Consider the following 57,671-nt stretch of genomic DNA (forward strand, 5'->3'; position numbering starts at 1 on the left):
GGACACCGCCAAAAGCTAATATATCTGCAATTTTCAAGGTTCCGATGGAGCCATTTTTTCAGCTCCATTTTTTCATAGACTACTTTACACTACCAATCAAATAGGTTAAAATGCTTCCTGTTGCCGTTTTCCCCAAAAGCCGTTTTCCTGCCCCATTCCTGCGGTGTTTCCCTGCATTGGTGCGCCGGATGCGTCACTTCTCCTGCCGGTCATATCCCTTTTGGACGGTCATTCACTTGTCAAGGTACTGTGCGGTACGAAATTACCAACTGCAATCATCATAGCGTACTATCCTTGACAAAACAATGATTCTGCGATACCATGAGTGTAACGGATATAACTGAATTATATAATTACCATAAACAAAGGCAGGGGATAGGGATGGAGAATCAGTTTATACGACATGAGCCATGTTTTGAGAGGATTTTGTTTGTCCTGACGCTGGACAGGAAGAAAATGAAAGAGCGGATTTTGATTGGGGAAGAACAGCAGATCCGCTTCCGGCTGAACGGGAGCCAAAACACAGAGGTGCTTTGTGATATGACACGCCCGCTGGGAACTTTTTTGATAAACTTTGAGCGTGACACGGACAGAGATTGGAACTTATACGGGCTTTCTCCACTGCGGCAAGCCCTCCACTCCAACCGATGGAAACAGCCGGAGCTGGAGCAGGCGGCAAGCGAATTTCTCTGGGGAAAATATCTTAGCAATGACCCTCTGAAAATGTATGTGGCGTTCCGTATCTGGAACAGCTATCTGCTTTCCAGAGAACCCCGTGACCGTAACGCTGCCTGTGACCGCTTCATGGATAAAATGAGCAGCCTGACCGGGGTATTCCATAACGAAGCCATGAGCTTTGACAGGGAGACAGGAAAACCGAAACATTTTCAAGCTGGCAGCCTCTATTTCAAAGGCGCACCATCAGAAGATACCCGGCTTGACCTCTGGTTCCCGGACAACCGTCGCACAGAAGAATGTGTGTCTGCCTATGCGTCCCTCTACCCGTTGATTACCTATTATCTGAACAGGCTGAATGACTGGGGGCTTTGCTTCCGGCAGTGCAAGGTCTGCGGGAAATATTTTCTGGCAAAGAGCCAGCGGTATGAGCTGTGCAGCGACAAGTGCCGCAAAGCACAGGCGCTTCAAAACAAGCGGGAATTTGACGAGAGGGCAAGAGAAAATAACTATGACCTGCTTTATAAAAATGAATGCCAGAACTGGCGCAACAAAATAAACCGGGTAAAAAATACCGCAGGCTTTCCGGCTGACTGTCTGGAAAAAATACAGGCTGCCTTTTCCGACTTTAAGAAAGAAGCCTTACAGAGAAAAAAGGCTGTAAAAACAGGAACAGCCAGCCCGAAAGAATTTGCGGACTGGCTGTATCAGCAGAGTAATGTAATTGTTGAGCTGACCGAGATATGAAAAACTTTCTATCGTCAATTTCGCATTATTGCAATAACAGATTGCTTCTTCCATGAATGGTAATATTATCATCAAACTTTTGGAAGAACTATAAATGTCCGAGGTGCCTTTGATTTCGACAGAAAAACAGGCTGAATTGTTACAACGCTCGGACATTTCAAAAATCTTTTTGAGAAATGGCGGAAAAAGCGGGGCAGCATACGCCGCCCCGCCGATCTCAAAAGGTCATTCCATTGCCCGCATTTGTTCTGTTAATGAACGCTTTTTCAAATCCCGTATTTCCCATACAGAAAGAATCAACTGTAAAAGAATCAATATTAGTAGATATCCACCTATCTGCATTGTTGGAAATTGATATGAGAGATTTGGCATACCGAATAGAATACCAACAGCTTTGCTCACAGGAATAGCTATGGGAATACCAACCAAAAGAACGATTCCAAATGAAACAAGTACATATAGCAATCCCTCTGTTATGAGAGAACGATATAATTGTTTTAGGCTTAATCCAACAGAGCGTAATGTACTGATTTCCTGTTTACGCGCTTGATGGTTAGAGAGCGTCATATTGATTAGACTGATTATTCCAAACAGCAAAATTAGTAATGACAGCATTTGCAAACTTCCAAACAATAAGTTCATAGAAGATTCCATGTACTCTACAACATCATTATAGCTGCAAATAGAAAGCCCCTTTTCTTTAGAGGTAATTTTCTGCTGAATGGCTGATTCTATTTCATCATTATAAGTTTTATCAGTTATGATCTCCCATGAGTAAGCAAAATTTTCTGTGTTTGGGAATAGTTGTTGTGCAAGTTCTTGTGTAATTATAAGATTCGCTGGATCAATAGCATCTGTACCGTTTTCGGTTCCGACAAAGCTCTTATCAAAGAAACCGGAAACAATACATTCTATTTCCTCTCCACTATTTGTAATCTTTATAGGCGTCCCTTTTGTAACCCCCAGTTCCATATATCCATCTGTCAATAAAACTTCAAACTGATTTTTAGGCATTTGTCCATCTATCAAATGTTGTTCAACAAAGCTAAAATTACCTTCTGTACTTTGATCCGAAATTATATCACACATTCCCTCAGTAACATTTCCATTGATAGAATAATGACACATTCCTACTGAATCTCTAAGTGGTATAATCTTTTGGATTCCTTTAGTATTCAAAAGTTCTTCTCTCAAAGATTCGTTTAGCGAATTATTTGCTTCGTTTTTTCCAACTGATTCTTCAGAAAGATATATACGGAAGCTTCCGCCGTTTACAAAAAACTTTTCACGGACAAATTGCTCTGGCGTATTACTAACTGCTGCGGATGCAGATATAAATAAGAGTAATCCTCCAAATATCAATGAAAGCAATGTACTGGCTGTCTTTTTCTTATCGCGTCCAAGATTTAATAGAGCTAAAGAGTAAGGTGAAATTTTCTTATTATGTTTTCGAGATTGCATCGGAGCATTTCGATAAGCTATATATCGTACTGCCTCAATAGGGGAAGTAGTTGCTGCAATTTTAAGCGGCTTGCGAACAGATAATTTCACCATAAGAGTGCAAATGATGGAAACGCCTATCATTACAAAAGGAATATTGATAGGGGAAAATCCGCTGGAAAATTCATTACTTCCCAAAACAGTTCCGACAATCGCACCCAAAACAATACCCGGAGGGATTCCAAGCCATGATAAATATCTACTTTCATAGTTTATCATTTTCTTTATCTGTAATGCAGTTGTACCTAAAGTGCGTAACTGTCCGAAATTTCTTATTTTTTCATTGATAGAAATTCTGAAAATACTTTGGATTACCGTTATACCTGCAAATAATACCAACACGGACAAACTTACAAAAGTTAGTATATTTTCAAATGACAATCCCATATTCTCTCTAAAAAAGAGAAAACTTAAGCTATAATCAGCACCAATTTCTTTTCCAATAGAAGCAATTCTTTCTTTTAGAATTTCTTTTGATGTTGAATCTGCATCAGCAAAACAAACATAGCTTTGGTATTTTGCAGGATTATAATTAGAGCTATTTTCTACAAACGATTTTGATATATAGCACGAGTAATTGCCCTGTGATTCAGTCGAGCTTTCCGTAATCCCAGAAATCACAAAATCTTGTGATTTTCCGTTTATTTGAAAAGAAATTTCATCTCCGATTGCAGTATTAGAAAAATATTTGTTCACCATTTCACGGTCAACTGCAATTTCGTTTTCTTTAGATGGCATAGTCCCATCTTTTAGTGTAAATTGATTTCGGGCAATATAGCATGCCGCATCATCCATATATGCCAAATACAATGAATATCCCTCTGGCATTTTTATTTCTCCCAGATTGTAAAGCGACGCTACCATTTCGATTTCTGGTTGATGACGAAGTTTTTCAATTTTATCCTCTGTCAGATTATCATAGCTGGCTTGAAAAGTGGCCATATTATTTTGAGATTCCTGAAAAGCAAAAAATAATGTTCCACACATTGACATCAAAAACGCTGCCAGTGAAATAGCAATTATTATCATAAAATTCCGGCGCTTTTCGCTTTTCAAACTTTCCTTTGCCAGCTTCTTTGTAATGGCGCTGGTATCATTTTCAAAAGGCCATGTCATAGCTTTCCACCTCCTTATTCCACAATCTTTCCATCCTCAATGCGGACAATCCGATCTGCAAGACGGGCTATGTCGTTATTGTGGGTAATCATCACAACAGTTTGCCGGAACTCCGCGCTGGTACGCTTGATAAGCCCCAGCACCTCGGCGCTGGTCCTGCTGTCAAGGTTGCCAGTCGGCTCGTCGGCCAGCACAATAGCCGGTTTGGTAATCAAGGCGCGGGCGATAGCCACACGCTGCTGCTGGCCTCCGGAAAGATTGTTCGGCATATTTTTTAGTTTATCTTCCAGCCCCAGCAGGTGAACGATCTCGTCCAAAAACTTCTGATCCACCGTGTCCCCGTCCAGCTCCACCGGCAGGACAATGTTCTCATACACATTCAGGATGGGAACAAGGTTGTAGTTCTGGAAGATAAAACCGATGTTGCGGCGGCGGAAGATGGTGAGCTGTTCGTCGTTCATTTTCGACAGCTCTTTGTCCCGGACAATCACATTGCCGGAAGTAGGGGTGTCCAGCCCGCCCATCATGTGAAGCAGGGTAGACTTGCCGCTGCCGGAGGTTCCCACAACGGCCACAAACTCGCCGTCCTCCACAGAGAAGTTCACGCCGTCAAGGGCGCGGGTGATGTTCGGCTCTGTGCCGTAATACTTTTTCAGGTCGATAGTCTGTAAAATGCTCATACTAAAAACTCCTTTCAAGGCTTTCTGCCTGTTGATAAGGCTATTGTAAAACCCAAATGTCCGCGAAATGTTACAGCGACCAAAAAATTTCATTGAAAATCGGGGTGAAATGTTACAACGCTCGGACATTTCAAAAAAATTTACGGCGGGCAGCCGGAAATGGCCGTCCGCCGCGTTTTATTTTGTAGGCAGCATAATAGAAAATTCCGAACCCTTGCCCGGCTCCGAAACCACTTTGATATAGCCGCCCTGCCGCGTTACAATCTCGCGGGCCAGATACAGGCCAATGCCCACGCCCTGCTGTTCGTGTACTTCTTCCTCACGATAGAAGCGCCGGAAGATGGCGGCCTGATTGCTTTCGGAAATTCCCTTGCCGGTGTCGGCTACTTTGATCTCCACATACATTTCCCACAGCACCACCGACACAGCGATTTTCCCGCCTGCCGGGGTGTACTTCACCGCATTGTCCAGCAGGTTAAAGAGGGCTTCGGATGTCCACTTGCTGTCATGGGAAACGGCCAAATCCTCCGGGCAGTCCACGGACACGGCAATTTCCTTTTTCTCCGCTGCATACACGATCCCACTCATGGCCTGCGCCACGGTATCAAAGAGGCGGCCCGGCTTCTTGTCTAACTGGATCACGCCTGTTTCCAGCCGGGAGGTTTTTACAAGGGCCTGAAAGAGAAAGTCCAGCTTATCCGTCTGGCTGCGGATTCCCCGGATAAAGTCGGTGCGCTCCGCCTCGGTCATGGGCTTTTCCAGCAGGGTGTCCGTCGCCATTTTCAGATTGCTCACCGGCGTTTTCACCTGATGGGAAATATCTGATACAAGGGTCTGTAACTCCTGCCGTTCCTCGTCCACCCGGCGGCGGTTCTCCTGCATGATCTGGTAAAGCCTTGCCAGCCGGTGTCCGATTCTGGCAAGCTGGGTTTCGCTGTCCTCCGGGCGCTGGGGCGCTTCATTCCCGGCGATCATGTGGTCTAAAGTCTGGCACAGGTCAGCGGTAAACTGCGACAGCCGCGTTCCAAACGCCTGCGTCAGTACAAAAATCCCCACAAGGGCGCACAGCAGCAGCACCCCGCCCGTCAGCAGCACCGCCGTCTGTTTTGTCACAAAAAACAGGGCTATGGTGATCCCGGACATGGAGAGGGCAAGCCCTATTGCCACCCGGCCAAACAGCCGCTTTACCGAGAGGTTTTGAAACTTCATTTTGCCTCGCCTCCCGTCCATTGATAGCCCATGCCGTAAACGGTCTTGATGTAGGGTGCGCCGCCGTCGGCTTCAATCTTGCTGCGAATCCGGCTGATGGAGGTTGTCAGGGTGTGTTCGTCCACAAACCTTTCGTCTATATCCCACAGCTTTTCCAAAAGCTGCCCACGGGTCAGCACTTGCCGGGGATTTTTACGGAACAGGTTCAGCATTTTGTACTCCATCGGGGATAGGGTCAGGGGCTTGCCATTTAGGGAAGCCGTCTGCTCCGAGAAGTCCAGAAACAGCCGCCCGTCGTCGTAAATGTCCTTGGCCGGTTTGTGGTGTTCCAGCATGGCAAACATGGCTTTGATTTTCCGCTGCAAGGCCCCGATCACAAAGGGCTTTGTGATGTAGTCCACCGCGCCCACCTCATAGCCCCGTATCTGGTCGCTCTCCTGATCGTTGGCGGTTAGGAAAATCACGATGGTGTCCGGGTGTTGGGGCTTTATCAGCTTGCACAGCTCAAAACCATTTCCATCCGGCAGGTTGATGTCCAGCAGCACTAAATCAAATTCCCGCTGGCGGATGGCGGCGGCTGCGGTTCTGGCATTTAAGGCAGAAGTCACGCCGTAGCCGTCTGCGGTCATGTTATAGGCCAACATCTTATTCAAAAAACTGTCGTCCTCGACAATTAAAATCTGCTTCATATCCTCACTTCCTTTTCTTTTTGCCAATAGTATAACAGGCAAATGTCCGAGAATTGTTACAAGGACAAATATATTTATCATTTTACAGCTTTTTTCTGTGTACTGCAATTTTATAAAAGAAAGGACAGCAGTATCAAATTGCTGTCCTTGCGGTTTATTATAGCTGGTAGTGTATAAGCGTGGGTTCATCATATTTGGTGTGGTATCTTTAACTATGGGAAACTCCTCTCTCCCACCGGCTGATTGCCTTATCGGTAACTCCGATAAGCTCTCCCAGCTCTGCCTGTGTCATGCCCCTTTCTTTTCTGATCTTTGCAACGAACTGTCCAAATACCTTTGAATCCACGTTCCTTCCTCCTTCCTTTGATGCCACAAGTATAAAAGAGCAGAGCGTTTCCCGTCAATCGACGAATCATTTACTTTGCTTTTCTTTTGTCTTTTACCAGAATAATCCCTTCTTTGTATATGGTTCCACCCTGACAGACTTCACCTCATATCCGGTATCGCCAATCACCTTTCGCAGTTGTGTCTCATCAAGCGGAGCCTCCGCAATAATTTCTGTCTTTCCCTTTTTATGGGAGGACACTACCTTTTTCACCTCAAATTGTTTTCTTACCGTATCGTTAATGTGGCTTTCACACATTCCACAAGACATTCCTTCAACCTCAAGTATCATTTTAATCATAATTTTTCTCTCCTTCATTATACAAAAGAGCCTTCCAAGCCGATTCACAATTCAGCTTGAAAAGCTCCTTTAGGCATTCTATTTCGACTGCATAATTCTGATATTCTTTATTCCTTTTCCTTCGGAATACCCGCAGCCTGCCAGTCCTTTTCCAATGATTCTTTCCATAGCGGTATCATCTAACTCCACCGTGGTGTCATCTTCCATCTCTACAAGGCAATAGATGCGGGATTCTCTCTCTCGCCCGCATAATTGAAACGCTGTTTTACGCTCCAGCGCCCCAATCTGTTCCAGGGCAGTAACAGTACGATATACGGTTGCCGTCCCGATTCCCGGATCTTTTTTATGTGCAAGAACATAGATTTCTTTACAACAGGAATGATTTTCTTCCAGAATAATATCAATCAGCAATTCCCGCTGTTTTGTTATCCTGAAACCTTTTTCTCTTAACCGTGCTATAATCTCATCTTTCTGCATACTAACACCTCGGATCATCAATGACAATGTCCGCTGCAATTCTTACAATCCTGCCCGCACTGCAGGGACTTTCCGGATTTTTTATCTTTTACCATACTGCGGATTACAAGTCCCACGACTCCTGCAAGCACAACAAGTACAATCGCTGTTCCCATATATCCATACCTCCTACTACCTTATATTCGTTACATTTTACACTGCCAATTATGCTTTTACTTTAGCAGAAACACTCTTCGGCACCTTCAGGCTCTGGCTTTCCTTATAAGGACGGAATAACAGATACAAGAACCCAATCACGCAGAGAACTGCTACAACCGTTCCGATTCCAAATGTTCCTGCCGTAAATACGCTTCCAATCTGATATACGCAGAGAGCTACGACATAAGCCAGCAACGTCTGATATCCAATCGCAAACCAGAACCATTTTGCATTGTTCATCTCACGTTTAATTGCTCCCATCGCTGCAAAACACGGCGCGCAGAGAAGGTTAAATACAAGGAAGGAATATGCTGCAACCGGAGTCATTGCTCCTGCAAGCGTTCCCCAGATTTCAGCGCCGTCTTCTGCCACTTCGCTAAATCCATACAAAATACCAAAGGTTCCGACTACATTTTCTTTCGCTACCAGTCCGGTAATCGCTGCTACTGCCGCTTTCCAGTCTCCCCAGCCAAGCGGAGCAAAAATCCATGCTACGGCAGAACCGATTGCTGCCAGAATACTGTTGTTCATATCTTCCACCATACCGAAGCTTCCGCCTTCTACGCCAAAGCTCTGTGCAAACCATACGAAAATGGTGGAAAGAAGGATAATTGTTCCCGCTTTCTTAATGAAAGACCATCCACGTTCCCATGTACTTCTGAGAACATTTCCAACAGTTGGCAGATGGTATGCCGGAAGTTCCATAACGAACGGCGCCGGATCTCCCGCAAACATCTTCGTCTTTTTCAAAATAATACCGGAACAAATAATTGCTGCAATACCTACAAAGTACGCACTTGGCGCTACCCATGCCGCTCCGTCAAACAAAGCGCCTGCAATCAAAGCAATAATCGGAAGCTTTGCTCCACAGGGGATAAACGTCGTTGTCATAATCGTCATCTTGCGGTCTCTATCATTTTCAATAGTTCTGGAAGCCATAACTCCCGGAACGCCACATCCTGTACCAATCAGCATCGGGATGAAGGACTTGCCTGATAAACCAAATTTACGGAAAATACGGTCCATAATAAACGCGATACGTGCCATATATCCGCATCCTTCCAGGAATGCCAGGAAGAGGAACAGTACCAGCATCTGCGGCACAAACCCAAGAACAGCTCCTACACCGCCGATAACACCGTCAACAATAAGTCCTGTCAGCCAGTCTGCGCATCCTACAGATTCCAAAGCTCCCTGCGCCGCCGGAAGAATCCACTCGCCAAACAATGTATCATTGGTCCAGTCTGTCAGGATTGAGCCAACGGTCGTAACGGATACATAATAGACAAGAAACATTACAACTGCGAAAATCGGAAGCGCCAGAAAACGATTCGTTACAATGCTGTCAATCTTATCAGACAATGACATCTGCTTTTTCACACGCTTTTTATAACAATCTTCAATAATATTTCCTATGTAGTTATAACGCTCACCTGTGATAATACTTTCCGCATCATCATCCATTTCTTTTTCACAGCTCACGATATCTTCTTCGATATGAGCCAGCAGCTCTTTGTCAAGCCCAAGGCTTTCCTGTACTTTCTCGTCACGCTCAAAAAGCTTTACGGCATACCAGCGTTCCATACTGGACTCCACGCGTCCGTAAATCGCCTCTTCGATATGAGCAATCGCATGCTCCACGGATCCTTCAAAGCTGTGGGCCGGCTGATTTTTCTTTCCCGCTTTCGCAATAGACACCGCTCTCTGCGCCAGTTGGTTAATTCCCTCGCCCTTTAAAGCAGAAATTTCCACAACCTTGCATCCAATATCCTTGCCAAGACGCTCCACATCCAGCACTTCACCATTCTTCCTTACCAGGTCCATCATATTTACCGCAACGATAACCGGAATACCAAGTTCCGTAAGCTGCGTTGTCAGGTACAGATTCCTCTCCAGGTTCGTACCGTCAATAATATTAATGATAGCATCCGGTTTTTCACTAATCAAGAAGTTCCTGGATACAACTTCTTCCAGGGTATATGGAGACAGAGAATAAATTCCCGGAAGATCCACAAGCACTGCTTCTTCTCCCTTCGCTGTGTATCCTTTAATCTTTCCTTCCTTCTTCTCAACCGTTACTCCCGGCCAGTTACCCACAAACTGGTTCGAACCAGTCAGCGCATTGAACAATGTTGTCTTTCCACTATTCGGATTACCCGCAAGTGCAATTTTTACTTTCATAGTTCACCCTCTCTTCCTAAATAATATATGTATAACTGTTTTTAGTTTTGGCTAACCTTTTGTCAAAAAAATTATTGTACTTCTACCATTTCTGCATCTGCTTTTCTGAGAGACAATTCATAGCCTCTGACAGTTACTTCTACCGGATCGCCAAGCGGTGCTACTTTTCTTATGTATATCTCCACATTTTTTGTAATTCCCATATCCATAATCCTGCGCTTTACCGCTCCTTCTCCGTGAATTTTCACAACTTTTACGGTCTGCCCGCACTTCGCCTCTTTCAACGTAGCCATCTTATCTTCCTCCTCATATCATGATTTTACTCGCCATTTCCTTGCTGATTGCCACACGTGAATCCTTCACCTTTACAATCAGATTCCCATTAATCTCTGATACGATAGTGACAAATCCACCCATTACAAATCCCAGGCTTTCCAAAAAACGTCTGGTTTCTTCCTTCCCGCCGATTTTCCTGATCTGTATCTCACGACCGGTTTCAGCCATTGTTAAAGGCATCATAACCCACCTGCTTTCGTTTTTAATAAATATTATCATTTATTTTATTACAGTAGTTAGTATATGCTTACTTTCATTGCATGTCAATAACCTTTATTGATAATTTTTTTCAATTTCAAAGATGGATTTATGGGCTTGAGTTTCGCAAAAAGAACTGTTACAATATAAGAAATATCAGATTAACTCCACAAAGGAAGGAGATAACATGCGTCACAACAGATCTTCAGAAGATTATTTAGAAACGATACTTATATTAAGTAAAAAACTTCCGGTCGTCCGCTCTATTGACATTGCGACCGAATTAAACTTTTCAAAGCCAAGCGTCAGCGTTGCTATGAAACACTTACGTGAAAACGAATGCATCGAAGTAAACCCTTCTGGTTTTATCACATTAACGAAAAAGGGAAAAGAAATCGCAAACAGCGTTTATGAACGCCACCAGGTGCTTTCTGACTGGCTTATTTCTCTTGGCGTCGATCCCAAGATAGCCACCGAGGATGCCTGCGAGATGGAACATCAAATCAGTGATGAAAGTTTTCAGGCTATGAAAAGATTTATACATGAACATTCTTCATAAGAAATTATTGATTCTGAGCTATTTAAGGGGCTGCCTTGGCAGCCCCTTTGTTATCTTATCTCTTATTTAATTCCCGGCCGTTTCAAATTTCTCTTTGAATCTCATAATAATTGTCGCACACTCTGCACGACTCGCATTTCCCTGCGGATCGAGGCGATAGGTAACGCCGTCATCATTTACTTTTCCTTCAATGATTCCATTTCCTACTGCCCATTTCATAGCGTCTTCTGCAAATTCACTTACCTGAACCGCATCTTTATAGTTGCTAATGTCTGCAGGTGCATCCGACTTATAGCCCTTGTAATTCACATAGCGGTACATCATCACTGCCATCTGTTCGCGGTTGATATAGTCAGAAGGTCCGAACAGACCGGAATCTGTATAACCCGTAACTACACCTGTCTGAGCGGCCCAGAGAATTGCGTCCGTATACCATTCTCCTTTCTGTACATCCGGGAACCTGGTTGTATAATCCACCTTTGGCGTGCCATTCATTCTGTAAAGAATCATAGCAAACTGCGCACGCGCCAGCACATCATATGGCCCGAAATGCGTATTGTTAAGTCCAGTCATAATCTGATTTTCATACACATAGGTCACATAATCCACAAACCAATCCTGCTCATTTACATCAAGAAATGGAAGCTTTTTCGCAGCGTCTTTCAATTCCTGAAGTTTTGCTTCTGCATCTGCCAGAGTCTGATAATTCGTTACCTTCTCTTTCGCTTTCTCTGATAATGCATCGTACGCTTTCCGTGCATCCGTAATCGCTGCTTCACTTTCCAGTGTTACTTCGCCGATTGCCGCGATTTTTTTCACCACCGCTGCCGCTTCATCTCCGACCGTGTCTTTTACGGTAATTTTGCAGTGCGCTTTTCTTCCATTAGCGGTTTCTGCTGTAATTGTCGCTTCTCCCTTTTCTACTGCTGTTACCGTTCCCTGTGCATCGACTGTCGCTGCATTTTCATTATCACTTATCCAGGTTATTGACTTATCGGTTGCATTTTCCGGTAAGACCGTAACCTCCAACTTCTGCGTCGTTCCTTTTTCCATAGAAAGAGTCTCCGGTCTTACGGTAAGTCCCGTTACAGGAACCTCTTTCACAGGAGCTTCTTTTACAGTAACCCGGCAATACGCACTGCTTGCAGACAGCTTTCCTTCTGCCGTATAGTAACGGGCGGAAACTACATATGTACCAGCCTTATCAAATGTTACCGCAAATTTTCCTTCAGAATCAACGGTGATATCGTTTCTATAATCCTCTTCCGTAACTGTCTCTGCGCCGTCTTTCCCTACATAAACCTTAGCATATCCGCCATCCGCATCGTAGCATGGACCATTCTGCGGCGTATGCATAGAGCCTGTGTACAGATATGTAAATTCTACCGGCTCGCCTGTCTCTGCCGTTTTCTCCCAGGTTTCATCGGCTCCTTTTTCCGTATACCCGCTTCCTTCGGTAAATTCTCCGAAGAAACCGTACGCAGTGTATCCAAAACTGCCCCAGTCTCCATCTGCACCGTAGAAGGTATATACCTTTCCTTCCTCTGCCTGGCACTTAGCGCTTACATCCGGGAGATCAATTCCTCCTGAAACACATAAATTATCTGCTCCCCAGTCAAACAAACTGTTAATCCATCCGGCAGAAGCAATATCTACCTGCGCAAGCTCTTCTTCCATACCACGGTCTTTCATTGCCTGCAAAAGAAGATGTAGCGGTGTGATATAATCCACATCATCCGGTGCTCCCTTAAGCCCGTAAGAAGCAAAGGATGGAATCTCATGCTTGTTCAGCGTTACTTTCGTCAAGGGAACTTCTGTCTGTGTCTTTCCCTCCGCTCTGACATAGCAGGTAATATTATCATTTTTCTGAAGCTCTTTTAATGCAGCTTCCGCATCTGTCAGCACGGTATAGTTTGTAACCCTTGCCTGTCCGTTTTGTGACAATGCGTCATAAGCCGCCCGCGCTTCTTTAATCGCAGTTTCGCTGTCCAGCGTCACTTCCCCGATTGCTTCAATTTTCTCGATGACAGCCGCCGCTTCATCTCCTGCAGTATCTTTCACCGTAATTTTACAATATGCACTGCTTGCAGACAGCATTCCTTCTGCCGTATAGTAACGGGCAGAAACCACATACGTACCAGCCTTATCAAATGTTACCGCAAATTTTCCTTCAGAATCGACGGTGATATCGTTTCTATAATCCTCTTCCGTAACTGTCTCTGCGCCGTCTTTCCCTACATAAACCTTAGCATATCCGCCATCCGCATCGTAGCATGGACCATTCTGCGGCGTATGCATAGAGCTTGTGTACAGATACGTAAATTCTACCGGCTCGCCGGTTTCTGCTGTTTTCTCCCAGGTTTCATCAGCTCCCTTTTCCGTGTAGCCGCTGCCTTCGGTAAATTCTCCGAAGAAACCGTACGCAGTGTATCCAAAACTGCCCCAGTCTCCGTCTGCGCCGTAGAAGGTATATACCTTTCCTTCCTCTGCCTGGCACTTGGAACTTACATCCGGGAGATCAATTCCTCCTGAAACGCAGAGATTATCTGCTCCCCAGTCAAACAGACTGTTAATCCATCCGGCAGAAGCAATATCTACCTGCGCAAGCTCTTCTTCCATACCACGGTCTTTCATTGCCTGCAAAAGAAGATGCAGCGGCGTGATATAATCCATATCATCCGGTGCTCCCTTAAGCCCATAAGAAGCAAAGGATGGAATCTCATGCTTGTTCAGCGTTACTTTCGTCAGCGGAACTTCTGTCTGGGTCTTTCCCTCCGCTCTGACATAACAGGTAATATTATCATTTTTCTGAAGTTCTTTTAATGCAGCTTCCGCATCCGTCAGCACAGCAGCGTAATCCGCAATCTTCGCCTGACTGTCTTCTGGCAGTGCATCATAAGCCGCCCTTGCCTCTTTGATTGCCGCTTCGCTGTCCAGCGTTACTTCCCCGATTGCTTCAATCTTGTCAATAACGGCCGCTTCTTCCTCCGACACAATCTGTAACTGAATCGCTGTCATCGGCGCCGTATACTCGACTCCTGTCTCTCCGTCTTTATTCTGATACAGAACATGTTCATATGTAATCGGGAAGTCTGTATCTGTCTCCTGAAGCGCTTCCTCAGAATAAGAAACCGCTCTTGTAATATCCCTCGTTGTTCCATTCGTATAGGTCGCGGTTACCTGCATTCCTGTCGGATCAAAAGCATCTCCGATTTTATACGCTGTTTTATCCGGCAGCTTTGTCACTTCAATTTTCTGGATTGTTGCTCCCAGCGCCATCATGTGATTCGAGTCATTTCGGAAATACAGCGTTCCATACTCATCCGCAATCGGTGTACACAGCGCGTATTGCGCCTGCGCCCCGGAAGGGGTAAATAACACATAGGCTGTGTCATAGGTGATATCCTTGTTGGTTTCCTGCGTTACCTCTGCCGCCTCGGTCTGTCCCGGCTGATCGGAAATCACACGGAGCTTTCCAGGCGTATAATTGTCAAAGAAGTAAACATATACCTTTCCGGTTCCTTCCGTATCATATGCAGTGGTCAGCAGGCCGCTTGTCTGCGGATAGCCCTGTGTAGGAACCGAGTAAGCAGTCTCCATGGAAGCAAGATCGATAACTGCTATATTATGGCCGCTATATGCACCGAACTGGCTGCTTCCGGCAACGCCCACATAAGCTCTTCCATTGTATACCGTTGGAGTGGAGGTACTCATGGACGCAGTAGAAGTTCCATTCTCAAGCTTCACATACTTCAGAGAATCTTCTTTAAAAGTTCCGTCTTCATTTACAGAAATACGATAGAAATATCCGCCCTTTGTTGTGAAATAGTAATCGTAAGTCGGATTCTCTCCTTCGCAGTCATAAGTAATGTTGCTTCTTAAATCTCCCACATGAGGAAGCTGTATGTCATCCAGCACCTTTCCTGTCTTTGGGTGGATGGAAAGCACATGGGCATAACCGATGGTGTAACCACTCTCGCCATCGTCCGTTCCCACCAGCATAAATTCATCCGAATTATAGGAGCCTGCCCAATAATAGCCTCCGGCCTGTGTGTGCGTCCAGGAAGCTGTCTTTTCCTCAAATCCATCTTCCGGATCTTCGTCCGCCACAGAAAGACACACATAATTAGCATCCTTTGTTTCATTGTTCCAGAAACCAGTATAAACATATCCATCCTTATAAGTAATCGTACTATTCGGCTGTCCTCCCAAATCATCCGTATATACCCACAGAGATTCCAGCGTCTTTGCGTCAAATGCCTGCACTTTTCCGCCTGACAGACCTACGAATACCATGCCGCCGCCATAGGTTGGAGGCTGGATGGAAAAAGAAGATTTTGCCACCAGCTTATCCGGACTGGTAAGAACCACTTCTCCGGTAAGGGTATCCATCTTGTAAATGTGTTCATTATCATAAGTGTACAGATACCCGTCCACCAGAATCGGATTCCCGCAATATCCGGTAAATGCCGTTTTGTTTGCCCAATACAGTACGGTATCCTCTGCCTGGATCGGAGTATTGGCACTAATAATTCCATTATTATTCTCATCTCGCAGAGACGGCCATACCGCCTCCAACTCTTCCGGCTTTTGGGCTGCAGTCGCAGCCATCGTCACAGAAATCTGTACCGGACCGCTGCCCGCTTCTACCTTGTAATCCGTCACTTTCTGTGACACATAGCCATTTGCTGTCACCGTATAGGTATACGGCACTCCCGGCATCAGCCTGAATACCCCATTTTCCGCAAAAACCGGTTCATTATTTAACTGGCTGACAACAAAAAAAATCGGCTCCGGCTTCTCCGCCGTCTCATCCGCGGCATCATCAAAATCTACCCGGAATGTTACGTCCACAGGATTCTGTTTCTTTAAAACAAGACGGTATACCGAAGATTCTGTATCCTCATTCGTATGACAGATTCGGATTTCTTTCGTTTCTTCCTCTTTTGATGTATCCAGGCTGAATTCTAACTCTGAAAGATCTTCATATCTCACTCCGTCAGCCACAGCATAGTATCCGCCGTCATATTCTGTCGCAGACTGCTCATTTGTAAAATGTGCATTAACCGTAATTTTCTCAGCGGATGCCGGGAGCACTGCATAATAATCTGTAATATCCCGGTCAAATTCCAGAGCTTCACCGTCCTTATCACAAAAAGCTATGGATTCATTTTCTATAGATGCCTCCATAGACCTTAGATGAAGCGAACGTACCAGATCCAGGACATAATCCTGATAATATGTAACATCTCCACTGGTTTTAAATACATGAAGTGTTATCGTATTGCCATACCCGCCGGCTCTGATAACATTCAAAACGGATGTCGCGGAGCCGCTTTCATCTACGACATATCTAAGTCGTGTATTGGCAAGTACACCATTAGTAGAAGCTACCGTTGTCTGTTTTCTATATACCGCATCCACAGTATATCCGTCTGCGGGCGTCGCCTGCGCATAAAAAGCAGATAACGCATCGGATACGGTATAGCGGTACTGCCAGATATCCGCACTGAATTCCTTATCAGCACTGAACGGCTTACGGGTTGTTTTATTAGAATTATCGTATGCGGCAAAATCAGAAATTCCTTCAACTACTTCTGGCGCCGCCACTGAAATACTTGTTCCTGCTTCTGCGGTAAATTCTGCTCTTGTATGATAGTTTTCCTGTACCGTTCCTACATAATAGTAGTTTTCTCCCGGAATCAGTTCATAGGTACTTCCTTCCTTTGGAGATACCAGATTATCATTGGCATTGAAAATCTCTGCCGTTACTCCTTCTTCCATGGTAAGAGTAACCTCTGCCGCCGCAATCTTATTTACCGTAAATGTATAGGTGTTCTTTTGTCCGTCTTTATAAGAGACGCGGACGGAAAAAGTATTCTCGCCATCCTGCAATTTTACCCGGTTGCCGGATTCTTTCTGCACAGCATCTACAGAAATGGTATAACCCTCTTCCCCATAAGGAGAAGTCTCTACCTCAATGACGCTATCAATTGTATTCAGCGTATACTCTGTCTGTGTAGCAGAAAAATCCGTTAAAAGAGAAGTTCCGTTTCCATCTCTAAGTACAATGTCAGAACAGGTTGGAATACGTGTAATTTTAAGCCTATAAGACTGTATCATCGTATACCCGGCGTCACTTGTATACCTTGCATCTAACGGGATTTCTCTGCCTTCCATTCCTTCTGCAATGCAGAACGCCAACGCGTTGGTGCTGCTCTCCCAGCTTCTGTTAATGGACGCATAATTTGTGCCGCTGGTTCCGATATAATTTGCCCTCAGAACCGCTCCTTCCGGAAGCTCTCCGCCACGCTCTACATACAGATTCATGGAACCGTTGGCATTTACATCTTCTATAAAATATTCCGCCGTATGCGTTCCTAAATCACAAGTTCCCGCATATGCCGGGTAGTTCTCTGTTCTGTTATTTCTCAGAACCCTGACCTCGCCAAACCACTGGCCGGATGGAAGTTCTATGGGCAGTACGGTGCTGCCATTTACCGTAACGCTTCCCTCTGTCCGGTTATAACTTCCGTCAGATATGGAAAAAGTGTAATCTCCATCTCTTAATTCGATGGATGTTCCTTCTGCAGTAGTGACGTTTCCATAGGTGTCTGTAAATGCAAGTTCCAGGTCATCTACTTTATTTCCTCCCTGCATTGCCTCTACCGTCAACGTATGCTCCGGTTTGCTTAATTCCTGCTCATACGCAGCAATTGCCTGATTCAATGCCTCCAGCAGCTCGCCGGCTTTGCCGCTGTCTGCCGTGTAAAGCCCCTTTAATGCGTTCTGGTACGCAGTCTGTGCGGGCGCATAATTTTTCACGCCATTTGTCATGGCATTGTATTCACCCATACGTTGAATCATCGCCGCCATGTTCACAGAATACAATTCACTGTTTTCTGTAAAAGCAACTACCGTAACCTTGTTGTCTATCACGCCGGGTTTTCTGCCAAGTGTGTAATCTCCGTCGTTAAAGAAAATCACAAAGTTTCCTTCAACACCTTGAATCGAACTCACAAAACCTGTTTGGATTCCTCCGAATTCATATCCCGACGATGCAAGCGCTTCCTGCACCGACTGGTCTTTTGTGTAGTCTACCTTGACAGGTTCAATCAATACCTGTGATTCTGTTACTGCCGACAATATAAACGAGCCATCTTCCGTTACTTCCTGCGTATCCTCGCTATAAGGAGCCACATCTGTTACGGCTGCAGACTCTATATCATCTGCCTTTGTTTCGCTTGTCTGTGCATCTGCTGCCTGTGATACCATCGGAATATTTACCTGCAGCACCATGAGTGCACAGAGAATACCCGCCAGCAGACGTTTCCATCTTGTCATCTTCATTCTTCTCCTCCTTTTTCCTTTTTATATCATGTCCTTCAGTCATAAAGCCAAAGGATCCAATGATATCTGAATCCCTGAAACCAACGGTTTCTTTTTTTGCAGGAAGCAAGAACCTTTTTGGTAAATTCCCGCATGTTTTCTCTCTGTTTCTCTGTCATAACATGACTGCTGAACATCGCCTCCTGATGAATCTGCCGGATTTCATCTCCTGCATCTACATCTGCAAGCCGGAAACGCTGTATCAGCATCATACAATAGGCATATAACTCTACAATCGCTGTTCGGTTGTCGCTTTCAGCAATCTGCCGCCAAAACCGTTTCAATCGGTTTCTCCGACGGATAATCCAACAAATCAAAGCTATCATAAGAACCAGCAGAAGCAGAATTCCAACTGCCAGTATTTTCTTCGCCTCAAACCGGAATACATTTCTTGCGTCCGGCTCCTGCTGTTCTTCCTTCGGACTTTTCTGGGGGGCATATTTTAACGGATTTTGCCGGAACGTATTTCCCGTACCATCCCCCATACCGTCAGAGACGGCTGCTGCTGTTTCCAGAAGCTCATCCTCATCAATGTAGCCCGGCGTCACTTCAAAAGGTATCCAGCCGACTCCATCCATATAATATTCTGCCCATGCGTGGGCATGTGCTTCTCCAAGACCTATTTTCTCGCCTGCTTCATACTCGGAAGCCTCATAAGCAGAAAGATAATATCCCTCTGCATATCTTGCGGGTACGCCAAAATACCGCAGCATCAAAACCGCCGCTGTAGCATAGTGTACGCTGTATCCGCATTTGCTCTGTTCCAGTGTATACTGCAAAAAATCATTTTTTCCATTCAGCGTCTGTACGGACTCATCGTACGTAAGCCGTTCTTTCAATGTATCCTGAATCAGCTCCAGTACCTCCGACAACGACCTTTCCGTCTCCTCCTGTTCAAAAATCCTGCTCAGAACACCTACGGCGCTATTTGTAAGCTGCAAATCATTCTTATAGACAAATTCCCGGTAACTTTGCTCTTCTTTCAGGTACTCCTGCACTGCATTCTCCGACTGACGGCCCGCCAGGAGCGCCGCCGCTTCATACCATTCCGGCACACTTCCTGCCGTATAAGAAACCGTGTAGCTCTCTCCGGCAGAATCCGGAAGGTTCATTCCAATAGAAGAAGAAGGTGTTTCTCCAATTCCGTCAGAATCCAATATTCCGGCATCTTCCAGCGCGCAGGGAAGGTATAGATGCCCTTTACACGCCGTCTTTCTTTCAACACTTAATGTATACACATCAGCATTCCCCGTCAATTCCGAAACTTTTGCGATACTGTTTTGTTGATAGAAACCATTTTTATGCAGCCAATAAAACAGCGTTTCTCCTTCTATATTTGCCTCTTCACTCACGCCCTCCCAGGACGTTCCGGTATAAGTCTCTCCCACCATCCCCCGCAGATAAAGCTTCTGCGGTTTTTCCATCGTTAAAATAAGGGAATCATTTCCTGTTTTCACGAAGCGTCCCAAATTCGATAAATTTCCTTCCGGCATTGCATCGTTTCCCTCATCACAGACCTTCTTGTGAACAGCCCGTTTCCACTGACTCACCTGAAACTCTGTATCCACATCCACTGCATGTCCGATTGCTGCCCCCAGAAACAGGCAAAGAAGAATCCCTCCTGCGCACAAAAGCCAATTTCTGAGGCTGCTTCCCTTCCATAAGGGCTGCATTTTCTGCCAAAAACAAAAGCCCACCGCCCCGGCCGCAAGAAGCAGCCATCCATAATCCACTGCTGCAAAGCCGATGATACTTAAACCGGCGGCGGCAGCCATGAAAAGGGCGAGCATCCATTTCTTTCTTCCTGCCACAACCTGCCAGACCAGTAAAACAAGAAGCCCGGTAATGATAGCTGCCGTATAATAAATTCCCTGTTCATTGTCCACCGGGAAATCCAGATATATCTTTCCGGATTTTCCGGTAAAAAATGTTAAAATCTCATTACAGATTTCATAAAAGCCATCTCTCGCCATCCGATATCCTGCCAGAATCAAAAGCAGTAAACTTCCTCCTCCAAAAGGTATCCTATAATCCTGATATTTTTCCGGCAGCACACTGTAGAAAATACACACAATCCCTGCACCCAGACTATAGAGCCACCACCGGGGTTCCAGCTTAGCAATCCCGGAGAAAAGGATTCTTACAAGTCCCGTTGTAATCAATAGGGAAAGAAGCATATAGCCCACTGTATCTTTTTTATGTTGTTCTTCTGCCTGTATCTGTAATCCTTTCACAGATTTTGCTCCTTCTCTTCTACAATTCTATTGTTTCTAAGTCTTCCTGATAATTTTCGGCCGTAAAAACTACTACCGGAAAAACAGGATGACTTACCTCTTTGTCACAAACAACCATCGTTACCGCACTCTCCCCTGCAAAAATCTCATGTTCCGGCACTGTTTTCCCAAAATAAATGATTTTACCAAAACTCCGGCCATTTATACCATAAGCAGAAATCCGTCCGCTGCTTCCGAACGTCTCTTCATTCTCCAAAATTTCTGCGCCATATTTCAACATCCTTGGAATTGCAGAAATATTGTCCTCCTCCGTCTGAATTTCTTCAAACACTTCTTCTCTTCCTTCGCTCCATCCCAACGTAAATGTAATCCCCTGCCGGACAAGTTCCTGCGCAATAGAGACCGTACATTCCGCCATCGCATCCATTTCCTCCGCCGTAGAAGCCGCTGCATTCTTATCCCAGAACAAAAGCAGGGATTTCTCCACCGGGAAGGATGCTTCCTTTACAATCAATTGCTGTCTTTTGGAAGACAGTTTCCAGTGAATCTGCCTTAGGCTGTCCCCCTCTGCATATTCCCGCAGACTGAAAACTTCTGCAGCATCGTTTCCTTTTCTTTCCTGAGACCAGGAATCTGCATCTTCCTGCCTTGCCGCCTCCTGCTTAAGCAGGACACGGGGTTCAAATGTATCCGGCAAAACGGCAACTCTGCCCTCTGCCTGTACACTACATTTCACAGGCAGAAATCCCGCCCAGTCCATCAGATAACTTTTCCGGACAGACAATTCCAGATACCCGCATTTATCAGAAGAAATAGAAAGCTCTTTTCTGACCGTTCCCCGGGATGGGGCAGACATAAAAAGGATTTCTTCTGTTCGTTCGCCTGTCAGCCTGTTACACATTTCTACGCTGCAAAGCACACATGCCGCAGGAATCCATGACGGATTCGTTATCTGCAGACAAACGGTTTTCCCTTCCCTCTTCTCCACCGTTGCCGGGGTCTGAAATTCTGCCTCCAATTTCTTCTTGAGCAGAAGATTCATTCCATAAGATATAACAGGGAACACGCCCCACGCTCCCAGACAGATCCACGCCGTCCGTCCTCCCTGTCCCACTGCCAGCAGACAAAAAATCCCCAATACGAATATCCATCCCGACAGCGAAGAAATAATTTTCTTTGTCATCGAATCTTTGACTCCTTCATCTCCGGTTTATCTACATGCTCCAGAATCTCTTCCAAAAGACCTTCCGCTGTCTGCTCATGAAGCCTCGCTTTTGCTGAGAGAATCAGCCTGTGTCCACAGACACACTTGAAAATCTCTGCCACGTCTTCCGGTATCACATAATCTCTTCCATGTATAAATGCACACGCCTTTGCTGTCCTGCACACCGCCAGCGCTCCTCTGGGGCTGACGCCCAATTGAATGTAGGGATTGTTTCTGGTCTCCTCTGCCAGATCCGTGATATAATTATAAATCGGGTCGCTTACATGTACATTCGTTACTTGTTCTGTAACCGCAAGCAAATCCGGGATCGCAAGAACAGGCTGCACCCGCTCCATAGGATCTGTATGATGCCTGTCTTTCATAATTTCTACCTGACTTGCCCGATCCGGATATCCCATAGAAAGGCGCATCAGGAAACGGTCCAGCTGTGCCGCGGGAAGCATCTGTGTTCCCGCCGAGCCTGCCGGATTCTGCGTCGCCAGTACAATAAAAGGCTCCTCTAACTTTCTTGTTACTCCGTCTACTGTTACCTGCCGCTCTTCCATTGCCTCCAGAAGCGCTGACTGGGTCTTGCTTGACGTCCGGTTGATTTCATCTGCAAGCAGCAGATTTGTCATAATCGCTCCAGGCTTATAGGTAAGCTCTCCCGTCTTCATATCATAAATAGAGAATCCGATAATATCCGACGGCATCGTATCTGACGTAAACTGTATTCTCCGGCTGTCCAGCCCCAATACCTTCGCAAATGCAGCCGCCAGTGTGGTTTTGCCCGTTCCCGGCACATCCTCCAACAACACATGTCCCTGGGCCAGCACCGCAATCAACACTTTTTGAATGACGTCATCCTTTCCGACAATTACTTTTTTCATTTCTTTCTGAATCAGCTCTATTTTTTCCTGCATTTTTCTCTCCTTCCCTTCCGCCTTTTTCCCACTATTATCAGAAACGCCGCTATGAAAACCAAAACAGCGCAAGAGGCGGCCGCCCATTCCCACGGAAATGTTTCCGCCTCCACACTCTCAGGTGCGCCATAGTCTGTAAAATCCAGTATCCATCCTCCGTCTGTCCGCAGCTTCTCCACTGCCTCCAGCGCCAGCAGCGCCTGATAGGTGGCAATCCGGTCTGCCTCTTCCTCTTCAGCCGTATGTCTGTACCATCCGTCGTCTCTGCGAAATACTTGCAGCCCGTCCAGCAAAAAGTTATCCCCTTTATGAAATTCTTCCACCGATGCCGGGTCCATGCCCAGCGCACACAGAGCCAAGATTGTCTGGGCAGTAGCCTCCACACTCTCTCCGCTCCCCGTCTCAATCATTCCATTTTCTGTCATCTGTTCCGACAGCCACAAAACAGCTCTCCCTACGGCATCTGCCACCTCCGCTTGTCCCCGGTAGGGCGCAAGAGCCTGAACTGCCATTGCAGTAATGTCCGCATCTCCCTGCTCGTCTCCTACTAACGCAAAGGATCCGTCTTCACACTGGCAGGCCAAAAGCTGCTCTGTTATCTGTTCTCTTGTATACTTTGCTCCCTCCGGCACCTCATAATTTCCTGCATCCAATGCAAGCAGCGCATAAATCAATCCGTTAGACCCCTGCAGGTTCAGACTTTCCCCAACAAAATCATAGGTTCCGTCGGCAATCAGATTTATCTCTTCTTTTTGGGCATCCACATGCAGAGGATTCCCCCCGAGCGCCAGCATTACGAGAGAAATTCTCTGGTATTCCGTCGCTTTCACAGAATCCAGCATACCATTCTCCTGATATTGCTTTTCTACATAATCCTGCAGCCGGTTCAGATAGTCCTGGTATGCGTCCTTCTTTCCCGAAAGCGCCAGCGTAAGCGCTGTCCAATCACTCCCCGCCGCCCCGGCTGTCATATAGTTTTCATCCCTCAAAAGATATTCTTCTTTTGATTCTGCACTATTTTGTAATGCAGATGCTGTCTGGCTGATTTGCTCAGCAATTTCCGTTTCATTCTGCGCATATACAGTCTGTATACACAGCAGCAAGAACATTCCGATTGCAGCTATACTTCTGCTGATTTTCTTTTTCATAGCTTCTCCTGTCATTTTATAGGTTCCTTCTCAGGTCTTTACTGCTCCGGCTGCGGGTTTTCCGGATCACCCGATTCTCCCGAACCATCCGGCTCCTCTGGGTTTTCCGGTTCCTCTGGTTCTTCCGGTCTTTCCGGCTCAGCCGGATCCACCGGAACCTCCGGGTTCTCTGGTTCTTCCGGATCCGGGTTCTCCGGAGCCTCTATAATCTCCTGTTTCACTTCCTGACATTTTGTACAGGTATATTCTATATATCCATCCTGCCCCTCGGCTGCTTCCACACGTCCGGTTTCCACAAAATCATGTCCCAGTTCATGGATACTTCCATCTACCCATGCAGCACAGTAAGAGGTCAGGCTTCCTTTATCATAAGAAGCAACTCCCATATCCTTCCCCCATGCCAGCGTATACCTGAGACTGATGGTCTCGCCTCCGTTCAGCTTCCAGGAAGACATTGCCTTGCCGGGACAGAGCGTTCCATTTATAAAATACAGCCATCCGGAACCTTGCGTAAAATCAAATTCTCCCAACTTATCTCTGGTTCCTTTTGGCGTAAATGCCACGCCGTCCCGTTCAAGCAAGGTTCCCAGCCGGGAATCTATCTCGCAGCCCCGGAAGGCGTCTGCCCTGCTGATGCTTCTTAAATAAAGTTCCGTCTGCAGATTTCCTCCATAAGACACTTCATACCCATTCTGTTCCAGCGCCTCCAGCACCGCGACAGCCGCCGTATCTCCGGATTTTATTTCTATTTCACATTCGTCCACAATTCCGCAGCCCACCGTTGTGGCATCAATCACAACGTAAACATTTCCGATTTCATTTCCCTCATCATGTGCATGATAACGGATATCGTACTTCACCCACCGGGAATTCCCCTCATTATCCCATGCAAGTACCGTCACAACATGATTACTGTAATCACCTACATTGGGTCGCTCAAATTGAAGCACATATTCATAATTGCCTGATCCGGTAGGATTGGTGATAGGCTGCCCATCCATCTTTACTTCAATATTATCTGCATAGATGGTTTCCCCTCTCCAGGTCTTTGCGGTAACGATAAATGTAAATTCATTCGTCTTAATGTCTCCCTCCCAATTGTCAAACGTAGTCGTAATAACCGGAGGATGCTCTCCTACCGACGGATTCTCTTCCGCTGCCTTTTCTGCCTGGTATGTAATTACATATCTCGTGTAATTCCTTTTCCCGTCTTTATCCGTAAAATAAATCGTAATATAGTTTGTTCCAAGCGACAATTCTGCCTGATAATACTTCTCCTGCTCTGCTTTCAGATAAGTGCCGGATCCTTTGTCATTTTTATGACGATAATTCACCCTGATATTGGCATTTACCGAAGGGTCAGAATAATATACATAAAATTCAAATCTATCTTCCTCAAGCTCAGGAACCGTGATGATCCGATTATAAAGATCGGTAACCAGGCCGGGTTCATTCTCGTTGTCCTCATCTCCATTTCCCGGATCCTCAATCTCTGTGCCTCCATTCTCTCCGGGGTTGTCTTTTTTACCGTCATCTATATCATCGCCGGGATTCTCTCCCTTTCCTTCATCGGAATCTTCACCGGGCTTTTCTCCCTGCTCTTTATCGAGAGCTTCACCGAGCTTTTCTCCCTGCTCTTTATCGGGAGCTTCACTGGGGTTTTCTTCCTGTCCTTCATCAGAATCTTCACCGGGCTTTTCGCTCTGCTCTTTATCAGCATCTTCACTGGGGTTTTCACTCTGCTCTTTATCGGAATCTTCGTCAGATTCGTTCTTCTGTCCCTCATCCGTCTCTCTGTCCTGATTATCAGAGACTTTTTCTTCCTGCGTCTCTCCCTCTTGCGACTCTTCTCCCGTAAGCCCGGCCTCTTCTGACTGTGCGCTTCCGCCATTTTTCTGGCGTATATCAACCCGAAGAAAATCCGCCTCTTCTGCCAGCGGATTTTCCGGCTCTATCCTTTCCTCTGCTTTACCCCATACAACTGTACAGATGAATATTGCGGCAAACAAAAGGAAAGATATTATTTTTATATATTTTTTCTTTTTGTTCATCTCTGCTCCTTAATTAAATAAAAAAGATTGCGTCTTGCGCGCGAGCGGACTGTATCACAAAAAAAGACCATTAGAACCTTCCGGCTCAAATGGTCTTCCTCTATACGCAATATCCGTGTAAAACAATACTACTATGATTAGTAAAAATGGTATAATAAGTAAACGTACACCAAAATACTTATGGCAATACACAAAGCATATCCGTCAGACAACTGCAACCCTTGAGTCCGAAAGGTCGACATAGAGTTTCCACAGATAGACCTGACTTAAAGCTCTCGCTTATCACAGTAGCGTTCCTGCGTGGGAATTGCACCCATCTTCCTATGCACAAAGCATAAAATCCATAAAAACCCGTCTTCACTATTTCATTAACTTTGATTATTATACACGTCCTCTATTCTCTTTTCAATAGTCAATTCATTTTCACACTCTATCCGGCCGCCTCCCGTTACCGACTACACTTGAAAGCATCCTCCGCCGATAAATTCTCTAAGGAGTGAATTCATTGGCACAATCTCGCTTCCGATTCCCACAAAATAATCCAGGAACTTCAGAAGTCTTTTCGCCTCCAGGTATTCCGGGCAATCCTTCTCTATACCGAATAACAGCGGCTCTACATACTGTTTCAGCACCGCGAGCTCATAAATCAAAGAAGAATTGAACATTACATCCGCTTCTTCCTGATAAGGAAAAATATTTTGCTCCTCTCCCCTCCTTACGGACGGCCACATGGCAATGGTACGTTTTGCACAGGTTCCTCTGGTACGCGCGTCACGCACCAAACGCCTGATCAACCGCCCGTCTGTGGTCGGTATCCGGTTGTGTTCATCAATATTAAGCTGTGTCAGCGCACTGATATATATCTTAAACTTATTTTCCTGAGGGAGCGCCTCCGTCATTTTGGGATTCAGGCAGTGGATTCCCTCAATAACCAACACATCATTTTCACCCAGTCTTTTCGGTTTCCCGGAAAAATCCTTGTGTCCTGTCTTGAAATTAAAGACCGGCAATACAACTTCCTTACCAGAAAGGAGTTCTGTCATCTGTCTGTTAAACAATGGAACATCGACCGTTTCCAGACACTCAAAATCATATTCTCCGTTTTCATCCCGGGGAGTATCCTCTCGCTCTACAAAATAATTATCTACGGCAATGGGATGGGGTACAAGCCCTTTTGCCTTTAATTGAATAGAAAGCCGGTGGGAAAATGTGGTCTTTCCGGAAGAAGATGGCCCGGCAATCAATATGAACTTCGCTTCCGGCTTTGCTGCGATCCTGTCTGCAATATCAGAGATCTGGCTCTCCTGCATGGCTTCCTGCACCAGCACCATCTCCCGGAAATCCTTCCTGGTTATCTCGTCGTTCAGTGCACCTACCGTCTCAATCCCCTGCATATCTCCCCATTTTGTAGACTCTTTCAATACCTGAAACAGCTTGTTTGCCGGGCAGAACGGCGCCAGCTCTTTCGGTTTTTTTCTTCCGGGCATCTGCACTACAAATCCTTCATCATAAAGATAAAGCTCAAAATATTTCAGATATCCCGCGCTTGGCACCATATAACCATAGTAATAATCTTCAAATTCATTCATACTGTAAATATTAACTTTCGAAACCCGGCGATACTCAAACAGCCTCTCTTTGTCGTGCATCCCATGCTGCCTGAACAACGCTACTGCATCATCTGTGTGGATAGTGCGTTTGTGAATCGGCATATCCATCTCTACCAATTCCCGCATCCGTTTCCTGACTTTCTCTAAAAAGGCTTCATTTACATGAACAGCCCCTTCTACCGTACAATAATATCCGTCCCCCACCGAAAAATGAATTCTCACCTTCTCAATATCAGCATGATTGCATACGTCATAGACTGCTTTTACCAGCAAAAGATTCATACTGCGCTTATACGTCTTATGCCCAATCGGATCCCCTGTCGTAATAAAACGCATAGTACAATCACCCTGTAATGTTTTCTGCAATTCCTGCAGTCTTTCATTTACAATTACCAGTACAATATCATTTTCATAATTCTTCTGGTAATCTGCTGCAATCTCACGGTACGAAGTCCCCGCCGCATACTGCACAACGCGGTCCTCTACCTGCACACTATATTTTTCCATTGGAACATCACTCCTTTTTGCCTATCCATTACAGTACAACGAAGGGCGAACGGATTTTTTCCTTTTCTACCGTCACTCCGGCAATCCTGCTGCCCAGATACCCTGCCACATCTTCGATAAAAATATGTTCAATTCCGTAATGACCTGCGTCAATAACAGCAAGCCCCTGCGCCACCGCATCAATTCCTGTATGATGGTCGATATCTCCAGTTATCAGTACATCTGCTTTCTTCTCCAGCGCCGCCGGTATCATACTTTTCCCCGAACCGGGAGAAATGGCAATTCGTCTGACGTCTTTCTGAAGATTTCCAAATACCTTTACCGTATCCAGTCCAAATCTTTCCTTCACTAGTTCACAGCATTCCCGCAGTGTCATCGTCTGAGAAATGTCTGCCACTCTTCCAATTCCTTCCGGGATATCTCCATCGCTGGTTACTTCCAGAACTTCCGCATTCTCAAGCGACAGTTTTTCTCCGGAAAGAGCCGCCATCCCCTTTACATCATAATTGGTATGCATCGCATAATAGGATATGTCGTTCTGGATCAGTTTCAGAACCCTTGCTCCAATAAAGTCCTGATTATTCACCCGTTTCATTCCGGAAAAAATCAAAGGATGATGCGTAATCAGCATGTCCGCACCGGAGTGGACCGCATTTTCTACCACTTCATCCGTAGCATCCAGCGCCACATAAATATATTTCACTTCTTTGTCATCCCTGCCTGCAAGAAGCCCTACATTGTCCCACTCCAGCGCATAGCTTCCCGGATATGCGGATTCTATAATTTCTATAATCTTTCTGCATAGCATATATCTCTTCCTCCTTCTGTCAGATACGGTATCGTTCCAGCGCCAGCTCTGTAAGCGCCAGTTCTTCTTCCAACTCCATAAGGCGCTGCCGGCTCCGGCTGCCTCCCTGTGTAAGGAGACCTTCCCGAATCTTCTGCTTCATCCCTTTTTCGCGCATCAGATATCTGTACAATACCGGATGCCTCGCTTCTAAAAGCTTTCGTCCATAAAGAAGCTCTGCTTCATCATGCACACTCTCTTTTCCATGTACCACTTTCATCATAGGATAGAACTTTCCATCTTCCTCCACCATATCTTCCGCAACGGTAAGATAACCATTCCGGCTCAGATATTCCCTGACCTTCCTAATCTCAGACTGGGGCTGCAGAATGAATTCCTTCAGACTCTGTGTCACTTCAGGATTCCCGTCAAGGATCCGGATAACCAGCCCGCCGCCCATACCTGCCGCTATCATAGTGTCCGTTTCCCCAGGCAGCAGGGCAGACAGGCCATCCGACAATCTGGTTTCGATTACTTCTTCCATTCCACGTTCCCGGATATGTATTTTTGCCCGCTTAAGAGGCCCCCGGTTAATATCCATAGCAATGGCTCTGGGGCTGATTCCTTTCTCGATAAGATAAATGGGAATATAACCATGATCAGTTCCAATATCTGCAACAGAGGCGCCCTCTGTCACAAGACTTGCAACTGCATGAAGTCTTTTTGATAGTTCCATAGGCGCCTCTTTCTTAATCTAAATAATCTCTTAATTTTCTGCTGCGGCTCGGATGACGGAGTTTTCTGAGCGCTTTCGCCTCTATCTGGCGGATACGCTCTCTCGTTACATCGAATTCCTTGCCCACTTCTTCCAACGTGCGGGCGCGTCCGTCATTCATTCCGAAGCGAAGACGGAGTACCTTCTGTTCCCTCTCGGTCAGGGTATCCAACACTTCATCCAGCTGTTCTTTTAAAAGCGTTGCCGCTGCCGCCTCTGCCGGTACAGGCACATTATCATCCTGAATAAAATCTCCAAGATGGCTGTCCTCTTCTTCACCAATCGGCGTCTCCAAAGATACCGGCTCCTGGGATATTTTTAAAATCTCTCTTACCCTTTCTACAGGCATGTCCAACTCTTCCGCAATCTCTTCCGGCGTAGGCTCACGCCCTAATTCCTGCAAAAGCTGTCTGGATACACGGATTAACTTGTTGATGGTTTCCACCATGTGAACCGGAATACGGATGGTTCTTGCCTGATCTGCGATAGCACGGGTAATTGCCTGGCGAATCCACCAGGTAGCATACGTACTGAACTTAAATCCTTTGCGGTAATCAAACTTTTCCACTGCCTTAATCAGCCCCAGGTTTCCCTCCTGGATTAAATCCAGAAAGAGCATTCCCCGCCCTACGTAACGCTTAGCAATACTCACCACCAGACGCAGATTGGCCTCTGCAAGACGTTTCTTCGCTTCTTCGTCACCGTCAGCCATCCGCTTAGCAAGCTCTACTTCTTCTTCCGCAGACAAAAGCGGGACCTTGCCGATTTCTTTCAGATACATGCGGACGGGATCTTCAATGCTGATTCCATCCGGGACGGACAGATCAATCTTCTCCATATCCACTTCATCTTCCTCAGAAAGGACGATCTCCATATCGTCATCATCATCGGCTGTATCTGCACTGATGCGGAGCACATCAATATTCTGCGCTTCCAGATACTCAAATACCTTCTCCATCTGCTCTGCATTCAGTTCCATGTCTGAGAAAAAGTCATTAATTTCCTGTATCTCCAGAATACTTTTCTTCTTCTTTCCGAGTGCTACAAGTTCTTTTAACTTTTCCCCGAATTTTACAACATTCTCTTCCATGTAATGTCCATCCTCTCATTGCTTGTTTATATTTTATCCTTAATTAATAGAAATATGCAGTTTCTCAAGGTCCTGCAGCGTCCGCTTCGCTTCCATCAGCTTCTGCAGCCCTCTCATATCTGTAGGTTCCAGTTCCTTTGCCGCCGTCTCTATACTGTATTCCTTTACCTTTATCACCGTTTCCTTCAGCGCTTTCTCCTGCTCCTGTATCGTAGACAGGCTCTGTATCTTCGTGTGGAACAGCTCCGCCACCTTCCGGTGTTCTTCTTCCTCCGTAAAATGATTCATAATCTGCGCCGGGTTCACTGCTTTCGCATCGTACTGCTCATAAAGAAGCCTCGCCACTGTCCGATATAGGTTCTCTGTAAAATCTTCCGGGACGATATACTTCTTTATCTGGGTGAAAATGCTTTCCTTCTCAATCATCCAGGTAAGAAGGATTCTCTGAGACTTAAGCTGGCCGTCTTCTTTATCTTTCTCTCTGTTCACTGTACTTCTGGGACGTTCCACCGGCTTCGCCAGCCCTGTCTGCACTGCCATTCTGCTTACTAATTTGCGCAGGTCAGGCGGATTCACATGATAATTTTTCGCCACTGCTTCTATGTAATTATTTCTTTCGATCTCTTCGTCAAACTGATTCAGCCTCTTTGCTGCCTCACACATAAATGCAGTCTTTCCCTCCGGAGAATTCATATCGTATTCTCTCTCCAGAATTTCCAGCCCGAACATAAATCCATTCCTTGCCTTGCTGATGCGCTCCTCAAATGCCTCTGCTCCCAGGTTCTTTATAAATTCATCCGGATCTTTATAAGGATCCATACGAATCACCCTCGCTGTAATCCCCACCTCTTTCAAAATCGGCATTGCCCGCAAGGCCGCCCGTGTTCCGGCATCATCGCTGTCATAAGTCAGGTACACCTCATCCACATACCGCTTAATCAGTGACGCATGTCCCGATGTAAGCGCCGTCCCGAGGGACGCTACTGCATTAGTAAATCCGGCCTGGTGCAGCGCTATCACATCCATATAACCCTCGCACAGCAGAAAATACGGCTTCCTTGAACTCCTTGCCCGATGAAGGCCATAGAGATTCCGGCTCTTGTCAAATACCGGCGTCTCCGGCGAATTCAGATACTTTGGTTTTCCGTCTCCCATGACTCTTCCGCCAAACCCGATGACCCGGTTATTGGCATCCATAATAGGAAACATCACCCGGTTCCAGAACTTATCATAAGCCCCATGCTTCTCGTCAATGGTAATCAGCCCGGCTTTCATAAGAAGCTGATCCGAATATCCTTTCGCCTTCAGATACTTATACAGATCATCACTGTATTTGTTAGAGTACCCCAGCCCAAAAGCAGTGATTGTTCCATCCGAAAGCTGCCTGTCCTTCAAATATGTATACGCCTTCTCCCCCTGAGGGGATTTTAACTGTGCATAGAAATACTTCGCCGCAAGCTTATTGATTTCCAAAAGCGCAGACTTTAGGTCCGCCCGTTCCCTCGCCTCTTTGGAATATTCCACTTCTGGCAGTTCCACTCCCGCCCGGTCGGCAAGCACCTTCACTGCTTCCGTAAAAGAATAATTTTCATACTCCATCAAGAATGTAAATACATTCCCTCCTTCTCCGCAACCGAAGCAATAATACATCTGCTTCTGCCTGCTGACAGAAAAGGACGGAGACTTTTCATTGTGGAAAGGACAAAGTCCAAAATAGGAGCTTCCCTTTTTCTGCAGCTTCACATAACCGGAAATCACATCTACAATATCATTTTTTAACCGAACCTCTTCAATCAATTCTTCAGAGTAATACATGCTGACTACATCCTTTTTAATAGGAAAGAACTGATTCTTCCTATTTTCTGTGAGGGATAAATCTGCCCTCATTATATTATATTCGACAAAACTTTCTCATTTCCTTTATTTTTGCCAGGATTCTGGAATAAAATATTCCTGGAATTTTTTTACAGCATAAGAATCCGTCATTCCTGCAATATAATCGCAGACTGCCCGTTCCTTACTCTCGCCTCTTCGCTCCACCGTATCAAGATATCCTTTCGGCAGAAGTTTTGGATTCCGGACATAGTATTCATAAAGATTCGTAATCATATGTATTGCTTTTTCTTCTTCTCCCTTTGCCGCCGGATTTCTATACACATTTGCAAACATAAACTGTCTGAGTCCTGTCATTGCCGCTTTCCCCTCTTCTGACATCCTAATATCCGGCTGATTCATACTGTGGGTAATCACATCATGGATTAACGTATTCAGGCGCGTACGGGTAGAGTTGCCAAGCAAAGCCGTATATTCTCCCGGCAGATCTCCTTCTTTCAGTATTCCTCCGCGAATGGCATCGTCAATATCGTGATTGATATAAGCAATTTTATCGGACAGACGTACGATCTTTCCCTCCAATGTATGCGGAGTCCCGCTGGATTTGTGATTCAGAATCCCATCCACCACTTCTTCTGTCAGATTCAATCCTTCTCCTTGCTTTTCTAAAATCTCCACTACCCGGACGCTCTGCTCATTATGCCGGAATCCTTCCGGGCAAATATCATTCAGCGCCCTTTCTCCCGCATGTCCAAAAGGTGTATGTCCCAAATCATGTCCCAATGCAATAGCTTCCGTCAAATCTTCGTTCAGCCTTAACGCCTTCGCAATCGTACGGGCAGTCTGTGCCACCTCCAGCGTATGTGTCATACGGGTACGGTAATGGTCTCCTGTCGGGGACAGGAATACCTGAGTCTTCTGCTTCAGCCTGCGGAAGGACTTGCAATGAAGAATACGGTCTCTGTCCCGCTGGAATACGGGACGGAGATCACATTCCGGCTCTTTTCTCTTCCTTCCTTTTGAATTCTTACTCAAAACCGCATAAGGGCTTAGATAGGCCATTTCCCTAAGCTCAAGTTCTTCCCGTATTGTCATAATAAGAAAGCCCCCTTTATGATTCCTGTTCCTTTTTCAATCTCTCTTCTATCGCTTCAATCACCGACTCAAGAACCCGGATCCTTGCATAATATTTGCAGTTTCCTTCTACTACAATCCACGGAGCCGATGTCGTAGACGTCTTCATAAGCATTTCATTAACCGCCACCTCATATTGATCCCACTTCTCACGGTTGCGCCAGTCCTCATCCGTAATCTTCCACTGCTTCTCAGGATTTTCCTGACGTGCCTTAAACCTGCGCTCCTGCTCATCCTTATCAATCTGCATCCAGAATTTGAGGACAATTGCTCCTGCGTTCGTTAAATCTCTCTCCATATCATTGATTTCCTTGTAAGCTCTCTGCCATTCATCCTTCGTGCAGAAACCTTCAATCCGCTCGACCATCACTCTTCCATACCAGGTGCGGTCGAAGATGGCAACATGCCCTGCCTTCGGCATAGCCGTCCAGAAACGCCACAGATAATGATGCGCCCGTTCAATATCATTGGGTGACGCCGTCGGATGAACGACAAATCCTCTGGGATCCATTTTCGCCGTCAGCCGCTTCACAGCGCCTCCTTTTCCTCCCGCATCCCAGCCTTCAAATCCAAGGACTACCGGGATTCTCCGCCTGTAAAGCTCCCCGTGAAGTTTCTCAATCTTATCCTGCAATTTCTCAATCCGTTCCTTATACTCCTCTCTCGTAACCGTCTTTGTAAGATCCGCCTGCGCAAGGATATTATCTACCAATGTACCCTTTGTCTTCTCAAGAGGTTCCCTTTCTGCAGATTCTTTCGCCTTCTGCACCTCTTTTATCTTCTTGCTCAGAGTTTCTATAATAATCGAATAAATTTTCGCAGTGGCGAATCTTCTGTCGGTTGCCTCTACAATATTCCACGGGGCATAATCCGTATCCGTCCGCACAAGCATCTCTTCATTCATTTGCTCATATTTCTCAAATTCTTTATTTCTTTTCAGATCCCCTTCGCTGACACGCCATGCCGTATCCTCAGAATCCATAAGTTTTCGGAAGCGTTTCTTCTGTTCTTTTTTATCAATAGCAAGAAAAATCTTAATCAAAACCATTCCGCCGTCGGTCAGCTGCTTTTCAAAAGAACAGATCGAATCATACGCTGCCGGAAGCTCTTTCTTCTTCGTCCTCTTATCAAATCGGTCTACCAGGACTTTCCTGTACCAACTACTGTCATAAATAGCAATCCGTCCGTTAGCAGGCATCTTCGTCCAGAAACGCCACATAAACGGATGCATCCTCTCTTCTTCGGTCTCCGTCTTTACGGCATATACCTCAAATCCTCTGGGGTCGAGAGCCTGTATCAGCTTCCCAATCTGTACGCCCTTTCCCGATGCTCCGTAACCTTCAAATGCAATCATGACAGGAATCCCCAACTCCTTACATTCTCGCTGAAGTTTTCCAATCCTGACCTCCAGGACTTCCATTTTCTCCTTGTACTCTTCTTTGTCCATTTTTTTTGTTAAATCCAGCTTCTCAAGCATATGCCTTTCTCCTCTCTGCGGCGATTGCCTTTATTATGTCCATTATATCCTATTTCCGATAATTTTTTTACAAAAACATAAAAAATTGTGCCTTTTATTTCAAAGACACAACTTCTTTTACCATTTCCAGATTTTTTCTGCCCCATTTTTCGTCCGGCTCAAGGTAAGTTCCTTCTGCCCACTCATTCCATGCATTGATAAATGTAACCGGTTCGGGGTTGTAAAGCCTTGCATAAAACTGGTTGCGGATTAGCCATATGCGGAAAAGTTCCGGCGTAAAATCCACATAAATATCCGGGTTGTACTTTCTTCTCGCCGTATTATCCCATTCCAGCATACACCCCAGATACAGAGTGTACGTCCTTTTTACTACAGTCCGCAGTCTCTCCACCATTTTCCGGTAACTGTATAAATGACCCGTAAAATTTTTATGGAGATGACCCACCTCTCCTAAAATCACTTCCATATCCATCATATTCGTCATATGCGGCGGGAATTCCACGGAAAAATCGGCCCCATAGACACGGTTGTCCAATTCTTTAAATGCCTGAACCATTGCAATTTGGATTTCTCCGATTCCTTCCTCCCTGCAGATTCTCCTCCACCTTTCAATGGTCTCCGCCGGATATTCAAACAGTCCGAAACGATAGATAAGAAGCACCGGCTTTCCTTCTATCCGAATATACCTGGGATCCCGGAACATAGGCATCACTTCCCGGATAAAAGCTTCGTCGGTATCTGCATTGTGTACCTGCTGCATCAGGATATCCTTCTCCTGTCCATCCCATCTTCTTGTCCAGTTCTCATTTGCCCAACAGATACAGTAAGGAAGATCTAAGTCTTTCCTTTCCAAATATTGATCCAACGGTTTCCTTAAAAGCCGCTTCCCTTCAAACCAATAATAATAGAAACAGAAACCATATATCCCATACTCTTTTGCAAGGGCAACCTGTCTTCTCTGCATATCCATATCTTCAGTCAGATCATAGTATCCCAGCTCTCCCGGAATCCTCGGCTGATGATGGTTTTCATAGAGGGGTTTCCCATTCTTCACATTCGTCCATTCCGTAAATCCTTCGCCCCACCACTTATTATTTTCTTCCGTAATATGGTACTGCGGCAGATAGAAGGCAATCGGCATCCCTTTCTTTTTTCCCCAGGTATCCGGCACACAGGCATAATGCAGCAGTACTTCATCGTTGTAAATTCCCCTGCTCCCAAGGAGGACATCCCGCATCGCCCCCAATGAACCGCACTCCCTGCAAAGCTCACGGCGGAATATAACTCCGGTCCAGAAAAGCTCCTTATTTTCTGCATCAATATCATAAAGTCGTCTGACCTTTATAAGATACTCTCCTTTATCATTAAAATCATAATCGGAATAGACGAAACCTGCCTTAACATCTCCGTCCAGCAAACGGCTTCCATATCCCGGATACTCCGGCTCCATTTCATCTTCCTGGTCTAAAAATGTTACATAATCACCGGAGGCATACCGGAATCCCTGCAGAAGAAGTTCTTCCTTGCCGCCTTTTCCGGACACGCTCTTACATCCTCCCGGCAGATTCTCTTCCGGCAGATCCTTCCCTGCAAAGATAAGTTCTATATTGTCATGTTTCCAGCTCTGCCTGTCCTGTATAATCTTATCTATCCATTTTTTCTCGTTGACTGCCACAATTACACTCAATTTTGACTTGCTTTCACAAGGAAGTCCTTCCTTTTTCTCAAAATGGTAGCCTGTATTGTTCCACTGTCTCTCCCAGAATGCGGTTTCCACCATCTGTTCCTTATAGGTAATGCCTTTTTCACCATATCTGCGCTCTGCTTCCTCTCTGTCTATTTGCTCAATACGGATATGATAATAAGAAAGAAGCCTGTCTGTGGGCACATGAATTTTATTGTACCCGTGCTCTCTATCTCCGATACACAGATGCAGGATTTTCCCCGGACTGCAGGTCAGGGAAAATCCGGTAAGGATTTCCGGCTGCTCCAGAATGCCCAGACTTTCCACATCTCTTCTCCGGTAAAACTTAAGTTCCTGCTCCCCCTCCGGAGTCCGACAGCAGATCCGGCTGTCTTTGTAAGCAGAAACAAACCACCCCTTCAGTACCCACTGTTTCCGGGTGGTAAGATACGCCGCCTCATCCATATCATAGAAAACCTTTCTTTCCACATTCCCCGACATCATGCAGAGAAGAATGCTTTTATCCAACGTCCACTGTTCAATCTTGACGCCCTTTGCCTTCACTTTTTTCTTTTTCATCCGTCCGTCCTTCTTAATCAGAAGAACAAGCTTTTCTTCCAGAAGCGGCAGGACAACTTCTACTGAAAAAGAAAGCTCCCCCTTCTCCCCATCCGGCACGTATTTCACGGAATAAGGATACATCCCTTCTACACCAATCTCTATCTCACTGTCCCCGATTCCACTCACGGAAACTTCCATACAGAACAGCTTTTCCTTCCCCCTGGCATCTACTGCCAATTTTTTCCCATTAATCCGGCATGTAATCATGCTCAACTTCCTTTCCTGTCATCCCTTCCGGCCCTTCTAAGGCAAAAGGCGAGTTATACCAGCATCCGTTAATCCTCTCCTCCAGCTTCCGGCGTTTTTCAGGGATGTCCCACATCTCTTTGTATTTATCATAATCGTCAGACAAAACATATGCATCCTTCGGGTTCATCAGCCATACTGTCTCCTGCCCTTTCCCATAGACAGCTTCCCAATAACGAAACGTACGATCTGTCACATAAATGCTGTCCGCCGGCAGCGCCGACGGAATCTCCCGCCCGATTTCTTCCGGTACCAGGATGATTTTTCCGGCACAGTATCCGCAGCGTTCCAGGATTTCTTCCGCTTTCTGCCCGGAATAACCGGCAGGAATCCGGCAGATAACCGTTTTTCCCCGGTTTAACAAGCATTCCACAATTTTCCGTATCTCATAACGCGGGAAAATATTTTCCTCCCACTGTGCCTCTGTCACCAAAGTGCCGAACAAATCAAAACAGACGGTCTGATAGGAGCTTAACTTTTCTTGCAGCGTCCGGCAGTCTCCGGAAAGATAATCCCGAAACAGCTTTACGCTCTTACGAAAGCGGAACACACCCTCGTCCGTATCCACAAGTACGCTCCGGCAGCCTCTGCTTCCTGCCATTACCCCGATTCCCCGCTCGATCACATGAAGAAGCGTGCCGTCCACCTGTCCTTCTTCCCGTGGAAATTCCTCAATAGTGTACGCTCGGTCAAAAAGTGGCTGCAGCGCCTTCGTCTTTGCCCAATAGAAACTTCCCACCGGATACTGGAACAGGCTTCCTTCCATGTGCAGGCCATATTCCTCCATAAATGCCCTTCCCTGCATCTCATTGGTCAGCCAGGAAGAATGATACATCGTAAGTTCTTTAAAATATTCCGGGAATACTAAGCCGATGTCTTCTTCCTGCTCCAGCAAATACAGGATTCTCTTTACCATATTCGGACTTCCCAGCAGCGCATTCAAAGACTGTCTCCGCCAGTCCGTCTGTTCCTTCCCGGTAAACAGGGATTTCTTAGAATGGATATGAAGGAAATAATCATAGGACTGTAATTCTCTGCGAAACCAGATATAAACCGGAGCAATATCTCTGCCCCGGTTCGGGATCTGCCGTACTTCCACCTTTCCCACATGAGAGAGTTTCGACAGAACCTTTTTTATCCTGTGTATGTCTGCATTTTCCTGACAAGACACAAACAAATCAAAAGGAAAGGGAATCTGCTTCAGATACCACTTAAACTCTTCCAGAAGATCCTCATAAAAAAGGTGGAGCTGTACCGCCACCGAACCCTGTATCTTTTCCTGACCGGGAATCTCCTGAATCGGCCGCACATTCTCCGTCACCTCTGTCTTACAGGGACCCGGTACAAAAGGAATTCCTCTATATTCCTTTCTGCAGATACCGATAATATTCTTCCAGCCCTTCTTTAAAACTCCGTATTCTTCCATCATAAATCCCCCTGATTTTCCGGTTGTCCAGAACCGTCCTTGGCAGATCCACGCTGCGCTTGTCCAGATACCGGATTTCTGTAGTAAGCCCAAGCTCCCGAATAGCTTCCAGAACCATTTTCTGACTCATTCCCTCACCGGAACTAATATTAAAGACTTCTTCATCTCCTTTGTATTCCAGGAGACTTACCAGCATAGCACAGACATCTTCTATATAAACATAATCCCTTATATTCTCTCCATCTCCCCAGATTTCTATCGGTTCCCCCTCCATTGCCCGCTTCAGCGCCGCATCTACGAACCCGACTCCTTTCGTATAATCCTGCCCCGGGCCATAGGGATTCGATATCCGGGCAATCCGCATTTTCGTGTGGAGCTGTGTATTAAAAGTACGGATTACATTTTCAATACACAGCTTTACATTTCCATAGTGATTAATGGGCAATGGAAAACACTCTTCTGTAATTGGCTGCGCCTCCTGATTCCCATATACAGTCCCGCCGGACGAAAGGAACAGCATCCGCTGCCGATTACAAAGGACCTTCTCACACAGCTTTACAGACTGCACAAAGTCTCTGCCATATCCCTGCATATAGCGTTTATTAGAATTGCCGGGATTAACCGTACTGACAGCATGAATGACTGCATCCTTTCCCTCAAGCGCATCATCCAAATGGTCATCGTCAAAAAAATCTCCCGCTATATATTCTATTCTTCTATCTCTTTTCTCTGGTATGGCTTTATCAAAGCTATAAACCAAATCCCCCCGGTCCGCCAGGGTACCTGCAAGGTTCCTTCCTATGAAACCACCGCCCCCGAATATAAGGATTTTACTTTTCTTCATCTTCCGTTATTCCCTTCAGAAGCGCATCCCTTACCTTTTCAGCCTCCTTATCCCACGAGGTAGACTGCGCAAATGCGATTCCTCTCTCTCTGATCTCTTCCAGCTCTCTTTCATGTGTCAGATAATACTCCAGCTTATCTGCAATATCTTTCACACTATATTCTACAAGAACTGCATTCGTCTCATTCACCAGCCAGGAACTGTTACGTCCCTTTGAACAGACTGCCACCGACCCCGATGCCATTATCTCCAGCGGAAGCAAAGACAGATTCGTATGGGAAAGAACCAGGCACAATTCACAATCCGCATAGACCTCCGACAGCCTGGATACCGGCAGGATTCCCAGATTTTTATGGGGAAATGGAATGACATAATCGCTGACATCCCACCCCGCAAAGATAATTTCTACATCCTTTCTTCTGCTGCAAAGTTCCTGCAGAGCAAGAAAACCAATCTCAAAATCCCGGCGCGGCGTCACCGGCCTTGCATAAAAGAAGACTCGCTTCTTAAGACTTTTTTTCTCTTTCCTCACATACGTATCCCTGTCATAAGAAAAGCCAAAACTGTCCGCCTGCATTCCGTATTTTTCTGTCATCAGTTCTTTCAGCCAATCGCCTGCCGTAATGCCACGGAAACCAAAACGGTAAGTGGCATCTGCCAGTTCATAATCAGAACCCGGCGCATAAAAGGCCGGTTCATAATCCTGGATAAAATAAAACTTAGACAAGGTATTTTCAAACCGCCTCAGATAATACGCCGTCTGCCAGAAGGTAGCTATCGTCCCATGAGCAAATCCCATACTGGACACATCCTGATAAACCTCTACCCTGCTGTCCAGCATCGGGAACTTCTCAGCAAGAAATCCACGAATATGTGCATCGTCCTGATACAGAAGCGACTGGAACAGATACAATCTGCTGTGAAATCCCATATCCTCCAACCTGGATATAAAGCGGAACATATTAATATGCCCGCCGGATCCCTCCCCCATATCCGGAATGATCCAGTTCAAAATCTTGACTGAATCTTCCCTATGAGTCTCGTATTCCTCCCGGTTAAGAGGAATCGGCGTTCTGTTCGTTGCAAATGTATAATACTCTATCAATTTACTCTTTTCCGGCTGTGGCTGCGGGCCACGTAGTTTTTGATATGTTTTGTGATACAATTTGCGGGATACGCCCCGGATGCCTTCCCGCCGAAATAGCCGCGCACCCCGAAGCATCAGGCCTGGCTTTTTCTCTGTATTCGAGCCGCCTTCCGCTCCTTCCGGAATCTGGCTGAAAAATTCCGCATAACACTCCGGAACCGGCAGCTGCTCCAGATAAGACAGAAGCTTCTTACGGTTCTCTATTGTAAGGAAATAAACCGCCTTCTTCTTTAAAAACGGTGAACCCAGAACCGCATATTGATATGCCAGCTCATTCTGGGGCTGTCCTGTCTGGAACCACTGTACCAGATCCCGGCTCTCCGGCAGATACGCGCCATAAGTAAAACCTCCCTGCACCAGCATTGGCGTTAGCTTCGTCTCCCCACGGGCAACCGTCTCTGTAAAATCATCGGAAGGACGATATTCCTTCCAAAAATTCCGAAAAACCTCCGACTGCACTACATTCTGGTTGAATACGACAAAATAGGATTGAATGTGTTCCGGAATGTAAGGTTCGTTAATGAAAGAACCGTCGGCACAATATGGATACAACGTAATCCCCCAGAAATCCTTCTGTTCTCTGCGCATCCTGTCAAAGACCATTTTCAGCCCGTAAATAGGTCCTACGCTGGAATTATTCATAAGAATCACTTGCCCGAACTCTGCCAGATAATCGAACCCCAGCCTCTCCATTCCATACTTCCAGGCGCCAAAATCATAACCTTTGTTCTCCCGAAGCCAAACCCGGTCCGAAACCCCGGCAACCTTCTTTTTCTCCTTTTCCGTAAGCCTGGAATTGGAAATAAATACCAGCTCGTCCACATCGCTGCGCATTGCCTTCAGAGATTCCAGATCCAGATCGGAAACCCGGTCTTCTCTGTCATAATGGGCATACAGCATAATTCGGCTCTGCGGCGCCTCACAAGCTTCTTCCTCTTTCTTCTCTTCTATCGCATTTCGGCAGATCCGATACGTATAGCCCTGCCCTTCGGCAAGGTAAACCCAAATCCGCTCTATCACATGGGCAAGGGTATCGTTCACTTGCCCTGCCTCATCGGGAAAATCCTCCTGGGTGTATCCCAATTCAAAAAGCGGCCGCACCGCTGCTGTTTTCGCCCAGAACATCGTTCCCGCCGGAAATACCGGCTCTTTCGGCAGCAAAACATTTCCTCCGACACGTTTTAAGATAAGCTCTATTTCACTCTTCGTTCCTGCCCACTTGGCTCCCTTTTCAATCACCGGATAAAATGGCGGGATGATAAGCCCCAGCTTATCCTCCCTCTCCATCCGCTCAAACAACGCCAAAAGATACGCTCTTCCGCCGCAGACATTTTCATACAAAAACCGTCTCCACTGATCTCCGAAATCTACCGTCTCAGATTTCTTCGTATGCAGATGGGCGATATATTTATAATCATTTATCACGTCTTTCATCTGCATAAGGAAAGGCGCAACATCTCTTCCTCTATTCGGAAAAATTTCTATCCGGATCTGCCCGGCTGTGCAGTGCGGGACAAATTCTTCCTCAATCCGCTTCTTCTTTTCCGCTGTATCGGTTGAAATATAGCAATCATAAGCATAGGGAATGGCATTCACTGCTTCCAAAAGCTCTCCTATAACCTCTGTAAAAAATACGTGTATCTGAACGGCTATCGCCGGATTCTCCCGCTTCCAATCCAATCTGTCAAGCTGTATCCCCGCTTCTGACACGGCCTCTACCCTCTGTATTCCCTTATCCTGCATCTTCTTCAATTCCCTTCTTCAAAGCATCCCGCACCTTCTTCGCTTCCGCTTCCCAGGAAGTTGTTTTTGCAAATGCAATTCCCTGGTCTTTGATTTTCTCCAGCGCCTCTTCATGCTTCAGATAGTATTCCATCTTATCCGCTATGTCTGCCGGATCATACTCCACCAACACAGCATTCTCTTCACTTACAAGCCAGGTACTGTTCTCTCCTTTTGAACAAACCACCGCCGAGCCGGACGCCATAATTTCAAGAGGCAATAATGACAAGTTTGTATTAGAAAGTACCATACACAAGTCACACTGCCCGTAGATTTCCGACAATTGCCCCATACTTACAATTCCCAGATTCTGATGCCGGAACGGGATCTCAAGATAGGACACATCCCAACCGGCCAAAAGCACCTCTACCTCCGGCATACGGCTGCACAGCTCAGAAAGTGCCAGCATCCCAATCTCAAAATCCCGGCGTTCTGTCACCGGCCGTGCATAAAAAAATACTTTTTTTTCATTTCCCGTCTTCTTATGCTCTCTATACAATTCCTTATCATAAGAAAAACTAAAACTGTCACACTTCATCCCATACCGCTCTTCCAGCATATCCTTCAGCCAATCGCCAGCCGTAATTCCCCGGAACCCGAACCGGTAAGTATCTTCTGCAAACTGATAGAAAGAACCCATTGGGAAAAAGTAAGGCTCATAATCCTGCACAAAGTAGAATTTAGAAATGGTATTATCAAAATTCTTCACAAAATAAGCCGTCTGCCAGGCAGTAGCAATGGTTGCATGAGCAAACTCCGCCTCTCTGATATCCCAGAAAGCTTCCACCCGGCTGTCAAGAATGGGAAACATCTCCGAAAGTCTCTTCCGAAATCCCTTGTTATCATTCCGATAGGTAGGAGACAATACAAGATACAGCCTGCTGTGGAATCCCATATCCTCTAAAAACGAAACAAACCGGAAAATATTAATATGCCCGCCGGATCCTTCCCCCATCTCCGGAATAATCCAGTTCAGAATCTTAACCTCATCATTTTTATGTTTTTCGTATTCTGCCTGATTAAACGGAACACGCTTCTCAGTCGTCAAAAATTCATAATGCTTCAGAAATTCATTTTTCCTGGGGGCAAGATGGAACTTCTCAGCAACTCCCCTGATTCCTCTCCGTCTCACAAAGCGGATTCCCTTTATAACAAATTCCTTCATATCTCTATACCCCCTGACCCTTTCTCTGTTTGTATTGCTGCGATATTCTTCTGTCCCACCTTTCCTGCCTTCTCCTTGAAAATCTGTCATATCTTCCTCCTTTATATCCGGCATAGTACCGGCAATAATTGCGTCCGGCAGAATATAAAAGCCAGGAAAACTTCTCCTTCCTTTTAAGCGGCAGGGAGCGGACATATCGCAGATCTGCCAATGTATGCCTAATAACCAGAAGTGGAAGTTTCATCCAAGAATCAGAAATCACATAACCGTGAATCCGGTTCAGACCTCTGTATTCATCAAAATAACGTCCATAATACTCTCGCAGAGGAAAATTATGGGAATGATAGACCGGAGCATAAGGGCAGTACACCTTCTTATATCCCAGCTCAATCATTTTGCGCATCCATATCTGATCTTCGGCAAAATCCACATCCGGATACGGATATTTCTCCCAGACATCTCTGCGCAGGCATGCATTATTATCGGAAAAAAACGCCAGCTTATGCAGATAGCCTTCTTCCGACCTGTAGCGCTCCTCATCATCCAGCCAGTAAACCGTATTTTCCTGTCCAAAATTATCAAAATGCGCTTTTAAATCTCTCTTATCAAATATATTGCAATCCGGGTATGGCAAATGGATTCCAAATCCTCCCACTATTCCATCTTCTATTTGCATAGCATCCACCAGATTCTGAAGCCAGTCTTCCGACGCCGGAAGGGCATCCTGCGTAAGAAACACAATGTATGTCCCATTTCCTTGTGCTGCGCCATAGTTCCTTGTCCTTCCATGCCCGAACTCAGACGCCGGAATCTCGAATAACCGGCAGGGGTAACTGCGGATAATTCCAAGCGTCTCATCCCCGGAACCGGAATCCACACAAATAACCTCATAACTATATTCTGTTTTCTGCCGGAACACCATGGCAAGCACACGGTTCAAAAGCTTCCCGGCATTCTTGGTTGGTATAACAATCGAGACATCCATTTTCAAAACTCCTTCACACTTCCTGTTATTGTACCATTAATAATTACTCATTTCAACCAGGCAAATCCCTATGAATTATATCTGTACACCCTCTCCCTGACGATGATATAATTATAGAAGAGAAAGGAGTGGGATGTCATGACAAAGGAGAAAAACGGAAAGAACCAGATTACGGAGGGAATTATCTGGAAACAATTACTGCTGTTCTTTTTTCCGATTGTAATCGGGACCTTATTTCAACAGTTATATAATACTGCAGACGCCGTCATTGTAGGGCGATTTGTCGGAAAAGAAGCGCTGGCAAGCGTAGGTGGCTCCGCTTCTGTCATCACCTATCAGGTCTTTTCCTTTTTTACAGGCCTATCTTCCGGAGCCACCGTAATTATCTCACAGTTCTTCGGAGCAAAGGATTACATGAACCTGCACAGAAGCCTCCATACTGCCTATGCATTTTCGATCATCGTAAGCATTCTAATCAGCATCGTCGGCTGGTTTGCGACGCCATGGCTGCTGGCTGTCACCAAAACACCGGAAGCTATTATGGGGGACTCTGTCCTCTACCTGCGCATCTATTTTCTGGGAATCATTGCCACTTTGGTCTATAACATGGGTTCCAGTATCATGCGTGCCATCGGAGACTCCAAAAGACCGCTTTATTACCTGATGTTCTGCTGTTTTCTGAACATCGCGCTGGACATCCTTTTGGTTATCGTTTTCAAAATGGGAATCGCCGGGGCAGCAATCGCTACCGTCATATCCCAGGCAGTCAGCGCCGTGCTTGTCACCAGGACGCTGATGTTTTCCTACGAAGATATCCAGCTGCAGATACGCCGGATACGGCTTTATCTGCCCATATTAAAATCAGAACTGCGCATCGGCCTTCCAAGCAGTCTCCAAGCGTGCATGTACGGTCTTACCAATATTATTATACAGACCGCCATCAACAGCTTCGGGACAGATACCGCTGCGGCGTGGGCGGCATTCGGAAAAATGGATATGATATTCTGGGCAGTCAGCGGCGCGTTCGGAATCGCCATTACCACTTTCACCGGTCAGAATTACGGCGCCGGGAAAATGAACCGGGTATATCAGAGCGTGCGCACCTGCCTGGGAATGTCACTTGCAATCTGCGGCTCCATCCTGGTCTTCCTGATGCTTTTTGCAAAACCTTTATTTTATCTGTTTACAGATGACCCAAATGTCATATCCATCGGAACTTATATGCTGCTGCATATCGTCCCAAGTTATGCCATCTTCATCTTTGTAGAAATCCTCTCAGGAGCACTGCGCGGAATAGGCGATGTACTGATACCAACTCTGATTACCCTGGGCGGCGTCTGCGGCGTCCGTCTCCCTTGGATCCTGATTATGGTTCCTATCCGTCAAGAGCTGTCTACCATCCTTATCAGCTACCCTCTCGCCTGGGGCGCCACCATACTGCTTCTGGCACCATACTATTTCTACAGGAAAGCACACAATGCAGACAATTACTCGCGATAAATTGCATGAATATTTAGATAATTTATATTTTCAAAAAAAATATTTCAAAATCTTCTTGACATTTTCTATTCAATAACTTAAAATAGGGATAACAAAAGAAGAGAAAACTTCAAAAAACAGGAGGTCGGTCCAATGAAATAGAGGGACTTATCTAAAATTCAATAGAAAGCGAGGTTATATAGTGAAACTTCTGGAATTTCATTAAAAGAGCTATTCGATTTATAAAATAAAATCGAATAGCTCTCTTTCTGTCAATGCGGAAGATGGGACTTGAACCCACACAAGCGCAATGCTTACAAGATCCTTAGTCTTGCTCGTCTGCCAGTTCCGACACTTCCGCCTATCAATATGTAATTAAGTATATAAGAGGACTGCTCTGCGCAATCCTCCTGAATGCGGAAGATGGGACTTGAACCCACACGATCGCATTGATCACAAGATCCTTAGTCTTGCTCGTCTGCCAGTTCCGACACTTCCGCTTGACTTAACGTCCGTCTAATAGATTACTACATTGGTTCATAAATGTCAATACCAAATTTCAAAAACCTCCGCCTCCCGCCGGGAGACGGAAGTTTCTGTTTTCTATAAATTAAGCGAGCGCTGACTTTGCAACTTCTGCAAGTGTTGCAAATCCTGCAGCATCATTTACCGCCATCTCTGCCAGCATCTTTCTGTTCACATCCACATTCGCCAACTTTAAGCCATGCATGAACTTGCTGTATGACAGTCCGTTCAATCTTGCTGCCGCATTAATACGTGCAATCCAGAGCTGACGCATCTGACGTTTACGCTGTTTTCTTCCTGCATAAGAAGATGTAAGCGCTCTCATTACAGACTGTTTTGCAACTCTGTACTGTTTGGAACGTGCTCCCCTATATCCTTTTGCCAATTTTAAAGTTCTGTTATGTTTTTTCTTAGCGTTCAATCCGCCTTTGATTCTTGCCATGTCTTATTCCTCCTTCAATATCTGTCTTATCTTAGAGATATGGTAATACTTTCTTCATATTCTTTACGTTAGTAGCATCTGCAATAGTTGCCTTTCTGAGATTTCTTTTTCTCTTTGTAGACTTCTTTGTTAAGATATGGCTCTTGTAAGCTTTATTTCTTTTTAACTTTCCTGTACCTGTTTTTTTGAAGCGCTTTGCAGCAGCTCTATTTGTCTTAATTTTTGGCATGATATATTCCTCCTTGATAATGTGTGTTTATTTTTAACGTTTTACAGTTAAAACCATGCTCATATTTCTTCCTTCGAGTTTGGCTGGCTTCTCCACCACAGCCACATCCTCCAGCATCTTGGCAAAATCATCCAAAATATGTCTGCTCTGCTGTACGTGTGCCATTTCTCTCCCGCGGAATCGCAACGTGACTTTTACTTTATTTCCCTTCCCAATGAACTTCTTCGCACTATTCACCTTTGTATTCAAATCATTGGTGTCGATATTGGGTGAAAGACGCACTTCCTTAACCTCGACCGTCTTTTGCTTTTTCTTGGCCTCTTTTTCTTTTCTTGTCAGCTCATACTTATACTTACCGTAATCAATAATCTTGCATACCGGCGGTTGAGCCTTCGGAGCAATCTTCACAAGGTCTAAATCTGCTTCATGCGCAAGTTTCATCGCATCCTTCGCAGACATAATGCCAAGCTGCTCTCCTTCTTCGCTGATTACGCGTACTTCTCTGTCTCTGATTTGCTCGTTAATCATTAAATCGCTAATTGTAGTGCACCTCCATCATAAAATAAAACATAAAATGTAAGCAGTACTCTTTCCTTACATAAAAAATAAGTGAACAGCTTCCGACTATCCACTTTCAACTCTGCATAAAATACAAGAGAGACTTATACAATCTCTTTTTTCATGCCGCTTTATCAAACCGCCAGATGCCCGATTGCACTGAGGTGAGAGTGGATACTCTACTTTATTTTCCGCTTCACGCAGTTAATAATCTAACACATTATTTTTTCATTGTCAACCTTTTTTCTATTGCGAAATCCGACTTTTTTCTATATAATGGTTTTTACACACTGTCATTAAAATATAAGAAATGAGAGAATGATTTTGAGGAGGTTTTTATTCAATGAACGAAAGAAGCAATTTTTCTAGCAAGCTGGGATTTGTACTGGCCGCTGCCGGTTCTGCAGTCGGTCTGGGGAATATCTGGCGTTTCCCGTATCTGGCGGCTCAGTATGGAGGCGGTACGTTTCTCTTAATATACTTAATCCTGGCTGTCACCTTCGGCTTCGCCCTTATGATTGGTGAAGTTGCCTTGGGACGCAAAACCGGATTAAGCGCTATCGGTGCTTTTAGATCCTTGGATTCCCGTTTCGGATTCCTTGGAATCCTGGCATCCATTGTACCGATTATCATCTTCCCTTACTATTCTGTAATCGGAGGCTGGGTTGTTAAGTACTTTGCCGTCTTCATCAGCGGAGGCTCTTCTGTTGCTGCGCAAGATACCTATTTTTCAGATTTTATCGGCGGAACCTTTGAACCGCTCGGATGGTTTTTTCTCTTTATAGGCATTACCGCTTTCGTTGTACTCTGCGGCGTACAGAAGGGTATTGAAAAAGTAAGCAAGTTCATGATGCCTGTATTGGTTGTCCTTACGGTTGTCATCTCTATCTACAGCCTGACTCTGGACGGCGCTATGGAAGGTCTTGCCTACTATATTATGCCTCATATGGCAGATGTATCCGTAAAAACAATCCTTGCCGCCATGGGACAGTTATTTTACTCCATGTCACTGGCGATGGGTATTATGGTTACTTATGGTTCCTATATGAAAAAAAACGACCATCTGGAAAGTTCAGTAAGGCAGATTGAAATATTTGATACAGGAATTGCTTTCCTCGCAGGTCTGATGATTATCCCCGCTGTGTTCGCCTTCTCCGGCGGAGACCGTTCTGCGCTCAGTGCAGGTCCGGGACTGATGTTCATCACACTTCCAAAGGTATTCGCAAGCATGAAGTTTGGCGGTTTTATCGGAACCATTTTCTTCATCCTGGTATTTTTTGCGGCGCTGACATCCGCAATTTCTCTGATGGAAACCATCGTATCTATTTTCTGCGATAAGTTTCACTGGGGACGTAAACCGACCTGTATTTTTGTTTTAATTCTCTCCATACTGCTGGGGATTCCGTCTTCTCTCGGATTCGGACCTTTAAGCTTCATCAGTTGGATGGGCATGTCCGTCCTGGATATTATGGACTTTGTAAGCAACAGCATCCTGATGCCGATCGTTGCACTGTTCACCTGTATCTTTATCGGATTCATCATTAAACCGAAAGCTATTGCCGATGAAGTAAAGGTGACAGACGGGACATTCAAAGGGGAGAAGCTGTTTACCGTTATGATTAAATGGATTGCCCCCATCTTCCTGATTATGATTCTGGTAAGTTCTATTGCCAATGCACTTGGAATTTTCAAGCTTTAGAAATATGCAATGCTGAAAAGAGCTGTCGGTATTTTCCGGCAGCTCCTTCCTATTCTTCAAAACCTTTTGAATTTTTCTTATTCTACAATCCAGCTTTCGACTTCCTCAGCCCCCGCATATTTTTCCAGATACCGTTTTCCGTACTCCAATGCTCTTTCCAAGTCCTGATTGTCCGAAAAAGAATAGATCAGCGTCAAAACTTCCTTTGCGTCTTCCGTAATCATCGCGCGCTCCGAATCACTGGTAGAACTTCCAATTGCTCCTGCCTTGTCAGCCAATACAGGAAGCGCTTCAATATTGATCTCTTCTTTCCCAATTCCCTTATAAGTCTCTCCGGGCCGTCCAACACGGAATACCAGTGTATCATCTATACGAGCTGTGTCATAAGATCCGACTGAGAAGCCGGATTCAATGGATATGAGATTATTCACATCCACCACTGTATTGACCTCATACAGACCTTTTCCCTGTCCGATTCTTCGAATTAAAGCTTCCGAAGATACCCGGTACCTGCTGGGATCCTTCCCGAATGCCTTATACGCGGCACGAGATTCTTTCACGTTCGGTATCTCATTAACACCATAATCAAAAATAGCATCCTTCGTTTTCTTAAAAACATCCTTCTTCAGGTAGTTCCACATATCCGGATTCTTCTTTTCTACCTTCACCTTATACTGCAGACAGCCGACCCTGGTCGCCGCCCATTTCTCTTTCATCTCTCTGTCAATCGTTAAGTCCTTCTTCACTGTCCGTTACCTCGCATTTCCCATACAAAATACTGCCACAACGCCCGGACCGGTATGACTTCCGATTACGGTTCCGATATTATGGATCAGAATGTTGTCAATTCCCATCTTTTCCCGGACCAATCCTGCCACATATTCTGCATCCTCAATACAATCACCGTGCGTAATCATAATAATGTCATTCTCCCAGCCCTTTGACTGCTCTACTGCCATATCCACAATCCGGTGCAGAGACTTTTTACGTCCTCTCTCCTTACCGATTACCTGCAGCTTTCCTTCATTATCCATATGGATAATGGGCTTAATCTTCACCATAGTTCCAAGAACTGCCGTTGCCTTCGACACGCGTCCGCCTCTGTGCAGATGATTCAGATCATCCACCGTCACATCATGGCAGATATGAAGCTTATTCTCTTCTGCCCATGCCGCAGCCTCATCAATGGTCTTCCCTTCCTTCTTAAGCTGCAGTACTTTATAAAGAAGTAATCCTTCTCCCAGGCAGGCACAAAGTGTATCTATCACTATAACCTTCGCCTCCGGATACTCTTCCTGTAACTGCTCTGCCGCAAGCACCATACTATTACAGGTACCGCTAAGTCCTGAAGAAAAGGCAAGGTGAAGCACATCTTTCCCTTCTTTTAAGAAAGGCTCCAAGGCCGCCTTCGCCTCCTCCGGATTAACCTGTGATGTCACCGACATAATTCCCTGGCGAAGCTTATCAAAAAATTCCTTTGCAGTCAATCCATTCATGTCTTCATAGGTCTTTCCATCCATTGTATATTTCAGTGGAATTACAGGAACGCTTCTTTCTTCCAGCCATTCTTTCGGTAAATCCACAGTACTGTTCACAGTAATCACATAATCTCGCATCACTCTGCCTCCTTGCTGCATCTGATATCCCGTGCATTGCCGCGCAAATCCACATTTGCCTGGCGTTACCACTGTTATATCATATCACGATTCTCCATGTTATGCAAAATCTTTTTAAATGTAACAGTAAACAGCAAAATGGTAATCAGCACGGAAATCACATCTGCAATTGGCTCTGCCCGGTAAATCCCCATAACTCCCATGAATTTCGGAAGAATAATCGCCAGTGGTATCAGAAGGATCACCTTTCTGAGCAAAGCTATGAACAGAGATACTTTTGCCTGTCCCAATGCAAGGAAAGTACTCTGGCAGGCATTCTGAATACCGAAAATCGTAATTCCCAGAAAATAGACCGGCATCACTTCACAAGTCAGATTCACCAGCGCCTGATTGCTCGTAAAAATTCCCGCATAAATCTCCGGGGCAATCACCGCAATTCCTGCAAGCAGGAACGTCCCAAGAAAACAAATTGCTAACATCTTAAAAAAGGCTTCCTTCACACGTTTTCCATTCTTCGCGCCATAGTTATAGCTGATAATAGGCTGCACGCCCTGCGATACTCCCTGCATAGGAATAACAATCAACTGCATAACACTGCTCAAAATAGACATCGTTCCCACATACAGATCTCCTCCGTACCGCTGCAGCCCGGAATTCAAAGTAATACTTACCAGGCTCTCCGTACTTTGCATAATAAACGGCGATATACCAAGAGAAGCAATCTTACCAACCAGAGACGGTTTCAGGCGCATTTTTCTCAGGCGCAGCCTGATAACGCTTTTTTGAGACGTCAGGAAATGCAAAATCCATAATGCGCTCACGGCCTGAGAGATAATCGTAGCCAGCGCCGCGCCTCTGACGCCCATATGTAATACAAAGATAAAAACAGGATCCAGCAGAATATTAAGCACCGCACCAATCAGGACAGACAGCATAGCAATCTTTGCCTGCCCCTGGCCGCTGATAAATGTATTTAACCCTACCGCAATCTGTACAAAAATAGTTCCCAGCAGATAAACGGAGATATAGTCCACGGCATAGGTAATGCTGTTTTCACTGGCACCAAAGGCATAGAGAATCGGGGTTTTAAAGATGGAAAAAACAATTGTAAGCATCACAGCAAACAAAACCAAAAGCCCCGCTGAATTTCCCAGGATGTCCTCAGCTTCATCATACTCCTGTCTTCCCATTCTGATAGAAGCAAGCGGTGCGCCTCCCATCCCTGCAAACGCACTGAAAGCGGAAATCAGCATCAATATCGGAAAGGTAACTCCCACTCCCGTAAGCGCCATATCTCCATATCCTTCGATATGTCCGATATACACTCTGTCAATAATATTATATAACACATTGATAATCTGGGCGGCCACCGACGGGACCGCCATACTGACAATCAGTTTCCCGATGGGTTCACTTCCCAGTCGTTCTTCCTGTTTTTCCTGCATAATACTACCTCCATTTAATTCAATTTAACATTAAGGTAACTTCTGCCCGACAATGTTTTATTAAAGCAGATACTACATATAACAATGATACACCCTGCCAGAAATCCAATCCAGTTAAACATTGCTGTCAGCACCAAAAGCAGAAGGCGCATGAATTTCAGGGCATATCCAAGCTCAAAATTCGGCTGGGTATAATTCGCCACCGCCACGAATGCCATGTACAACATAACTTCACTGTTAAACCATCCTGACGCCACCGAAAATTCTCCCATCACAAGACCTGCAATAACGCTCAACGGCGTACTGAGCATATTCGGCGTATTCAGCGCCGCCAGCCTGAGTCCGTCTATAGCAATTTCCAGAAGCAGAAGCTGAAAAATCAACGGAATATTTACCGTATCTTTTACCGCCACAAAAGCAAATACCTTAGGAAGCCAGTTCAGGTTCTGCATAAAAAGCAGAAAAACAGGGGTGAGAAATACCGTCATGAGCGCAATCAGCCCCCGTGTAATCTTCAGATAGATTCCGGTGAGTGTCGGAAAGTAATAATCATTCGCCTCCTCAATAATATCAAAAACCGAGGTCGGAAGAATCATCGCCGAAGGAGAATTATCTACCATAATAACCACCTTTCCCTCTAACAGACAGACTGCTGCCGTATCCGGCCTCTCTGTGAATTTAAACTTAGGAAAAGGATTGAACCATTTTCTTTTGAACAGGCATTCTGCCAAGCTCTGCTGATTCATACGGAGCGCATCTGTCCGAATACTCTTCAGCCGTGACATCACATTATCCAGAAGTTCCTTATCCACTCTATCCGACATATAACAGACTGCCACGTCCGTTCTTGAACTTTCTCCTACCTCCAGCATCTGCATAACCAAATGAGAATCCCGGATCCTTCGTCTCATAAGAGCTGTGTTAAATACAATCGTTTCAACAAATCCATCTCTGGAACCACGCAATGACTTATCTTTATCCGGTTCGTCCACACTTCTCGCCGGATAGCTCCGGCAATCGATAACGATACAGGCTTCATATCCGTCCACAAAAAAGCAGGCAGTGCCCGACAAAAGATTCCGGAATACCTGATCAAAATCCCCAATGACATTTACCTCCACATAGGGAATGCATTCCTTCACAAATGCCGTTACACTGCCTGGCATATTCTCTGCTTTTACGCCAAAAAGTGAATCCATAATTTTCAGCATAGATTCATCATTTACAAAACCATTAATAAAATAAAAAGATGCCTCTCTGCCTCCTACGGTCATCTCTCTCTGAACAATGTCAAAGCTCTCCTCTACAGGCAATACCTGGTTCATATAAGCTACGTTCTCTTTTATTGACGCAGTAACTTTTCTTGTATCCGGCATAATCCTTCCTCCATGTCATCTCACATCTGATCTATAGCTTTAGCTTTCCCTAAAAGCAAAAAACTATGTATCAGTTCGGGAAGGATTCCCGATACTTTTCCGGTATTCCGGCATTATGCCTGTGTCGTACTTCCAAAGCCGCCGTTTCTGACCGTCTCTACATCGTCATCCACCGTAATGCCATACTCTACAAAAATCCCCTGCATGAACCCGGTTCCTGCGGGAATTCTGACAATCTTATCTTCATTCGTATCATTGGTTATTTTTGAAAAAATATGCCCTTCGTTGTCAGAAGCATAATAATCACTGTCAATAATCCCAACCGTATTGTTCAGCTGCAGACGGTATTTAAATCCAAGTCCGCTTCTTGGGTAACACTTCAATACCCAGTCCGTTTCCATCTGTACCCGGATACCCGTTGGGATTTTCACCGTTTTTCCCGGAAGAACCACCAAATCCACCGGAGCATAGAAATCATATCCGGCGGAGCCGGCCGTCGCTCTTCTCGGGAGCTTAACCGATTCATATATTTCCCGGATTTTTTCTGGTTCTTCTGAACCAAAAGTATCAATCCAATCCTGTGAAAACTGCTCCCAGCTTACTTTTTCAAATCTTGCAATCCTTTTTGCCATCTTTTCTCCTTTTAATCCTTTACAACCGGAATAGGCGTATCATCCTTTGCATCCAGATTGTTTATGTATTTCTTCGTCTCTTTGACGATTACATTAGAAAGAAGAAGCACAGCAATCAAGTTCGGGATTGCCATCAATGCATTCAATGTATCAGCAATCAGCCATACCAAATCAAGCGCAATAACCGGGGCAATTGCCGCTACAACAATATAGAGAACACGATAAGGGATCAAAGCCTTCTTACCAGCAACATATTCTACACAGCGTTCTCCGTAGTATGCCCATCCAAGAATCGTAGAGTAAGCAAAGGAGATAATTCCCAGTGTCAGGATAATCGGTCCAAGATACGGAATCTGTCCAAATGCCATTGAAGTAAGAACACCTCCGTTATCAACCTGATCCGCATTAATTGCCGGATTCTTCATAATTGTAGTTACCAGTACAAGTCCTGTCATCAGACATACAACTACTGTATCCCAGAAAGTACCTGTAGAAGATACCAGCGCCTGGCGAACCGGATTCCTTGTCTGTGCTGCTGCCGCCGCAATCGGAGCAGAACCCATACCGGATTCATTGGAGAAAAGTCCTCTGGCAACACCATACTGAATCGCCATTCTGATACCGGTACCAACCAGACCGCCCGCTGCCGCTCCCGGAGTGAACGCAAGCTTACAGATGGTTACAATTGCCGGAATAATATAATCATAGTTCATACACAAAATAATAATACAACCCAGCACATAGAAAACTGCCATAAATGGAACTAATTTTTCACATACATTAGCAATAGACTTAATACCGCCGAAAATTACAATTGCCGTAAGGATTGCAATCAAAACACCGACAACCCATCCGGGAATGCCAAAGTTCTCATTACATACGGTTGCAATCGCATTCACCTGCGTCGCACATCCAATACCAAAGGATGCAAAGCCGGCAAAAACTGCAAAGATTACGCCCAGCCATTTCATATTCAATCCACGTTCCAGCGCATACATGGCTCCGCCCTGCATACGTCCGTCTGCCGTCTTCACTCTGTATTTCACCGCAATCAGGGACTCTGCATACTTCGTAGCAATCCCGAATACACCGGTCAGCCAGCACCAAAGGACTGCTCCCGGTCCACCCATCGCAATGGCTGTACCTACACCGATAATATTACCGGTACCAATCGTTGCAGCCAGCGCCGTTGTTAATGCGCCAAATTGTGATACCTCTCCTTCCGCATCCGGATCTTTGGATATGGAAAGCTTGATTCCTTTTGTAATCGTCTTTCTCTGAATGAATCCGGTGCGGATTGTCAGAAAAACATGGGTACCGAACAACAAAATAATCATTGCCCAGCCCCACACAACATTGTTTACACTCGTTACGAAAGAATTAATAGCCTCAAACATATTCTTCCCCCTTCTTTTCTTTTTCCTTTTTGCATTATCAAGCCTATTGTACATGAATTTTCAGAAAATAGCAATGTTTTATTCTCAATATGTATATTCGGCTTTTTTTATGAAGGGTATCAGCACACCGCCCACACTATTTCCAAGCGTAATAACCAGCAGGCAGAAAAGCGCACGAAACGACCAGACTCCCGCCAGGCTAAAATAAAACATGTTAGCAATGCAGTGCTCAAAGCCACTCAAAATAAACACGCTGACACATAAAAACAGAATTATCGGATTCTCTGTCTTCTTATAACCGTCTACCGCTATGTACATCAGCATTCCGCAGAAAATTGCAAGCAGAAAAAGACTTCCCGGCGTATCCGCAAGCTTCGCCTGACAAATATCATAAGCTTTATCACGGATACCATTGATTCTGGAGCCGCACAAGGCAGCCGCCCCGATACCGGTCCCAACAAGATTACCAAGCCAGGTAAGCACAAGCAAAATCCCATATTCTTTCTTATTCTTCTGCTCCACAAGATAGCCAACCTTGCCCGTATAAAGATACAATCCATTCAGTACAATCGCATACAATCCTATTGTAAACAAGAGGGCGCCTGCTATTTTATTTTCCAGAGACAGATAAACAGTCCCTCCAACCGAGATTGCCAGCCCCGCTCCAACGGCTGATAAAAATACACTTCCACTCTTTCTCATTCTTTTTCACTCCCTCAAAACACCTAAAAACTGGGCGTCCCCAACAAATCATAAGGGGTTACCTGATAGACATAATAATTGAGCCAATTCGTATAAAGATTGTTCGCCGTAGCTCTCCAGGTAAGCAGCGGTTTATTATCCGGATTATCGTCTTTATAATAATTCTTTGGCATCTCGATTGGCAGTCCCTTATTCAAATCCCTCTTATATTCTCCATCCAGCGTCACCCGGTCGTACTCGGGATGCCCCATCACGAATA

45 protein-coding genes and 2 tRNA genes (1 of these 47 running past the window's edge) are annotated in these 57,671 nt (G+C 45.4%); 4 read left to right on the forward strand and 43 right to left on the reverse strand.

Going from position 1 to position 57,671, the window contains the following annotated elements; genetic code table 11:
- The first annotated feature begins 381 nt into the window (after positions 1-381).
- On the forward strand, positions 382-1,422 hold the full coding sequence (locus tag OCV99_RS07750) for a DUF6076 domain-containing protein (protein WP_118392959.1): 1,041 nt from the start codon (positions 382-384) through the stop codon (positions 1,420-1,422).
- Positions 1,423-1,647: 225 nt separating this feature from the next.
- On the opposite strand, the gene OCV99_RS07755 is transcribed toward OCV99_RS07750, so the two are convergent.
- The 11 genes from OCV99_RS07755 to OCV99_RS07805 all read right to left on the reverse strand — a co-directional run bounded on the left by OCV99_RS07755 (position 1,648) and on the right by OCV99_RS07805 (position 10,676).
- Positions 1,648-4,038 carry an ABC transporter permease gene (locus OCV99_RS07755; RefSeq protein WP_158369527.1) on the reverse strand — a complete coding sequence of 797 codons (2,391 nt, stop codon included), beginning with the start codon at positions 4,036-4,038 and terminating at the stop codon, positions 1,648-1,650.
- A 14-nt stretch (positions 4,039-4,052) separates the two neighbouring features.
- On the reverse strand, positions 4,053-4,718 hold the full coding sequence (locus OCV99_RS07760; RefSeq protein ID WP_158369528.1) for an ABC transporter ATP-binding protein: 666 nt from the start codon (positions 4,716-4,718) through the stop codon (positions 4,053-4,055).
- Positions 4,719-4,895: 177 nt separating this feature from the next.
- On the reverse strand, positions 4,896-5,927 hold the full coding sequence (locus tag OCV99_RS07765; protein ID WP_158369529.1) for a sensor histidine kinase: 1,032 nt from the start codon (positions 5,925-5,927) through the stop codon (positions 4,896-4,898).
- Positions 5,924-6,616 carry a response regulator transcription factor gene (locus tag OCV99_RS07770; RefSeq protein ID WP_025490271.1) on the reverse strand — a complete coding sequence of 231 codons (693 nt, stop codon included), beginning with the start codon at positions 6,614-6,616 and terminating at the stop codon, positions 5,924-5,926. Before OCV99_RS07770 ends, OCV99_RS07765 begins: the two co-directional genes overlap by 4 nt.
- 208 nt (positions 6,617-6,824) lie before the next feature.
- The gene (locus OCV99_RS07775) at positions 6,825-6,962 is read right to left on the reverse strand and encodes a helix-turn-helix transcriptional regulator (RefSeq protein WP_158369530.1); all 138 of its coding nucleotides are present in this window, start codon (positions 6,960-6,962) and stop codon (positions 6,825-6,827) included.
- Positions 6,963-7,055: 93 nt separating this feature from the next.
- On the reverse strand, positions 7,056-7,301 hold the full coding sequence (locus tag OCV99_RS07780) for a heavy-metal-associated domain-containing protein (protein ID WP_158369531.1): 246 nt from the start codon (positions 7,299-7,301) through the stop codon (positions 7,056-7,058).
- Positions 7,302-7,379: 78 nt separating this feature from the next.
- The gene (locus OCV99_RS07785) at positions 7,380-7,778 is read right to left on the reverse strand and encodes a Fur family transcriptional regulator (RefSeq protein ID WP_262575196.1); all 399 of its coding nucleotides are present in this window, start codon (positions 7,776-7,778) and stop codon (positions 7,380-7,382) included.
- A gap of 17 nt (positions 7,779-7,795) precedes the next feature.
- Positions 7,796-7,933: a FeoB-associated Cys-rich membrane protein gene (locus OCV99_RS07790; protein WP_158369533.1), complete on the reverse strand. Its 138-nt coding sequence runs from the start codon at positions 7,931-7,933 to the stop codon at positions 7,796-7,798.
- A gap of 49 nt (positions 7,934-7,982) precedes the next feature.
- A complete protein-coding gene (feoB, locus tag OCV99_RS07795; protein ID WP_158369534.1) occupies positions 7,983-10,157 on the reverse strand; it encodes a ferrous iron transport protein B in 2,175 nt (724 codons plus the stop codon).
- A gap of 71 nt (positions 10,158-10,228) precedes the next feature.
- A complete protein-coding gene (locus OCV99_RS07800; RefSeq protein ID WP_158369535.1) occupies positions 10,229-10,450 on the reverse strand; it encodes a FeoA family protein in 222 nt (73 codons plus the stop codon).
- Positions 10,451-10,463: 13 nt separating this feature from the next.
- The gene (locus OCV99_RS07805) at positions 10,464-10,676 is read right to left on the reverse strand and encodes a FeoA family protein (RefSeq protein ID WP_158369655.1); all 213 of its coding nucleotides are present in this window, start codon (positions 10,674-10,676) and stop codon (positions 10,464-10,466) included.
- A 202-nt stretch (positions 10,677-10,878) separates the two neighbouring features.
- Here OCV99_RS07805 and OCV99_RS07810 point away from each other — a divergent pair, with 202 nt between their 5' ends.
- On the forward strand, positions 10,879-11,250 hold the full coding sequence (locus OCV99_RS07810; protein ID WP_158369536.1) for a metal-dependent transcriptional regulator: 372 nt from the start codon (positions 10,879-10,881) through the stop codon (positions 11,248-11,250).
- A 66-nt stretch (positions 11,251-11,316) separates the two neighbouring features.
- Here the strand turns inward: OCV99_RS07810 and OCV99_RS07815 are convergent, their stop codons facing one another.
- The 19 genes from OCV99_RS07815 to OCV99_RS07905 form a co-directional block, all read right to left on the reverse strand.
- On the reverse strand, positions 11,317-18,600 hold the full coding sequence (locus OCV99_RS07815) for an S-layer homology domain-containing protein (RefSeq protein WP_158369537.1): 7,284 nt from the start codon (positions 18,598-18,600) through the stop codon (positions 11,317-11,319).
- A 35-nt stretch (positions 18,601-18,635) separates the two neighbouring features.
- Positions 18,636-20,873, reverse strand: a complete 2,238-nt coding sequence (locus OCV99_RS07820) for a transglutaminase-like domain-containing protein (RefSeq protein WP_158369538.1) — start codon at positions 20,871-20,873, stop codon at positions 18,636-18,638.
- A gap of 19 nt (positions 20,874-20,892) precedes the next feature.
- Positions 20,893-22,056, reverse strand: coding sequence for a DUF58 domain-containing protein (locus tag OCV99_RS07825; protein WP_158369539.1), 1,164 nt, complete (start codon positions 22,054-22,056; stop codon positions 20,893-20,895).
- A complete protein-coding gene (locus OCV99_RS07830; RefSeq protein WP_158369540.1) occupies positions 22,053-23,000 on the reverse strand; it encodes an AAA family ATPase in 948 nt (315 codons plus the stop codon). The genes OCV99_RS07825 and OCV99_RS07830 overlap by 4 nt, the downstream gene beginning before the upstream one ends.
- Positions 22,985-24,148, reverse strand: coding sequence for a prenyltransferase/squalene oxidase repeat-containing protein (locus OCV99_RS07835; protein WP_262575202.1), 1,164 nt, complete (start codon positions 24,146-24,148; stop codon positions 22,985-22,987). Before OCV99_RS07835 ends, OCV99_RS07830 begins: the two co-directional genes overlap by 16 nt.
- Before the next feature lie 38 nt (positions 24,149-24,186).
- On the reverse strand, positions 24,187-26,199 hold the full coding sequence (locus OCV99_RS07840) for a hypothetical protein (RefSeq protein ID WP_262575203.1): 2,013 nt from the start codon (positions 26,197-26,199) through the stop codon (positions 24,187-24,189).
- 455 nt (positions 26,200-26,654) lie between these two features.
- Positions 26,655-28,316 carry a nucleoside kinase gene (locus OCV99_RS07845; RefSeq protein ID WP_158369543.1) on the reverse strand — a complete coding sequence of 554 codons (1,662 nt, stop codon included), beginning with the start codon at positions 28,314-28,316 and terminating at the stop codon, positions 26,655-26,657.
- A 28-nt stretch (positions 28,317-28,344) separates the two neighbouring features.
- Positions 28,345-29,124: a Nif3-like dinuclear metal center hexameric protein gene (locus OCV99_RS07850; protein WP_158369544.1), complete on the reverse strand. Its 780-nt coding sequence runs from the start codon at positions 29,122-29,124 to the stop codon at positions 28,345-28,347.
- Positions 29,125-29,143: 19 nt separating this feature from the next.
- A complete protein-coding gene (locus OCV99_RS07855; protein ID WP_158369545.1) occupies positions 29,144-29,839 on the reverse strand; it encodes a tRNA (adenine(22)-N(1))-methyltransferase in 696 nt (231 codons plus the stop codon).
- Between the two features lie 13 nt (positions 29,840-29,852).
- Positions 29,853-30,968, reverse strand: a complete 1,116-nt coding sequence (gene rpoD, locus OCV99_RS07860) for an RNA polymerase sigma factor RpoD (RefSeq protein ID WP_158369546.1) — start codon at positions 30,966-30,968, stop codon at positions 29,853-29,855.
- A gap of 39 nt (positions 30,969-31,007) precedes the next feature.
- Complete coding sequence (gene dnaG, locus OCV99_RS07865) at positions 31,008-32,783, reverse strand: DNA primase (protein ID WP_158369547.1); 1,776 nt, start codon at positions 32,781-32,783, stop codon at positions 31,008-31,010.
- A gap of 105 nt (positions 32,784-32,888) precedes the next feature.
- Positions 32,889-33,896, reverse strand: coding sequence for a deoxyguanosinetriphosphate triphosphohydrolase (locus OCV99_RS07870; RefSeq protein WP_158369548.1), 1,008 nt, complete (start codon positions 33,894-33,896; stop codon positions 32,889-32,891).
- Between the two features lie 16 nt (positions 33,897-33,912).
- Entirely contained in the window at positions 33,913-35,412 is a 1,500-nt protein-coding gene (pap, locus tag OCV99_RS07875) for a polyphosphate:AMP phosphotransferase (protein ID WP_158369549.1), read from the reverse strand.
- Positions 35,413-35,506: 94 nt separating this feature from the next.
- The gene (locus OCV99_RS07880) at positions 35,507-37,924 is read right to left on the reverse strand and encodes a glycoside hydrolase family 99-like domain-containing protein (RefSeq protein ID WP_262575204.1); all 2,418 of its coding nucleotides are present in this window, start codon (positions 37,922-37,924) and stop codon (positions 35,507-35,509) included.
- Positions 37,905-39,392, reverse strand: a complete 1,488-nt coding sequence (locus OCV99_RS07885; RefSeq protein WP_158369551.1) for a rhamnan synthesis F family protein — start codon at positions 39,390-39,392, stop codon at positions 37,905-37,907. Before OCV99_RS07885 ends, OCV99_RS07880 begins: the two co-directional genes overlap by 20 nt.
- Positions 39,322-40,233 (reverse strand): NAD-dependent epimerase/dehydratase family protein, encoded by a 912-nt coding sequence (locus OCV99_RS07890; RefSeq protein WP_158369552.1) that lies wholly within the window; start codon positions 40,231-40,233, stop codon positions 39,322-39,324. The genes OCV99_RS07885 and OCV99_RS07890 overlap by 71 nt, the downstream gene beginning before the upstream one ends.
- Positions 40,220-43,123, reverse strand: a complete 2,904-nt coding sequence (locus tag OCV99_RS07895) for a rhamnosyltransferase WsaF family glycosyltransferase (RefSeq protein WP_262575220.1) — start codon at positions 43,121-43,123, stop codon at positions 40,220-40,222. The genes OCV99_RS07890 and OCV99_RS07895 overlap by 14 nt, the downstream gene beginning before the upstream one ends.
- Positions 43,113-44,417, reverse strand: a complete 1,305-nt coding sequence (locus OCV99_RS07900) for a glycosyltransferase family 4 protein (RefSeq protein ID WP_262575205.1) — start codon at positions 44,415-44,417, stop codon at positions 43,113-43,115. The genes OCV99_RS07895 and OCV99_RS07900 overlap by 11 nt, the downstream gene beginning before the upstream one ends.
- Positions 44,332-45,312, reverse strand: coding sequence for a glycosyltransferase family 2 protein (locus OCV99_RS07905; protein WP_158369555.1), 981 nt, complete (start codon positions 45,310-45,312; stop codon positions 44,332-44,334). Before OCV99_RS07905 ends, OCV99_RS07900 begins: the two co-directional genes overlap by 86 nt.
- 138 nt (positions 45,313-45,450) lie before the next feature.
- Here OCV99_RS07905 and OCV99_RS07910 point away from each other — a divergent pair, with 138 nt between their 5' ends.
- Positions 45,451-46,812 carry an MATE family efflux transporter gene (locus tag OCV99_RS07910; protein ID WP_158369556.1) on the forward strand — a complete coding sequence of 454 codons (1,362 nt, stop codon included), beginning with the start codon at positions 45,451-45,453 and terminating at the stop codon, positions 46,810-46,812.
- A gap of 255 nt (positions 46,813-47,067) precedes the next feature.
- Here OCV99_RS07910 and OCV99_RS07915 read toward each other — a convergent pair.
- The 5 genes from OCV99_RS07915 to infC form a co-directional block, all read right to left on the reverse strand.
- A tRNA-Leu gene (locus tag OCV99_RS07915) sits at positions 47,068-47,152 on the reverse strand.
- A 54-nt stretch (positions 47,153-47,206) separates the two neighbouring features.
- Positions 47,207-47,291: transfer RNA gene (locus tag OCV99_RS07920), tRNA-Leu, on the reverse strand.
- Positions 47,292-47,401: 110 nt separating this feature from the next.
- The gene (gene rplT, locus OCV99_RS07925; protein WP_158369557.1) at positions 47,402-47,758 is read right to left on the reverse strand and encodes a 50S ribosomal protein L20; all 357 of its coding nucleotides are present in this window, start codon (positions 47,756-47,758) and stop codon (positions 47,402-47,404) included.
- Positions 47,759-47,789: 31 nt separating this feature from the next.
- A complete protein-coding gene (gene rpmI / locus OCV99_RS07930; protein ID WP_006427930.1) occupies positions 47,790-47,987 on the reverse strand; it encodes a 50S ribosomal protein L35 in 198 nt (65 codons plus the stop codon).
- 33 nt (positions 47,988-48,020) lie between these two features.
- Entirely contained in the window at positions 48,021-48,515 is a 495-nt protein-coding gene (gene infC, locus OCV99_RS07935; protein WP_158369558.1) for a translation initiation factor IF-3, read from the reverse strand.
- 373 nt (positions 48,516-48,888) lie between these two features.
- Here infC and OCV99_RS07940 point away from each other — a divergent pair, with 373 nt between their 5' ends.
- Positions 48,889-50,244, forward strand: coding sequence for a sodium-dependent transporter (locus OCV99_RS07940; RefSeq protein WP_158369559.1), 1,356 nt, complete (start codon positions 48,889-48,891; stop codon positions 50,242-50,244).
- Positions 50,245-50,321: 77 nt separating this feature from the next.
- Here OCV99_RS07940 and OCV99_RS07945 read toward each other — a convergent pair whose 3' ends face one another.
- The 8 genes from OCV99_RS07945 to metA form a co-directional block, all read right to left on the reverse strand.
- Positions 50,322-50,990: a B3/B4 domain-containing protein gene (locus OCV99_RS07945; protein WP_227192354.1), complete on the reverse strand. Its 669-nt coding sequence runs from the start codon at positions 50,988-50,990 to the stop codon at positions 50,322-50,324.
- Positions 50,991-50,996: 6 nt separating this feature from the next.
- On the reverse strand, positions 50,997-51,860 hold the full coding sequence (locus OCV99_RS07950; RefSeq protein WP_158369560.1) for a DegV family protein: 864 nt from the start codon (positions 51,858-51,860) through the stop codon (positions 50,997-50,999).
- A 74-nt stretch (positions 51,861-51,934) separates the two neighbouring features.
- Complete coding sequence (locus OCV99_RS07955) at positions 51,935-53,305, reverse strand: MATE family efflux transporter (protein ID WP_158369561.1); 1,371 nt, start codon at positions 53,303-53,305, stop codon at positions 51,935-51,937.
- A 14-nt stretch (positions 53,306-53,319) separates the two neighbouring features.
- On the reverse strand, positions 53,320-54,681 hold the full coding sequence (locus tag OCV99_RS07960; RefSeq protein WP_262575207.1) for a spore germination protein: 1,362 nt from the start codon (positions 54,679-54,681) through the stop codon (positions 53,320-53,322).
- A gap of 113 nt (positions 54,682-54,794) precedes the next feature.
- On the reverse strand, positions 54,795-55,313 hold the full coding sequence (locus OCV99_RS07965; protein ID WP_158369563.1) for a dCTP deaminase/dUTPase family protein: 519 nt from the start codon (positions 55,311-55,313) through the stop codon (positions 54,795-54,797).
- An 11-nt stretch (positions 55,314-55,324) separates the two neighbouring features.
- Positions 55,325-56,710, reverse strand: a complete 1,386-nt coding sequence (locus OCV99_RS07970; RefSeq protein ID WP_158369564.1) for an alanine/glycine:cation symporter family protein — start codon at positions 56,708-56,710, stop codon at positions 55,325-55,327.
- A gap of 84 nt (positions 56,711-56,794) precedes the next feature.
- Entirely contained in the window at positions 56,795-57,412 is a 618-nt protein-coding gene (locus tag OCV99_RS07975; protein ID WP_158369565.1) for a formate/nitrite transporter family protein, read from the reverse strand.
- Between the two features lie 23 nt (positions 57,413-57,435).
- Positions 57,436-57,671: the end of a homoserine O-acetyltransferase MetA gene (gene metA, locus OCV99_RS07980; RefSeq protein WP_158369566.1), read on the reverse strand. The gene runs 688 nt beyond the window's last position; only the last 236 of its 924 coding nucleotides appear in the window; the start codon falls outside the window, past its right edge — the gene reads right to left on this strand; the stop codon is at positions 57,436-57,438.

The organism is Dorea acetigenes, assembly GCF_025567385.1.
Taxonomy (GTDB): Bacteria; Bacillota; Clostridia; order Lachnospirales; family Lachnospiraceae; genus Claveliimonas; species Claveliimonas acetigenes.

Coding starts and splice junctions, on each gene's coding strand:
- OCV99_RS07950 (WP_158369560.1), bottom strand. CDS start 51,860: ATGCGAGATTATGTGATTACTGTGAACAGTACTGTGGATTTACCGAAA.
- OCV99_RS07835 (WP_262575202.1), bottom strand. CDS start 24,148: ATGAAAAAGAAAATCAGCAGAAGTATAGCTGCAATCGGAATGTTCTTG.
- OCV99_RS07785 (WP_262575196.1), bottom strand. CDS start 7,778: ATGCAGAAAGATGAGATTATAGCACGGTTAAGAGAAAAAGGTTTCAGG.
- OCV99_RS07825 (WP_158369539.1), bottom strand. CDS start 22,056: ATGACAAAGAAAATTATTTCTTCGCTGTCGGGATGGATATTCGTATTG.
- OCV99_RS07970 (WP_158369564.1), bottom strand. CDS start 56,710: ATGTTTGAGGCTATTAATTCTTTCGTAACGAGTGTAAACAATGTTGTG.
- infC (WP_158369558.1), bottom strand. CDS start 48,515: ATGATTAACGAGCAAATCAGAGACAGAGAAGTACGCGTAATCAGCGAA.
- OCV99_RS07840 (WP_262575203.1), bottom strand. CDS start 26,199: ATGAACAAAAAGAAAAAATATATAAAAATAATATCTTTCCTTTTGTTT.
- OCV99_RS07960 (WP_262575207.1), bottom strand. CDS start 54,681: ATGCCGGATACAAGAAAAGTTACTGCGTCAATAAAAGAGAACGTAGCT.
- OCV99_RS07890 (WP_158369552.1), bottom strand. CDS start 40,233: ATGAAGAAAAGTAAAATCCTTATATTCGGGGGCGGTGGTTTCATAGGA.
- OCV99_RS07850 (WP_158369544.1), bottom strand. CDS start 29,124: ATGCTATGCAGAAAGATTATAGAAATTATAGAATCCGCATATCCGGGA.
- OCV99_RS07870 (WP_158369548.1), bottom strand. CDS start 33,896: ATGACAATACGGGAAGAACTTGAGCTTAGGGAAATGGCCTATCTAAGC.
- OCV99_RS07895 (WP_262575220.1), bottom strand. CDS start 43,123: ATGCAGGATAAGGGAATACAGAGGGTAGAGGCCGTGTCAGAAGCGGGG.
- OCV99_RS07750 (WP_118392959.1), top strand. CDS start 382: ATGGAGAATCAGTTTATACGACATGAGCCATGTTTTGAGAGGATTTTG.
- OCV99_RS07760 (WP_158369528.1), bottom strand. CDS start 4,718: ATGAGCATTTTACAGACTATCGACCTGAAAAAGTATTACGGCACAGAG.
- OCV99_RS07955 (WP_158369561.1), bottom strand. CDS start 53,305: ATGCAGGAAAAACAGGAAGAACGACTGGGAAGTGAACCCATCGGGAAA.
- OCV99_RS07780 (WP_158369531.1), bottom strand. CDS start 7,301: ATGATTAAAATGATACTTGAGGTTGAAGGAATGTCTTGTGGAATGTGT.
- OCV99_RS07815 (WP_158369537.1), bottom strand. CDS start 18,600: ATGAAGATGACAAGATGGAAACGTCTGCTGGCGGGTATTCTCTGTGCA.
- OCV99_RS07910 (WP_158369556.1), top strand. CDS start 45,451: ATGACAAAGGAGAAAAACGGAAAGAACCAGATTACGGAGGGAATTATC.
- OCV99_RS07965 (WP_158369563.1), bottom strand. CDS start 55,313: ATGGCAAAAAGGATTGCAAGATTTGAAAAAGTAAGCTGGGAGCAGTTT.
- OCV99_RS07975 (WP_158369565.1), bottom strand. CDS start 57,412: ATGAGAAAGAGTGGAAGTGTATTTTTATCAGCCGTTGGAGCGGGGCTG.
- OCV99_RS07845 (WP_158369543.1), bottom strand. CDS start 28,316: ATGGAAAAATATAGTGTGCAGGTAGAGGACCGCGTTGTGCAGTATGCG.
- OCV99_RS07905 (WP_158369555.1), bottom strand. CDS start 45,312: ATGGATGTCTCGATTGTTATACCAACCAAGAATGCCGGGAAGCTTTTG.
- OCV99_RS07755 (WP_158369527.1), bottom strand. CDS start 4,038: ATGACATGGCCTTTTGAAAATGATACCAGCGCCATTACAAAGAAGCTG.
- dnaG (WP_158369547.1), bottom strand. CDS start 32,783: ATGTATTACTCTGAAGAATTGATTGAAGAGGTTCGGTTAAAAAATGAT.
- OCV99_RS07830 (WP_158369540.1), bottom strand. CDS start 23,000: ATGCAGGAAAAAATAGAGCTGATTCAGAAAGAAATGAAAAAAGTAATT.
- OCV99_RS07885 (WP_158369551.1), bottom strand. CDS start 39,392: ATGATGGAAGAATACGGAGTTTTAAAGAAGGGCTGGAAGAATATTATC.
- feoB (WP_158369534.1), bottom strand. CDS start 10,157: ATGAAAGTAAAAATTGCACTTGCGGGTAATCCGAATAGTGGAAAGACA.
- OCV99_RS07790 (WP_158369533.1), bottom strand. CDS start 7,933: ATGGGAACAGCGATTGTACTTGTTGTGCTTGCAGGAGTCGTGGGACTT.
- rpoD (WP_158369546.1), bottom strand. CDS start 30,968: ATGGAAGAGAATGTTGTAAAATTCGGGGAAAAGTTAAAAGAACTTGTA.
- OCV99_RS07810 (WP_158369536.1), top strand. CDS start 10,879: ATGCGTCACAACAGATCTTCAGAAGATTATTTAGAAACGATACTTATA.
- rplT (WP_158369557.1), bottom strand. CDS start 47,758: ATGGCAAGAATCAAAGGCGGATTGAACGCTAAGAAAAAACATAACAGA.
- pap (WP_158369549.1), bottom strand. CDS start 35,412: ATGCTTGAGAAGCTGGATTTAACAAAAAAAATGGACAAAGAAGAGTAC.
- OCV99_RS07770 (WP_025490271.1), bottom strand. CDS start 6,616: ATGAAGCAGATTTTAATTGTCGAGGACGACAGTTTTTTGAATAAGATG.
- OCV99_RS07765 (WP_158369529.1), bottom strand. CDS start 5,927: ATGAAGTTTCAAAACCTCTCGGTAAAGCGGCTGTTTGGCCGGGTGGCA.
- OCV99_RS07800 (WP_158369535.1), bottom strand. CDS start 10,450: ATGGCTACGTTGAAAGAGGCGAAGTGCGGGCAGACCGTAAAAGTTGTG.
- OCV99_RS07855 (WP_158369545.1), bottom strand. CDS start 29,839: ATGGAACTATCAAAAAGACTTCATGCAGTTGCAAGTCTTGTGACAGAG.
- OCV99_RS07880 (WP_262575204.1), bottom strand. CDS start 37,924: ATGATTACATGCCGGATTAATGGGAAAAAATTGGCAGTAGATGCCAGG.
- OCV99_RS07805 (WP_158369655.1), bottom strand. CDS start 10,676: ATGATGCCTTTAACAATGGCTGAAACCGGTCGTGAGATACAGATCAGG.
- OCV99_RS07940 (WP_158369559.1), top strand. CDS start 48,889: ATGAACGAAAGAAGCAATTTTTCTAGCAAGCTGGGATTTGTACTGGCC.
- rpmI (WP_006427930.1), bottom strand. CDS start 47,987: ATGCCAAAAATTAAGACAAATAGAGCTGCTGCAAAGCGCTTCAAAAAA.
- OCV99_RS07900 (WP_262575205.1), bottom strand. CDS start 44,417: ATGACAGATTTTCAAGGAGAAGGCAGGAAAGGTGGGACAGAAGAATAT.